This is a genomic window from Embleya sp. NPDC025285 (genome assembly GCF_055558835.1).
In genome coordinates this window covers 1-57,516 of the sequence record NZ_JBVHLU010000056.1, presented here as the reverse complement: position 1 = coordinate 57,516, position 57,516 = coordinate 1, and the positions used below count along the sequence as shown (strand labels likewise).

At 72.2% G+C, this 57,516-nt stretch carries 48 protein-coding genes (1 of these 48 only partly in view); 30 read left to right on the top strand and 18 right to left on the bottom strand.

Annotation, left to right across the window (positions count from 1 at the left end):
• The 7 genes in view from ACZ4FV_RS31465 to ACZ4FV_RS31435 are tightly spaced (each overlapping or abutting the next) and all read left to right on the top strand, a layout consistent with a single transcriptional unit that may run on beyond the window.
• Positions 1–1,467: the 3' end of an amino acid adenylation domain-containing protein gene (locus tag ACZ4FV_RS31465; protein WP_465323832.1), read on the top strand. Its footprint begins 4,119 nt before the window's first position; only the last 1,467 of its 5,586 coding nucleotides appear in the window; its start codon lies off the left edge, out of view; its stop codon occupies positions 1,465–1,467.
• Positions 1,464–2,978: a class I adenylate-forming enzyme family protein gene (locus ACZ4FV_RS31460; protein WP_395859157.1), complete on the top strand. Its 1,515-nt coding sequence runs from the start codon at positions 1,464–1,466 to the stop codon at positions 2,976–2,978. The genes ACZ4FV_RS31465 and ACZ4FV_RS31460 overlap by 4 nt, the downstream gene beginning before the upstream one ends.
• Positions 2,975–6,178 carry a non-ribosomal peptide synthetase gene (locus tag ACZ4FV_RS31455; protein ID WP_465323831.1) on the top strand — a complete coding sequence of 1,068 codons (3,204 nt, stop codon included), beginning with the start codon at positions 2,975–2,977 and terminating at the stop codon, positions 6,176–6,178. The genes ACZ4FV_RS31460 and ACZ4FV_RS31455 overlap by 4 nt, the downstream gene beginning before the upstream one ends.
• On the top strand, positions 6,175–6,393 hold the full coding sequence (locus tag ACZ4FV_RS31450) for an MbtH family protein (RefSeq protein WP_402232446.1): 219 nt from the start codon (positions 6,175–6,177) through the stop codon (positions 6,391–6,393). Before ACZ4FV_RS31455 ends, ACZ4FV_RS31450 begins: the two co-directional genes overlap by 4 nt.
• A complete protein-coding gene (locus tag ACZ4FV_RS31445) occupies positions 6,390–6,656 on the top strand; it encodes a phosphopantetheine-binding protein (protein WP_395859154.1) in 267 nt (88 codons plus the stop codon). The genes ACZ4FV_RS31450 and ACZ4FV_RS31445 overlap by 4 nt, the downstream gene beginning before the upstream one ends.
• Positions 6,649–8,112, top strand: a complete 1,464-nt coding sequence (locus tag ACZ4FV_RS31440) for a condensation domain-containing protein (RefSeq protein WP_402232443.1) — start codon at positions 6,649–6,651, stop codon at positions 8,110–8,112. Before ACZ4FV_RS31445 ends, ACZ4FV_RS31440 begins: the two co-directional genes overlap by 8 nt.
• Positions 8,109–10,031 (top strand): N,N-dimethylformamidase beta subunit family domain-containing protein, encoded by a 1,923-nt coding sequence (locus ACZ4FV_RS31435; protein WP_465323830.1) that lies wholly within the window; start codon positions 8,109–8,111, stop codon positions 10,029–10,031. Before ACZ4FV_RS31440 ends, ACZ4FV_RS31435 begins: the two co-directional genes overlap by 4 nt.
• A gap of 30 nt (positions 10,032–10,061) precedes the next feature.
• On the opposite strand, the gene ACZ4FV_RS31430 is transcribed toward ACZ4FV_RS31435, so the two are convergent.
• The 3 genes from ACZ4FV_RS31430 to ACZ4FV_RS31420 all read right to left on the bottom strand — a co-directional run bounded on the left by ACZ4FV_RS31430 (position 10,062) and on the right by ACZ4FV_RS31420 (position 13,592).
• Positions 10,062–10,559, bottom strand: a complete 498-nt coding sequence (locus ACZ4FV_RS31430; protein ID WP_331771250.1) for a cupin domain-containing protein — start codon at positions 10,557–10,559, stop codon at positions 10,062–10,064.
• Between the two features lie 408 nt (positions 10,560–10,967).
• Positions 10,968–12,341: a glutaminase A gene (gene glsA, locus ACZ4FV_RS31425; protein ID WP_402232439.1), complete on the bottom strand. Its 1,374-nt coding sequence runs from the start codon at positions 12,339–12,341 to the stop codon at positions 10,968–10,970.
• A gap of 228 nt (positions 12,342–12,569) precedes the next feature.
• Positions 12,570–13,592 carry a LysR family transcriptional regulator gene (locus ACZ4FV_RS31420; protein ID WP_402232437.1) on the bottom strand — a complete coding sequence of 341 codons (1,023 nt, stop codon included), beginning with the start codon at positions 13,590–13,592 and terminating at the stop codon, positions 12,570–12,572.
• 274 nt (positions 13,593–13,866) lie between these two features.
• On the opposite strand from ACZ4FV_RS31420, the gene ACZ4FV_RS31415 reads away from it, so the two are divergent.
• Positions 13,867–15,237, top strand: a complete 1,371-nt coding sequence (locus ACZ4FV_RS31415) for an MFS transporter (protein WP_402232435.1) — start codon at positions 13,867–13,869, stop codon at positions 15,235–15,237.
• Positions 15,238–15,338: 101 nt separating this feature from the next.
• On the opposite strand, the gene helR is transcribed toward ACZ4FV_RS31415, so the two are convergent.
• Positions 15,339–17,498 (bottom strand): RNA polymerase recycling motor ATPase HelR, encoded by a 2,160-nt coding sequence (helR, locus tag ACZ4FV_RS31410; RefSeq protein ID WP_395859328.1) that lies wholly within the window; start codon positions 17,496–17,498, stop codon positions 15,339–15,341.
• A gap of 599 nt (positions 17,499–18,097) precedes the next feature.
• Here helR and ACZ4FV_RS31405 point away from each other — a divergent pair.
• Positions 18,098–18,493, top strand: a complete 396-nt coding sequence (locus ACZ4FV_RS31405; protein WP_395859148.1) for a DUF3224 domain-containing protein — start codon at positions 18,098–18,100, stop codon at positions 18,491–18,493.
• 288 nt (positions 18,494–18,781) lie between these two features.
• Positions 18,782–19,585, top strand: coding sequence for a sugar phosphate isomerase/epimerase family protein (locus tag ACZ4FV_RS31400; RefSeq protein WP_395859147.1), 804 nt, complete (start codon positions 18,782–18,784; stop codon positions 19,583–19,585).
• Positions 19,586–19,604: 19 nt separating this feature from the next.
• Here the strand turns inward: ACZ4FV_RS31400 and ACZ4FV_RS31395 are convergent, their stop codons facing one another.
• Complete coding sequence (locus ACZ4FV_RS31395) at positions 19,605–20,054, bottom strand: cupin domain-containing protein (protein WP_395859146.1); 450 nt, start codon at positions 20,052–20,054, stop codon at positions 19,605–19,607.
• A gap of 70 nt (positions 20,055–20,124) precedes the next feature.
• Here ACZ4FV_RS31395 and ACZ4FV_RS31390 point away from each other — a divergent pair, with 70 nt between their 5' ends.
• A complete protein-coding gene (locus tag ACZ4FV_RS31390) occupies positions 20,125–21,087 on the top strand; it encodes a GlxA family transcriptional regulator (RefSeq protein ID WP_395859145.1) in 963 nt (320 codons plus the stop codon).
• A 53-nt stretch (positions 21,088–21,140) separates the two neighbouring features.
• On the opposite strand, the gene ACZ4FV_RS31385 is transcribed toward ACZ4FV_RS31390, so the two are convergent.
• Positions 21,141–22,004 (bottom strand): helix-turn-helix domain-containing protein, encoded by an 864-nt coding sequence (locus tag ACZ4FV_RS31385; RefSeq protein ID WP_395859144.1) that lies wholly within the window; start codon positions 22,002–22,004, stop codon positions 21,141–21,143.
• 84 nt (positions 22,005–22,088) lie between these two features.
• Positions 22,089–22,682, bottom strand: a complete 594-nt coding sequence (locus ACZ4FV_RS31380) for a CGNR zinc finger domain-containing protein (protein ID WP_402232430.1) — start codon at positions 22,680–22,682, stop codon at positions 22,089–22,091.
• 38 nt (positions 22,683–22,720) lie between these two features.
• Here ACZ4FV_RS31380 and ACZ4FV_RS31375 point away from each other — a divergent pair, with 38 nt between their 5' ends.
• Positions 22,721–23,998 carry an MFS transporter gene (locus ACZ4FV_RS31375; RefSeq protein WP_402232428.1) on the top strand — a complete coding sequence of 426 codons (1,278 nt, stop codon included), beginning with the start codon at positions 22,721–22,723 and terminating at the stop codon, positions 23,996–23,998.
• A 320-nt stretch (positions 23,999–24,318) separates the two neighbouring features.
• A complete protein-coding gene (locus tag ACZ4FV_RS31370; RefSeq protein ID WP_402232426.1) occupies positions 24,319–24,825 on the top strand; it encodes a DinB family protein in 507 nt (168 codons plus the stop codon).
• Positions 24,826–25,011: 186 nt separating this feature from the next.
• On the opposite strand, the gene ACZ4FV_RS31365 is transcribed toward ACZ4FV_RS31370, so the two are convergent.
• Positions 25,012–26,082, bottom strand: a complete 1,071-nt coding sequence (locus ACZ4FV_RS31365) for a LacI family DNA-binding transcriptional regulator (protein ID WP_395859140.1) — start codon at positions 26,080–26,082, stop codon at positions 25,012–25,014.
• 327 nt (positions 26,083–26,409) lie between these two features.
• Here ACZ4FV_RS31365 and ACZ4FV_RS31360 point away from each other — a divergent pair, with 327 nt between their 5' ends.
• The 5 genes from ACZ4FV_RS31360 (at position 26,410) to ACZ4FV_RS31340 (ending at position 32,426) form a co-directional block, all read left to right on the top strand.
• On the top strand, positions 26,410–27,582 hold the full coding sequence (locus ACZ4FV_RS31360) for a Gfo/Idh/MocA family protein (protein WP_395859139.1): 1,173 nt from the start codon (positions 26,410–26,412) through the stop codon (positions 27,580–27,582).
• On the top strand, positions 27,579–28,751 hold the full coding sequence (locus tag ACZ4FV_RS31355; RefSeq protein ID WP_395859138.1) for a dihydrodipicolinate synthase family protein: 1,173 nt from the start codon (positions 27,579–27,581) through the stop codon (positions 28,749–28,751). The genes ACZ4FV_RS31360 and ACZ4FV_RS31355 overlap by 4 nt, the downstream gene beginning before the upstream one ends.
• A gap of 50 nt (positions 28,752–28,801) precedes the next feature.
• On the top strand, positions 28,802–29,680 hold the full coding sequence (locus tag ACZ4FV_RS31350) for a sugar phosphate isomerase/epimerase family protein (RefSeq protein ID WP_395859326.1): 879 nt from the start codon (positions 28,802–28,804) through the stop codon (positions 29,678–29,680).
• Positions 29,681–29,938: 258 nt separating this feature from the next.
• Complete coding sequence (locus ACZ4FV_RS31345) at positions 29,939–31,078, top strand: glycerate kinase (protein ID WP_465323829.1); 1,140 nt, start codon at positions 29,939–29,941, stop codon at positions 31,076–31,078.
• Between the two features lie 190 nt (positions 31,079–31,268).
• The gene (locus ACZ4FV_RS31340) at positions 31,269–32,426 is read left to right on the top strand and encodes a methyltransferase (RefSeq protein WP_465323828.1); all 1,158 of its coding nucleotides are present in this window, start codon (positions 31,269–31,271) and stop codon (positions 32,424–32,426) included.
• A gap of 186 nt (positions 32,427–32,612) precedes the next feature.
• Here the strand turns inward: ACZ4FV_RS31340 and ACZ4FV_RS31335 are convergent, their stop codons facing one another.
• The gene (locus ACZ4FV_RS31335; RefSeq protein WP_465323827.1) at positions 32,613–33,317 is read right to left on the bottom strand and encodes a MarR family winged helix-turn-helix transcriptional regulator; all 705 of its coding nucleotides are present in this window, start codon (positions 33,315–33,317) and stop codon (positions 32,613–32,615) included.
• A 70-nt stretch (positions 33,318–33,387) separates the two neighbouring features.
• Here ACZ4FV_RS31335 and ACZ4FV_RS31330 point away from each other — a divergent pair, with 70 nt between their 5' ends.
• Positions 33,388–34,647, top strand: coding sequence for an MFS transporter (locus ACZ4FV_RS31330; protein WP_465323826.1), 1,260 nt, complete (start codon positions 33,388–33,390; stop codon positions 34,645–34,647).
• Between the two features lie 133 nt (positions 34,648–34,780).
• Here the strand turns inward: ACZ4FV_RS31330 and ACZ4FV_RS31325 are convergent, their stop codons facing one another.
• Positions 34,781–35,938: an amidohydrolase family protein gene (locus tag ACZ4FV_RS31325; RefSeq protein ID WP_402232419.1), complete on the bottom strand. Its 1,158-nt coding sequence runs from the start codon at positions 35,936–35,938 to the stop codon at positions 34,781–34,783.
• A gap of 54 nt (positions 35,939–35,992) precedes the next feature.
• Complete coding sequence (locus ACZ4FV_RS31320) at positions 35,993–36,691, bottom strand: tetratricopeptide repeat protein (RefSeq protein WP_465323825.1); 699 nt, start codon at positions 36,689–36,691, stop codon at positions 35,993–35,995.
• Between the two features lie 247 nt (positions 36,692–36,938).
• Here ACZ4FV_RS31320 and ACZ4FV_RS31315 point away from each other — a divergent pair, with 247 nt between their 5' ends.
• Genes ACZ4FV_RS31315 through ACZ4FV_RS31305 form a run of 3 tightly spaced genes read left to right on the top strand, consistent with a single transcriptional unit; the run spans position 36,939 to position 38,571 of the window.
• Entirely contained in the window at positions 36,939–37,367 is a 429-nt protein-coding gene (locus ACZ4FV_RS31315) for a hypothetical protein (RefSeq protein ID WP_395859131.1), read from the top strand.
• On the top strand, positions 37,361–37,600 hold the full coding sequence (locus tag ACZ4FV_RS31310) for a helix-turn-helix transcriptional regulator (protein WP_402232415.1): 240 nt from the start codon (positions 37,361–37,363) through the stop codon (positions 37,598–37,600). The genes ACZ4FV_RS31315 and ACZ4FV_RS31310 overlap by 7 nt, the downstream gene beginning before the upstream one ends.
• On the top strand, positions 37,597–38,571 hold the full coding sequence (locus ACZ4FV_RS31305; RefSeq protein WP_395859129.1) for an NAD(P)-dependent alcohol dehydrogenase: 975 nt from the start codon (positions 37,597–37,599) through the stop codon (positions 38,569–38,571). Before ACZ4FV_RS31310 ends, ACZ4FV_RS31305 begins: the two co-directional genes overlap by 4 nt.
• A 497-nt stretch (positions 38,572–39,068) precedes the next feature.
• Here the strand turns inward: ACZ4FV_RS31305 and ACZ4FV_RS31300 are convergent, their stop codons facing one another.
• Entirely contained in the window at positions 39,069–39,875 is an 807-nt protein-coding gene (locus ACZ4FV_RS31300) for a hypothetical protein (RefSeq protein ID WP_465323824.1), read from the bottom strand.
• 247 nt (positions 39,876–40,122) lie between these two features.
• Positions 40,123–41,028: an NAD(P)-dependent oxidoreductase gene (locus ACZ4FV_RS31295; protein ID WP_465323823.1), complete on the bottom strand. Its 906-nt coding sequence runs from the start codon at positions 41,026–41,028 to the stop codon at positions 40,123–40,125.
• 739 nt (positions 41,029–41,767) lie between these two features.
• Between ACZ4FV_RS31295 and ACZ4FV_RS31290 the strand changes: the two genes are divergently transcribed.
• The 3 genes from ACZ4FV_RS31290 to ACZ4FV_RS31280 all read left to right on the top strand — a co-directional run bounded on the left by ACZ4FV_RS31290 (position 41,768) and on the right by ACZ4FV_RS31280 (position 45,129).
• Positions 41,768–43,246 (top strand): ice-binding family protein, encoded by a 1,479-nt coding sequence (locus ACZ4FV_RS31290; RefSeq protein WP_465323822.1) that lies wholly within the window; start codon positions 41,768–41,770, stop codon positions 43,244–43,246.
• A 700-nt stretch (positions 43,247–43,946) separates the two neighbouring features.
• Positions 43,947–44,561 carry a hypothetical protein gene (locus ACZ4FV_RS31285; RefSeq protein ID WP_465323821.1) on the top strand — a complete coding sequence of 205 codons (615 nt, stop codon included), beginning with the start codon at positions 43,947–43,949 and terminating at the stop codon, positions 44,559–44,561.
• 67 nt (positions 44,562–44,628) lie between these two features.
• Positions 44,629–45,129, top strand: a complete 501-nt coding sequence (locus tag ACZ4FV_RS31280; protein WP_402232408.1) for a GNAT family N-acetyltransferase — start codon at positions 44,629–44,631, stop codon at positions 45,127–45,129.
• A 117-nt stretch (positions 45,130–45,246) separates the two neighbouring features.
• Here ACZ4FV_RS31280 and lpdA read toward each other — a convergent pair whose 3' ends face one another.
• The 3 genes from lpdA to ACZ4FV_RS31265 form a co-directional block, all read right to left on the bottom strand.
• Entirely contained in the window at positions 45,247–46,653 is a 1,407-nt protein-coding gene (gene lpdA, locus ACZ4FV_RS31275) for a dihydrolipoyl dehydrogenase (protein WP_395859122.1), read from the bottom strand.
• A gap of 151 nt (positions 46,654–46,804) precedes the next feature.
• Entirely contained in the window at positions 46,805–47,494 is a 690-nt protein-coding gene (locus tag ACZ4FV_RS31270; protein ID WP_402232406.1) for a helix-turn-helix domain-containing protein, read from the bottom strand.
• Positions 47,495–47,622: 128 nt separating this feature from the next.
• Positions 47,623–48,087, bottom strand: coding sequence for a PPOX class F420-dependent oxidoreductase (locus ACZ4FV_RS31265; protein WP_465323820.1), 465 nt, complete (start codon positions 48,085–48,087; stop codon positions 47,623–47,625).
• A 277-nt stretch (positions 48,088–48,364) separates the two neighbouring features.
• Between ACZ4FV_RS31265 and ACZ4FV_RS31260 the strand changes: the two genes are divergently transcribed.
• Positions 48,365–49,792, top strand: coding sequence for a pyridoxal phosphate-dependent decarboxylase family protein (locus ACZ4FV_RS31260; RefSeq protein ID WP_465323834.1), 1,428 nt, complete (start codon positions 48,365–48,367; stop codon positions 49,790–49,792).
• A gap of 318 nt (positions 49,793–50,110) precedes the next feature.
• Positions 50,111–50,374, top strand: coding sequence for an acyl carrier protein (locus ACZ4FV_RS31255; protein WP_395859119.1), 264 nt, complete (start codon positions 50,111–50,113; stop codon positions 50,372–50,374).
• Between the two features lie 173 nt (positions 50,375–50,547).
• On the opposite strand, the gene ACZ4FV_RS31250 is transcribed toward ACZ4FV_RS31255, so the two are convergent.
• On the bottom strand, positions 50,548–51,435 hold the full coding sequence (locus ACZ4FV_RS31250) for an alpha/beta fold hydrolase (protein WP_395859118.1): 888 nt from the start codon (positions 51,433–51,435) through the stop codon (positions 50,548–50,550).
• A 240-nt stretch (positions 51,436–51,675) separates the two neighbouring features.
• On the bottom strand, positions 51,676–52,053 hold the full coding sequence (locus ACZ4FV_RS31245; RefSeq protein WP_465323819.1) for a transposase: 378 nt from the start codon (positions 52,051–52,053) through the stop codon (positions 51,676–51,678).
• 673 nt (positions 52,054–52,726) lie between these two features.
• Here ACZ4FV_RS31245 and ACZ4FV_RS31240 point away from each other — a divergent pair.
• The 3 genes from ACZ4FV_RS31240 (at position 52,727) to ACZ4FV_RS31230 (ending at position 57,342) form a co-directional block, all read left to right on the top strand.
• Complete coding sequence (locus ACZ4FV_RS31240; protein ID WP_465323818.1) at positions 52,727–54,661, top strand: ABC transporter ATP-binding protein; 1,935 nt, start codon at positions 52,727–52,729, stop codon at positions 54,659–54,661.
• A 450-nt stretch (positions 54,662–55,111) separates the two neighbouring features.
• On the top strand, positions 55,112–55,795 hold the full coding sequence (locus ACZ4FV_RS31235) for an MBL fold metallo-hydrolase (RefSeq protein ID WP_465323817.1): 684 nt from the start codon (positions 55,112–55,114) through the stop codon (positions 55,793–55,795).
• A gap of 407 nt (positions 55,796–56,202) precedes the next feature.
• Positions 56,203–57,342, top strand: a complete 1,140-nt coding sequence (locus tag ACZ4FV_RS31230; protein WP_402232397.1) for a porin PorA family protein — start codon at positions 56,203–56,205, stop codon at positions 57,340–57,342.
• The last annotated feature ends 174 nt before the right edge of the window (positions 57,343–57,516 follow it).

The window sequence follows — 57,516 nt, the reverse complement described above, 5'->3', positions numbered from 1 at the left end:
CCCACCCGCGAGGCGGACGGGCCCTGGTGGTTCCACGGCGCCGCCGGACCACCCCGCGGGCCCGACCGGCCCAAGGACTCCGCCACGCGTGAACCCCAGCCCGGGATGGGCCGGTTCCTGCTGGTGGCGTTCAGCCAACTGGTGTCCATCACCGGCTCGGCGCTGACCGAGTTCGCGCTGCCGATCTGGATCTACCTGGAGACCGGCTCGATGGGCCGGTTCGCGCTGTACGCGGTCATCGGCATGCTGCCCGGAATCCTGATCGGACCCCTGGCCGGCGCCATCGTGGACCGGCTGGACCGACGCAAGGTGATGCTCGCCGGCGATGTGGCCGCCGGCGGCACCCAGGGCGCCCTGTTGCTGTTGCTGACCACGGGAAACCTGCACCCGTGGCACATCTACGTGTTGCTCGGCTCGTTGTCGATGGCACTCACCTTCCAGCGCCTGGCCTACGCCTCGGCGGTGCCGCAACTGGTGCCCAAGCAATACCTCGGCCACGCCAACGGCATCGTGCAAATGGCGGGCGGGGTCGCCCAGTTCGTGGTGCCGCTGGTCGCCGTGGGGCTGATGGCCGGGATCGGCCTGCGCGGCATCCTGATCCTGGACGTGGTCAGCTACGCGGTCGCGATCACCATCATCACGTGCGTTCGGTTCCCGCGCACGCTGCCCTGGCGTCGACGCGAGTCGCTCACCGCCGAGATCAAACACGGCTTCACCTACTCCTGGCGACACCGGGGCTTTCGGGCCATGTTGTTGTGGTTCGCCGTACTGAACCTGTTCCTGTCCCCGCTGTTCCTACTGACCACGCCGCTGGTGTTGTCCTTCGACTCGCTCGGCGGCGCCGCACGCGTGTCGATGGCGGCCGGCGCCGGGGTGATCGTCGGCGGCATCGCGATGGGCTTCTGGGGCGGCCCGCGCCGGCAACGACTGCGCGGCATGTTGTGGCTGGCGGCCGGGTTGGCCTGCGCGTCCGCGTTCACCGGGCTGCACGCGAGCCTGTGGGTGGTGGGGATCGGCGCGTTCGGGATGTCCTGCGCGCTGTCCCTGGTCAACGGCGTCTACACGACGATCGTCCAGGTCAAGGTGCCGCAACGCTTCCACGGCCGGGTGTTCGCGCTCAACACGCTCGTCGCGTGGTCCACCCTGCCGATCGGACACGGCATCATCGCCCCGCTGGGCGCCAGGCTGTTCGAGCCGTTGATGGCCGACGACGGACCGCTCGCCGGCTCCGTCGGCACCGTGATCGGGCATGGCGAGGGCCGCGGCATCGGTCTGGTGTACCTGGTGTTCGGCGCCGCGATGGTCGCGATGGTGGTGATCGGTCTGCGGCTGCCGGTGCTGGCCCGATTCGACCGGGACGTGCCGGACGCGCCGCCCGACGACGAGGTCGGCATCCAGGAACGCGAACGCCGGCTCCGGGCCAAGGCCGCCGAATCCGCGCCCGCTCTCGCGGAGGTGTCGAGATGAGCACCAGCACCCGCCCGCGCCCGGTCCCGGCCGCGCGCCGGGCCCCGGAGAGCCTGTCCGCGCTGCTCGCCCACCGCGCCGAGCTGGAAGCGGAGCGCCCGGCGATCCTCAGCGGCCGGGAGAAGTTGACCTTCGGCTCCTGGCACGAACGCGCCGACGCGGTCGCCGCCGGGCTGAGCACCCGCGGCGTCGCCGCAGGCGACCGGGTCGCGCTGCTGTACGGCAACGGCGACTGGATCGACTACGCCACCGCCTACCTGGGCGTACAGCGGGCCGGCGCGATCGCGGTACCGATGTCGGATCGCCTCGCGCCCGCCGAGGTGCGACACCTGCTGCGACACAGCGGGGCCTCCGCCGTGCTGCACCGCGCGCAACTGACCCCGCCCGACGCCGGCACCGGAGCCTGGACCGCGCCGGTCGAGGACATCGAGACCTACCCCGGCAGCGAACTCCCGGCGCCCGCGCCCGGCGACCTCGCGCAGATCCTGTACACCTCCGGCACCACCGGCACCCCCAAGGGCGTGGCCGCCACCCACGCCAACCTCGCGCACGGCTGCACGCTGGACGCGCGGCGCCGCCCGCTGGGCCACTCGGCGCACTTCCTGCACGCCTTCCCGGTCGGCACCAACGCCGGGCAGACCATGCTGATCAACGCGCTGGACGCCAAGGCGACCGCGATCGCCGCACCGCGCTTCACCCCCGGCCACTTCGCCCGACTGATCGAACGGCACGCGGTGGGCAGCGTGTTCGTGGTCCCGGCGATGGCGATCGAGTTGCTCGGTACGGACGCCGTGCGGCGCTACGACCTCTCCGGGGTCCGCCTGCTCGGCTCCACCGCCGCCGCACTGCCGCAGAGCGTCGCGCTGGGTCTGTCGCGACTGTTCCCGCAGGCCCAGATCGTGAACTACTACACCTCCACCGAGGCAGCGCCCGCGCAGACCACGATGCTCTTCGACCCCGAACACCCCGACTCGCCCGGGCGACCCGCGTCGCTGCGCGACCTGCGGGTGACCGACGACGCGGGCCGGGTATTGCCGGTCGGCGAGACCGGCGAGGTGTGGCTGCGCTCGCCGACCACACCGCGCTCCTACTACGGCGAGGACAACGATCCCGCGGTCTTCTCCGGGCGTTGGGTGCGCATGGGCGACCTCGGCTACCTGGACGCGGACGGTTTCCTGTACCTGGTCGATCGCGAGCGGGACGTGATCAAGTCCGGCGCGTACAAAGTGTCCACGTTGCAGGTCGAGGACGCCCTGCACGAACACCCGGGGGTGATCGACGCCGCCGCCTTCGGCGTCCCGCATCCCGTGCTCGGGACGACCGTCGCGGCCGCGGTGGTGCCCCGGGGCGATCTGACCGCCACCGAGCTGCGGGTGTTCCTGATGGAGCGCCTCGCCGCACACGAACTTCCCGGACTCGTGCTGTTCCGGGAATCCCTGCCGCGCAACGAGGGCGGCAAGATCCTCAAGCGTGAGCTGCGCCGGCTCCTGGACGACGAGGTCCGACCATGACTGTGACGAACGATCAGATACCTCCGACCACCGAGGGCGAAGGCGCGCGAACCACCGCACCGCTCGCCGCATCCCTGCCCTTCGTGCCGCTTTCCGCCGCTCAGTTGGGCGTGTGGGTCACCGAGCGCACGCTGCCCGCCGAGTCCGCCTACCACCTCTCGGTACTGCTGCGCTTCGACGGCCCGCTGGACGTGGCCGCACTGGAAACGGCGTGCGCGGCCACCGTCGCCCGGTACCCGGTCCTGGCGTCGGCGGTCGGCGAGGCCGACGGCACGCCCGGTCTGGTGCCTGCCACGCCCGCGCCGATGCGGCGCGCGCCCGCCGACGACGCCACGATCGACGCGCTGATCCGCGCCGAACTCGCCGCGCCCTTCGACCTGTACGTCGGACCGCTCGCGCGCTTCACGCTGTTCTCCCTCGCCCCCGACCGGCACACGCTGGTGGTGATCGCGCATCACGTGGTCTTCGACGGGACGTCCAAGGAAATCGTGGTGGCGGGCCTGGCCCGGGCCTATCGCGCGGCCCGGGACGGCACGGCCGCGGCCGGCACGGCGGTCGACGCACGCGCGCTCGCGGAAACGATCGAGGCCGCCGGCGCGGCGCCGACCGGACCCGAGACGGACTCCACCGCCGTGTGGGCCCGGCACCGCGAGGAGCCGGGCCGGGCCGTGCTGCCCGGCCTGCTGCCCACCACCCGCACGGGCTGCGAACCCGCGCCCGGCGTCACGGTGCCGTTCACCCTGGGGCCCCGATCGGTCGCCGCGCTGGAGGAGGCCGCGCTACGGCTCGGCGTCACCCACTTCGAACTGCTGCTCGCGGCCTGGCACGCGCTGCTGTTCCGCTACGGCAACCCACGCGTGCGCACCGCGGTGGAACTGTCCACCCGTGCCCCGGCCGACATCCGCCGGGTGGGTCTGTTCGTGAACGAACTCCCGGTCTCCTCACGACCGGGCGCCGAGCAGGAATTCGGCGCGTTCGCCCGCGAACTGCGCGCGGAACTGCGCGCCCTGTACGCCTTCCGGGACGTGCCCTACAGCCACACCGTGCGCGGGCTCGGCCCCAGGACCGCGTTGACCGAGCTGACCGTCAGCTACCGGCGGCGCACCCGCGCGATCGAACCGGTCTTCCCCGGCGTCGAGGTGCGGGTCGAGTGGATCGTGCTGCCGCCGACCGCGCGCAACACCGCGCATCTGCAACTGGTCGAGGGCCGCGATCGCATCGACGGCGCGCTGCACGTCCCCACCGACGCGTTCGCGCCGGGCGTGGCCGCGCGCATCCCCGGTCACTTCACCACCCTGCTCACCACCGCGCTGGCCGACCCCGAGTTGCCGATCGGCGACCTGCCGCTGCTGCCCGAGGGCGAACTGGTCCGCGTCCTGCACGCGGACAACGCCACCGACACGCCCTACCCGGCCCGGGACACCGTCGTCGACCTGTTCGCCGCACGGGCCTCGGCCGCCCCGGACACGGTCGCCGTGGTGTGCGCGGGACGGTTCCTGACCTACCGTCAGGTGGCCTCGGCCGCCTACGTGTTCGCCGACCGGCTGCGCGCTGCCGGGATCGGCGCGGGCGACCTTGTCGGCATCGAACTGCCGCGCACCGGCGAACAGGTCGCCGCCGTGCTCGGCGTGCTCGCCGCCGGCGCCGCCTACCTGCCGCTGGACCCCGGCTACCCCGCCGAACGGCTCGCCTTCATCCGCACCGACGCGCGCGTGGCGGCGCTCGTCACCGAGGACGGCGCGCGACCGGCCGGTACCCCCTCCGACGTCCCGACGCTGACCGGGCCCGACCTGTACGGCCCCGACCGGTTCGGCCCCGAACCCGGCAGCCCGGTCGAACCGCCGACCCGCCCCGAACCGGGCGACCCCGCCTACGTCATCTACACCTCCGGCTCCACCGGCCGGCCCAAGGGCGTCGAGGTCCCGCACCACGCCCTGGCCAACCTGCTGGCGACCATGCGCGACCGGCTCGGCGCCACCTCCGCGGACCGCTGGCTCGGACTGACCTCGCTGTCCTTCGACATCTCCACCGTCGAACTGCTGCTGCCGCTGATCACCGGCGCGCGCGTGGTGCTGGTGGCCGACGACCGACACCGCGACGGCCCCGCGCAACTGGCCCTGCTGGAGCGCTACGCGATCACCCACGTGCAGGCCACGCCCAGCGGCTGGCGGGTGCTGCTCGCGGCCGGGCTGCACCGCCCCGGGCTGACCGCGATCACCGGCGGCGAGGCGCTGCCCGCCCCGCTGGCCACCGAACTGCGGGGTGTGGTGGGCCGGTTGATCAACGTCTACGGCCCCACCGAGACCACGGTGTGGTCCACCTACGCCGAGTCGGCCGGTGACGCGCCGCCCGGAATCGGCCTCCCGTTGGCCAACACCCGCGCGTACGTGCTCGACGCCCGGCTGCATCCGGTCCCCGAGGGTCTGGCGGGCGAGCTGTTCCTGGGTGGCTACGGCGTCGCGCACGGCTACTTGGGCCGCCCCGGGCTGACCGCCGAGCGGTTCGTGGCCGACCCCTTCGGGCCGCCCGGCAGCCGGCTCTACCGCACCGGCGACCTGGTCCGCCACGCGCCCGGCGGCGGACTGGACTACGTCGGGCGCACGGACGCCCAGGTCAAATTGCGCGGGCACCGGATCGAACTGGGCGAGATCGAGACCCTGCTCGCCGCGCACCCGGACATCGCCCAAGCCGCGGTCCGGCTGCTGGACGCGGACGGCGAACACGCCCGCCTGGTCGGCTACGTGGTGCCCGAGCCCGGCCGTCCCCCGGTGGCGTCGGACCGGTTGCGCGCCCACCTCGCCCATACCCTGCCGCCCGCGATGGTGCCCAACACCTTCCTCGTGCTGGACGCCTTCCCGCTCACCCCGAACGGCAAGCTCGACCGCGCCCGGCTGCCCGAGCCGGTCCTGGCCCGGCCCGAGCCGATCGACCCCGCCGATCCCGCGGGCACCCCGGGCGCGCCCGCCGACGAGGTCACCGAAACCGTCCGGGCGATCTGGGCCGAGGTGCTGCGCCTGGACGACATCGGCGTGGACGAGGACCTGTTCGACCTCGGCGGCCACTCGCTGACCATCACCCGGATCGCCGCGCGCATCCGCAAGCGGCTCGGCGTCGAGGTCCCGCTCGACGTCTTCTTCGACACCCCGACCGTCACCGGCGTCACGGACGCCATCCGCGAACTCCAGGAGCAGCAGCGATGAGCACCGACACCGCAAGCACCGAGGGCCAGTACCGCGTGGTCGTCAACGACGAGGAGCAGCACTCGCTGTGGCCGCTGCGCACCGATCCGCCGGCCGGGTGGGTGCCCACCGGATTCGTCGGCACCCGTGAGGAGTGCTCGGCGCACATCGACCGGGTCTGGCCGGACATCCGCCCGCTGAGCCTGCGCCGGCGCCTGGCCGGGGACGCGGCGTGAGCGCGGGGGCGCTGCGCGAGCGGGTGGCCGCGCTGATCGCCGAGGTCAGCGGCGGCGAGGTCAGCGCGCGCGAAGTGCTGGACAACGAGGGCTCGTTGACCGCGGCGGGGGTCAGCTCGCTGACGTTCCTGCGGCTGATCGACGCGCTGGAGGGCGAGTTCGACGTGTTCTTCGACCTGGACGCGGACCTCGACTTCGTCGAGGACTTGGACACTCTGGTGGAGCGATTGGCCCGAAACGGCGCGGCGGTGGGTGATGGTTGACACCGGCGCGCCGAGATCCCGGGTCGCGGGCGGGGATCCGGTCGCGAGCGCCGATCGGGTGTCGGCGCCGTTCGCGGTCGCGGCCGACGGCCCGGTCGAGGCGCCGCTGACGTGGGGTCAGCGGGCGATCTGGCAGGCCATCCGGCGGACCGCACCCAGCGACCACTACTTCAACATGACCCGGGTACTCCCGATCGCCGATCGTGGTCGACCGGTGGACGTCGCCCGGGCGAGTGCCGCGCTGGGTCGGTTGATGGAGCGGCATGACGCGTTGCGGACCCGGCTGGTGGCCGCCGACGGCGAACCCCGGCAGGTGCGGCACCCGGTGGGCGCGCTGTCCGTGGAGGTGATCGAGGCGGCGCTGCTGGAGGACGCCGACACCGTCGCGGCGGCCGTGGCCGAGCGGCTGGGGGCGACCCGCTTCGACTACTTCGGCGCCTGGCCGATCCGGGTCGGTCTGATCGTGCACGACGGCCGAGTGCGCTATGTGGCGCTCGCGCTGTGCCATGTGGCGACCGACGGGCACGGCGTCGAGGTGCTGGTGCGCGACCTGCGGCTGCTGATCCGGCGCGGTTCGGCCGGCGGCCCGACCTCGGCCGGACCGCTGGACCTGGCCCACGAACAGTCCTCGACGATCGGCCTGCGCCGCGGCGAATCGGCGCTGGCGCACTGGGAGACGCACTACCGGCGGATCGCGCCGACGGTGTTCGCCGACGTGATCGCCGAACCCGCCGCGCCGCGCTTTCGCACCGTGCGCCTGGTGTCCGCGGCGCTGGCCAGGGCCACCGACGCGGTCGCGGTGCGCCATCGGATCAGCCCATCCGCCGTACTGCTCGCGGGCGCCGCCGTGTTGGCCGCGCGCGCGGGCGGGCGGGACACCGCGGTGATGTTGCCGATCGTGGCCAACCGGTTCCGCGCGGACAGCCGCGACCTGGTCGCCACCCTGTCCCAGGAGGGCCTGTTCGTCCTGGACCTGGACCCGGCCGCGCGCTTCACCGACCTGTTGCCCGCCGCGTGGCAGGCCTCGCTGCGCGCGTACCGCAGCGCCGGCTACGACCCGGACCGGTGGAACGAGCTGATGCATCGGATCGCGGCCGAACGCGGGACCCCGATCCGGCCGTTCTGCTGTTTCAACGACATGCGCCTGGTGGATCGGCCGCCCGCGGCCGGGCCCGCGCCCACCACCGCCGAACTGGACGCGGCGCGCACCCACAGCCGGGTCGAACCGGCCGGCGGCCACGAGTTCATCGCGTGCCGGTACTGCATGCACGTGGTCGCCGAGGGCGACGCGCTGGTGGTCAGCGTCACCGGGGACACGGCGTACCTGCCGGTGCACGCGCTGGAGGCGCATCTGGTGGCGCTGGAGGACCTGTTGGTCCGCGCGGCGGGTGGGCGGGAGCTGCCGATCGGCGCGTTGACCGGCTTCGCGGAGCGTGTGGCGGAGCCGGTCGCATGAGCATCCTGGCGTACGCCGGCGCGACGTCCGTGGTCGCGGGCGGCCGGCTGCGCTTCCACCTCGCCCGCACCGACGGGGGCGAGGTCCGCGGCGAGGTCACCGTCGTGGACGCGACCACCGAGCGGGTGCTCGCGCACGCCCGGGTCGACGGTGGAATGTGGGAGTTGGAGATCCCGGACGACTGGCCCAGCTCGCTCTATCGGGCCGTGTTCGACGACGGCACCCCGCTCGCCGGTGTCGAACCCCTGGACCACGAGGCCTGGTTCGTGGTGCGCGCGGCGCGGCCGGGGGCGGGCGCGCCGATCCTGGTGTCGGTGCCGTTCGCCACCTGGCAGGCGTACAACCGCTCCGGCGTGCCCGGGCAGGGCCTGTACTACGCCGAACAGCCGGACCGCGCCGCACGGGTCGGCTTCGACCGGCCCGGCGGCGGACCACCGCCGGAACGCTGGGAGGAGGGACTGCTGCGCTGGCTGCGCGCGACCGGCCGACCGGTCGAGTTCTGCTCCGGCCTGGACCTGCATGGCGGCGACGAATTGCTATCCCACTACCGGCTGTTGGTGATCAACGGGCACGACGAGTACTGGTCGCGGGAACAGCGGGACACCGTCGAGGACTTCGTCCGCGGCGGCGGCAACCTGGCGATCTTCGCCGGAAACACGGCGTGGTGGCAGATGCGCCTGGAGGACGACGGCCGCACCATGGTGTGCCATCGCGACGCGGTCGCCGACCCGATGTCGGCGATCGATCCCGAGCGGGTCACCGTCGAGTGGTCCAGCGCGCCGGTCAACCGGCCGGAGAACACCATGACCGGCCTCAGCTTCCGACGCGGCGCGGGCGCGTGGGGCGAGGGCATGAAGGTGATCCGGGAGGAGGCCTACATCGCCCGGTTCACCGACCACTGGGTCTTCGCGGGCACCGGGCTGGCCGACGGCGACAAGTTCGCCCAGGGCGCGCTGGGCTACGAGACGGACGCGGCCGAACTGGACTGGAGCCGCGGCGTCCCGCGGGCCACCGGGCGGGACGGCACTCCACCGACCTTCGTCGTGCTGGCCACCGCCGACCTGCGGCACTGGGCCCGCTACGGGCAGGGCGGCGACGCGGTGATGGGCACCTTCCGGCTGGGCGCGGGCACGGTGTTCAACGCCGGCACCATCAACTGGGGCAGTGCGCTGGCCGATCCGGTGGTGGACCGGGTCACCCGCAACGTGCTCGACCGACTGGCCGCCGACCGGCAACCGCAGTGGGAGGTGATCGGGCCCACCGGCGACATCCGCGCCCTCGCGGCCTGCGAGGACGTGCTGTTCGGGGTGGACACCGAAGGCGCGCTGGTCTGCCGCGAGGTCAGCGGGCAGAACCTGCCGTGGCGCGCGATCGGCATCGCCGGATCGGTGGTGGCGCTGGCCGCGGCGCGCGAGGCGTCCGGCCCGTTGCCGTTGGTGCTGTACGCGGTCACGGCCGACGGTCGGCTGTTGCGCCGCGCCCCGGTCACCCGGCCGGCGCCGTGGACCCCGGTCGCCCGCCTGCCCGCCGACACGATCGCGCTCGCGCTGTGCGACGGCGGCCTGTTCGCGGTATCCGCCGACGACACACTGCACCACGTGTCCGCCGCCGAGTTGCCCACCGACCCGGACGTCCGGGCCCCGTGGCGCGCGCTCGGCTCGGCGGGCGGCGCGATCGCGCTCACCGCGATGAACGGACGGCTGTACGCGGCCGATCGGAACGGCCGACTGGCCACCAGGCCGCCGGTGACCGGCGGCGCCGGGTTCGCCCCCTTGGCCGGGGAGCCGGCGGAACCGGGCACGGTCCGGGCGTTGACCGGTCATGCGGGGAGCTTGATCGCCACCGCGCCGGGAGCGCGGGTGCGACGTCGGGCCGCGGTACCGGTGCCGGCGGCTGCGCCCGGGCCCGCGCCCGGGTGAAGGAGGTGGGCGGTTCGTCGCCGGGTCGAACTACCCTCCGAGGTCCACCCAGTGGTTGTCGTGCCGCAGGAAGAACTGCGCGCGCTCCTTGTCGGTGAGGTGTTCCAGTTCCGGAATGCCCTCGAAGTAGGCCTCGCGCGGCGCACCGGGCGCGAACTGGAGCAGCATCGAGGCCGGCTCGCCGGACTCGTTGCGGAACGCGTGCAGGCCGCCGACCGGCACGTACAGGAAGTCTCCGGCCTTGGCGTCGCGCCACGCCTCGCCGTCGAACAGCCGGATCGTGCCGGACAGCACGAAGAACGACTCGGAGATGGTCCGGTGGAAGTGCGTGCCCGGGCCGCTGGGCACCGCGTGCATGTCCACCCGATACAGACCGAACTCGCCGTCCGTGGACTCGGTCGTGGCCAGGTAGTGGTAGCTCGCGCCGGCCGTGGTCAGTTCGGGCGGGTGCTCGGCCGGCCGGAAACGGGCGCTGACGTCGCCGCCCTCGTCGTGGTACCGGACTTCGGGATAGGTCGGGTAGGACATTGCCGGGACTCCTCATGGGATCGACATGTTCGAAACGAGGTTCGAGGTGTGCGGTGTGACGTGTGAGGCAGGACGTGCGGGTCGTGCATCGGATCCTGTGCCCGGGGCTCCGGGCGGGTGACTCGGGATCGCGACGGGAAGCTCGCGGGGATCCCCCACACCGATGAGTTTCCGGCCGATCGGAAATCGAAGCATGCGACGGCTCGGAAACCACGAAGGGCACTGCCATTGCCGACCGCGTTCGCCCTCACCGGCTCGCGCACCACCGGAGCCGGCGTGGTGGTCGACTCGTACGAGCGCACGGGCGGGCCCACCTGCGGCACGTACGAATCGCCCGAGAACGCATAGGCCCCGCGATAGCGCGAGACGGGCCGGGACCGGCATCGTCGACGGCCCGGTGGGCCCGTCTCACTCGGAGGATCCGGCCGGTGCCGCCGACGCCAGCAACCGGTCCTCGGACCAGGCCACCGCCTCCGCACCGCTGCGGAACGGGGTCCACGGCACCGGGTCGCCGTCGTCGCCGATCGGATCCAGCAGCGGCTCGCGGGCGGCGATGGCGATCTCGTGACCGGCGGAGGCGAGGTCGGCCAGGGTGGCGTCGAGCATGGCCGCCGAGCCGACGGCCATCCGGGTGACCCGGTCCAGGTCCAGCACGATCCAGCCCGGGGCGGGCGGCGTGTACTCGCGCAGCGCGTGCAGCAGGTGCTCCGTCTCGGTGAACTCCAGGATCCCCTGCGCCCGAATGACCACGATGCGATGTCCCTCGCGGTCCAACGTGGCGCGCTGCGCCGGGGTGCGGGCCCGATGGGAGGGGTGGTCGAGTGCGGTGGTGACGTCGGTGACGGTCGCGGCGTGCCGACCCGGTTGGTGCATCAGGTGCAAGCCGAAGCGTTCGGAGAGCTCGGTGAGCGCGACCACACCGCGTACCGGGTTGCCCGCGCGATCCAGCGGCGGGCTGTGCACGGCGATCCCGAAGCGGGCGGGACTGCACGCGATCAGACCGCCGGACACCCCGCTCTTGGCGGGCAGCCCCACCCGCAGCAGCCATTCGCCCGCGGTGTCGTACATCCCGCAGGTGGCCATCACCGCGAGCGCGCGAACCGCCACCGACTCGGCGACCACCCGGTCGCCGGTGACCGGATTGACGCCGCCGTCGGCCAGCGTCGCGGCCATCACCGCGAGATCCGCCACCCGGACCCGGATCGAGCACTGGCGGAAATACGTGCGCACGGTCTCGTCCACGTCGCCGGACAACGATCCCGCGCCGCGCATCAGGTAGGCCAAGGCCCGGTTGCGGTCCCCGGTGTCCACCTCGGAGCGGTAGACGTCCTCGTCGACGTCCAAGGGTCGGCCCGCGAACGCGGACAGGCACGCCCGGATCCGCTCGAAGCGGTCCTCCGGGTCGGCCGCCGGCACCAGGGACGTGGTCACGATCGCGCCGGCGTTCACCATCGGGTTGGCCGGTCGGCCGGTGCCGGGTTCGAGGCTGATCGCGTTGAACGCCTCCCCGCTGGGTTCGGCGCCGACCCGACGGGCCACCTCGGCCGGGCCCAGCTCGGACAGCGCGAGCGCGTAGACGAACGGCTTGGACACCGACTGGATGCTGAACGGCTCGTCGGTATCGCCCGCGAGGTAGCGGTTGCCGGACATGCTGACCAGGGCCAGCCCGAACGTCCCGGGATCGGCCGAGGCCAACTGCGGGATGTAGTCGGCGACCTCGCCGTCGGTCAGCGAGCTCAGCCGATCGTGGATCTCGATCATCGACGCGGTCACCGGGTCCATGGCGTCGACCCATCGCTCCCCGACCGAAACCCCGCACTTCCTCGCACCGTCCGCTCCCCTCCGTCAGCCCGAGGCCACCCACGGCGCTCTTCGACCCGATCGCGGGTCGAGATCAGCGTGTAACGGAGAGTCACCTATCGGTGTCGGGCGTAAACGCCTGGTCGGCGGTGGGCGCGCGCGGATGCCGGCGGGCGCGGTCCGAGGGCGCGAGGGGCGCGACGGAACGGGTCAGCGCCTCGCGGGCGGCGCGACGGTGGGTGTGGGTGCCGGTGCCGGTGCCGGTGCGGGTACGGCGGCCGGCGCGGTGGGCGCGGCGACGGGGGCCGGCGCAGGGGTTTCGGCAGTCGGCGCACGGGATCCGGCCGTCTGCGCCGGGGAGGCTGCCGCATACAGGACTTCGCGCAGGCCGGGAACGGATTCGCGGTCGGGGCGCCAAACCAGACGCAGCGTCAGGTCGGGCGCGTCCAGGGCGAGTCGGATCAGTTTGCCGGACGCGAGTTGGTCGGCGACCGCGAAGGTCGGCAACAAGGCCACGCCCAGGCCCTGTTCGGCCCACGCGCGGATGACCGCGACACTGCCGACCCGAACCTGCTCCACCCCGGTGCCCAGGAGTCGATCGCCGGCCAGCCGGAACGAACAGGCCGCCACATTGACCAGAAGTCGATGTCCGCGCAGGTCGTCGCCGGTGATCCGGGCCCGGTCCCCGAGGGGGTGGTCGGGCGCGGCGACCAGGGTCAGACCGATCGGCTCCAGGTCGACGAACGCGAGTGCGGTCGGCGGCGGTTCGAAGCCCAGTTCGCCGAGCCGAGCGCCGGTGTCCAGGAGCAACGCCGCATCCAGTCGCCCGGCGACGACGGCGGCCAGCAGATCGTCGCGATTACCGTCCGCGGCGACCTGGACCCGCAGGTCGGGCCGGCGGGCGGCGAGCCGGGCCAGCACCGAGGGCACATGCGTCGCGGCGATGCTCTCCAGCGCGCCCAGGCGCAACGGCGGGGCCGCTTCGGCCACCTCGCGGCGGGCCTGTTCCGCCTGGTCGAGCAGGCGACGCGCCCAGTCCCGCATGCGTTCGCCGGCCGAGGTGAGCGTCATGCCCCTGGGGCCTCGCTCGAACAGCGTGACGCCCACCGACTTCTCCAGGACCCGGATCTGCTCGGACACCGACGAGGGCGCGATGCCGAGCTCGTTGGCCGCGGCGGTGACGGTACCGGTTCGGGTGATCGTCTCGAACGTGCGGAGCCGGCGAAGTTCCATGCCTTGGCAACCTCGCCGGAGCGTTCGGATATTCCGAACGGGGCGTACGACTCGGCCGGTCGAGCCGAATCGGCTTCGGTCGCAGAGTGGTTCCCGTCGATCCGCCGCCGACGGCGTCGCGTATCGGTGCCGCCGCCTTCACGACCGCCCGGCCGTCGGGGCGCCGGCGCCCCGGCCGCGCTCATCCGTCCCCCGCTCGTCCGTGTCGATCGCCGGCCTCGCCCGCGGGTCGCTCACCGGTCCCGCTCACCGTCCCGTTCCTGGAGAAGTCCCGATGGCTGTTGTCGATTCACCCCCGTCCACCCCGCCCGCGCCGACGTCGCGCGCGCGTACCGTCGCCCTGCTCGGCATCTCGCTCGGCTACTTCATGGTGCTGCTCGACCTGACCGTGTTGTCCGTGGCCGAGCCGGATCTGGCTCGGTCGTTGGGCGGTTCGGTGGCCGGACTGCAGTGGGTGGTGTCCGGATACACCGTCGTGTTCGGCGCGCTGTTGTTGACGGCGGGCGCGGTGGCCGACCGGTTCGGGGCGCATCGGGCGTTCCGGGTCGGCATCGTCGGGTTCGGTCTCGGCTCGCTGCTCAGCGCGTGCGCACCGGACCTGTGGACCCTGGTGGCGCTGCGCGGACTGCTCGGCGTGGCCGCCGCCGCGTGCGTTCCGGCGTCGATGGCGATGGTCACCGTGCTGTACCCGGTGCCCTCCGAACGGGCCAAGGCGGTCGCGCTCTGGGCCGCGCTCAGCGGAGCGGCGCTCGCCGTCGGGCCGATCGCCGGCGGTCTGCTCGTCGACGGCTTCGGTTGGCGCGCCATCTTCCTGATCAACGCGCCCCTGGCCGCGCTCACCCTGGCGCTGACCGCCGGGGCGGGGGTGCGGTGCCCGCGTGGCGTACGAGCAATCGACTGGACCTCCCAGTTCGCGGCGTGCGCGGCCCTGGGTCTGGCCACCGACGCGCTGATCGCGGTCGGCTCCGGCACCGCGACGCACGCGGCTTGGTCGGGCGCGGGTGCGGTCCTGGCCGGGCTGTGGTTCGTCCGGTCCGAGCGGCGCAGCGCCCATCCGGTCCTGGCCCGGGCGATCCTGCGTTCGCGCGGCACGGTGTCGGCGCTGCTCGCGGGCGCGGCGGTCAACTTCGCGATGACCGGGCTGCTGTTCGTACTGCCGTTGCTGTTCCGACAGAACCTGCACATGTCACCGCTGCGGACCGGCGTGGCGTTCCTGCCGATGACCCTGCCGTTCGCGGTCAACCCACTGCTCACCGGCCGGATCGTGGCCCGGTCGGGGCCGCGGGTACCGATGCTCGCCGGTCTGGGCCTGCTGACCGCCGGCAGCGTCGTGTTCACCGTGGCGGTGCACACCGGCTCGGCCTATCCGGTCCTGGCGATCGGACTGGTGTGCACCGGCTTCGGCGTCTCCTTCGCGCTTCCCGCCCTGGTCACCACCGTGATCGGCACGGCGCCCGAGGGTACGGCGGGCGCGGCGGGCGGCCTGCTCAACGCGGTCCGCCAGATCGGCGCGACCATCGGCGTCGCCTCGATGGGCGCCTTCGTCAGCGTCGACACCACGGCAGCCGAGGCCGACCTGGCCTACGCGCTGCTCCTGCCGGGCGTCCTGTGCGCGGCGATGGCCGTCGTGGTGGGCCGCCGCTGACCGTGGTCGGCGGGCCGAGGCCACGCCGATGGAACCTCCACGGCCGACCGGGCCGGCGGGACGCCGCGCGCACGGCGTCCCCCCGGTCGACGGTCGTGGCGTCACGAGCCGGTCAGGATGACGAGTTGCCGGGTCGCCCTGGTCATCGCGACATAGCGGTCGACCGCTCCTTCGACGCCCTCGCCGAACGTCTCCGGGTCGATCAGGACGACCAGGTCGAACTCGAGTCCCTTCGACAACTCCGGGGTCGACGACCGCACGCGGGACGTCGGCCGGAAGGTGGGATCGCCGATGACGCAGGCGATGCCCTCGGCGTGCTCGGCGAGCCACGCGTCGAGGATCGAAGACAGCTCCGCGGTGGATCCGTACCGCACGGGGACGCCGGCGCTGCGGATGGAGGTCGGCACGTTGGCGTCCGGCAGCACGGCCCGGATGACCGGCTCCGCCTCCGTCATGATCTCCTCCGGCGTCCGGTAGTTGATGCTCAGCGAGGCCAGGTTGATCCGGTCGAGCCCGACCCGCTCCAGCCGTTCCTGCCACGACTCGGTGAACCCGTGCCTGGCCTGGGCGCGGTCGCCGACGATGGTGAAGCTCCGGGACGGGCAGCGCAGCAGCAACATCTGCCACTCCGCGTCGGTCAGTTCCTGCGCCTCGTCCACGACGATGTGCGCGAACGGCCCGGCGAGCAGATCCGGTTCGACGCCGGACCGTGCGCTCTCGTCGATCAGGGAGTGCTGGAGATCCTCTCCGCGCAGCATCGTCACCACACCCTCACCGTCGTCGTCGGCTTCGAGCAGGGCGTCGACGACGTCGTCCATGCGCTTGCGCTCCGCGGCGACGGCGGCGTCCTGCCGACGCTTGCGCCGGGCCGCCTCCGGGTCGCCGAGCCGCTGCCGTGCCACGTCCAGGAGGGGCAGGTCGGACACCGTCCAGGCCTGGGCGTCCGCACGCTGCAACCTGCGCACCTCCCCGGGACTCAGCCAGGGCGCGCACATCCGCAGGTAGGCGGGTACCGACCACAGGTCCCCGACCAGGTCGGACGCTTCCAGCAGCGGCCACGCGCCGTTGAAGGCCGTGAGCAGTTCCCGATTCTGTCGCAGGGACCTGCGCAGCAGGTCGACCGAGACGTCCTCGTCCTCGTCGTCGTGCTTGTCCACCAGGATCGTGAGCAACTCCTCCCAGATCCGCTCGCGCGCCTCGTTGTGCGGCATACCGGGTTCCGCCGCCTCGAACGCCTCGGCCCAGTCGGCGGCGGTCAGCCGGACGTCGGACCAGTGGGTCGTGATCGTCATGCCCTTGGTCGGGCGTTCCTCGTAGAACCGGACGGCCGCCTCGATCGCCTTCACCAAATCCGCGGACGACTTCAACCGGGCCACCTCCGGGTCGGCTTCGACCGCTGCCCCGGCTCCCTCGGCGACGAGGTCCCGCAGGGTGCAGGTCTGGACGCCCTCCTCGCCGAGGCTGGGCAGGACGTCGGCGACATAGCCCAGGTAGGGCTGGTGCGGACCGACGACCAGCACGCCGCCCCGGCGGTGACCCAGGTGTGGGTCGGAGTACAGGAGGTAGGCGGAGCGGTGCAGGGCGACGACGGTCTTCCCGGTACCCGGACCGCCGTCGACGACGAGGGCGCCGCGCGATCCGGCGCGGATGATGGCGTCCTGATCGGCCTGGATGGTGCCGAGCACGTCCCGCATCCGACTCGACCGGTTGCCGCCCAGACTCGCGATGAAGGCGGACTGGTCGTCGAGCGCGGCGTGCCCGGCGATCTCGTCCGGGTCGAACACCTCGTCCCAGTAGTCGCTGATCCGGCCGCGGGTCCAGCGATACCGGCGGCGGCCGGCCAGACCCATCGGGTTGCCGTGGGTGGCTCCGAAGAACGGCTCGGCCGCGGGGGTGCGCCAGTCGATCAGCAGTCGGCGACCCGCGCTGTCGGTCAGGCCGAGTCGTCCGACGTACACGGGCTCGGAGTCGTCCGTGCCGACCATGTGTCCCAGGCACAGGTCCAGACCGAAGCGACGCAGTGCGCGCAGGCGGGTGGTCAGCCGGTGGATCTCGATGTCCCGGTCCATCGCCTGCCGACCCTTGCCGCCGGGCGACTTGCGCGCGGCGTCCAGGCGGTCGGACAGCTCGGCGATCGACTGGTCGAGACACTCCGCGATGGCCGCGAAGTGCTGCTCGTCGCCGGCGATCAGCGACGGGTCGGCCTTGGCGGAGACGCGCTCGGGGAGGTCGAAGGCGCTGGTGGTGGTCAGGGAGTTCAGGGATTGCACGGCAAAGCTCCGATCTGCGGTCACTTGCGACCACGGCGCGCGGCAGGGCGTTCGGACCGTCGTGGCGGACCCGGTGGTTGGGGGTTCCGGCCCGAGGATCCGAGTGGTTACGCGGATACGGGCGACCCGTCCCGGCTGATCGCGGCGAGCGGTGGCTCCGAGAGGTCCGCAGACGCGCACACCCGCACCTCGGGGCCCGGGTCCCGCAACCGCGTGGCGAGTGCCACCGCCGCTTCGACGTCCCCCCGCGACCCATCCGTCGACAACAACACACGCACTTCGTGAATCTCCCATTTCCGCAGATGACGGCCCAAGTTCCGGCTCAGGTCGATGATTCTGCGGTACGACCGGGGCCTTGCCGCAAGGCCCCCGGTGCGCTATATGTTGTACATGGCGAGGAGAGCGTGTTCCCTCGCCTTTTTTCATGCGTCGCGGACGGACCTCCCGCGCGAAGCAGCGAAGCGGTGGGGCTACGGCGCGGTGCGGACGGCCCCGGGTTCGTGGACACGCCGCGTGGGTGTCGTCCCGTCGTCGGTGCGGTGTGCAAGGCTGCGTCGCGACATGCCGATCGAGATGACGAAGGTGGCGCGATGACTACGGCGGCTCACGGGACATTCGAGCTCACCTCGTTCGAGCCGGAGGCGGTCGACGAGGCACCGGGCGCCGAGCTCGGCCGGGTTCGGATCACCAAGACCTTCACCGGCGACCTGGTCGGCACCGGCACGGTACACATGTTCTCGGTGACCGACCTCGACGGCACCCCCGCCGCGTACGTCGCCGTGGAGCGCTTCACCGGCGAACTGGCCGGGCGCAAGGGCTCCTTCGTCCTCCAACACAGCGCACCGGGCAGCAACGGCGAACAGTTGGCCATCCAGGTGGTCGCGGGTACCGGTACGGACGAGCTCGTCGGGATCGGCGGCACGCTCGACATCGTCCGGACGGACGACGGCGGCCACACCTATGTCCTGCACCACACGCTCGGCTGAGCGAGGGCGCCTCGCGCCGGATCGACCCGAGCCCGGTCGCCCCGCGTCGTCTCCGATGGCGGGACACGCACCGCGACCGATCTTGACCGGCGACCGGCGGCGATCTAACCTCCGAATCGGAAAGCGCTTTCCATACCCGGCGTGCCCGCCCCACCGGACGCTCCCGGCAGGACGGCCGGGACCGGCGGAGTCGACCGAACCGACGGGATTGACGGAACCGACGGGATTGACAGGGCTGACGGGACCAGGCCGGCCGGGAAGCGCGCCGGGCAAGAGAGTCGAGGACACGTGAGCACACCCGAGCGTCGTCGCAAGTGGGCGTTCAGCACACTCGGCGCCCCCGGCCGGCCGGTCCACGAGCACGTCGTCCGAGCCATCCGACACGGCTGCACGGGTCTGGAACTACGGGTACACCAGGACGAGTTCGTCAATCTGGACCTCCCCGCCGGCGAACGTCGGGCGATCCGCGAGCGAATCGCCGACGCCGACCTCGAGGTACCCTGCCTGGCCGGCTACGCCGGCATCTGCGCACCCACGCCCGACCCGATCGTGCTCTCCACGATCCACCGTCTCCTCGACCTGGCCCACGACCTGGCCGCGCCCGCCATCCGGATCTTCCCGGGCGGCACCGGCGAGGGCGACGCCGCACGCGCCGAACGCCGCCTGGCGGTCCTGCTCCCGGAGGCCACCGCCCGCGGCGTGACCCTGCTCGTGGAAACCCACGACTCGCACCCCACCGGCGCGGCGGTGGCGGACCTGGTGCGACCGTTCGGCGGCACGGTCGGGGTGATCTGGGACGCGTTGCACCCGTGGCGACACGGCGAGGACCCCGCCGACACGGCCGACGCCCTGGCCGGCCTGCTGCGCTACGTGCAGATCAAGGACGCCGCATCCGCCACCGACACCGCACCGGTCCCCCTGGGCACCGGCACGGTGCCCCTCACCACCATCGGAACCACGCTGCGCGGACACGATTGGCACGGCTGGGTCTCCCTGGAGTGGGAGAAGGCCTGGTACCCGGAGGCCGTCTCCCTGGAAGAGGCGCTCCCGGGCGCCGCCGACTGGGTGGCCCGATTCGGCTCTCCCCGGTAGGCCGGTCGACCGGGCCCGGTCATCGGGCCGTCGATCCGGGGGTCATCGAGATGCCCAGCATGCGGGCGCCGGTTTCGCTGCGGGGACGGTGGCGGCTGCCCGGCGCGAAGACCACATAGGTGCCGGCGGGATGGCGCTCGGAGCCCTCGATCACCTCGCCGCTGAGGACGTAGTAGCGCTCCTCGGTGGTGTGCACGTCCACCTCGGGCCATTCCGTCCCCGGGGCGAAGTCGATCAGCCAGCCGCGGGCGTACTCGGTGCCCGCCAGGCGGCGTCGGACGATCCCTGGGGCCACGTCGATCGGGATGACGTCGTCCACGTGCACGGCGGATTTCGGGACGGTCGGGTGCTCGATCCCGGTCCGGGTCGCGGTCTCCGCGCCAGTCTCGGCACGGTACCCGGTCCCGGACGGGTTCTCGGTGTGGTTCGGGGTCTCGGTCTCGTGGTTCGAGGTCTCGATCTCGCTCATGCGTCCACTCTGGTCCGGGGCCACTCGCCCGGACAGTGTCGGAAAAGACTTCCATGGGTACATTCCTGCCATGCGTCGTCATCGGGTCGTGGCCGTGCTGAACCCGCCGCAGTCGCCGTTCGAGTTGGCCTGCGCCGCCGAGGTCTTCGGCACCGTGCGCCCGGATCTGCCGACGCACTACGACTTCCGGATCTGTACGCAGTCCCCCGGCCCCCTGCCGACGACCATCGGCTACGCGCTGGTCGTGGAGAGTGGGCTGGAGGCCCTGACCGAGGCGGACACCGTGGTCGTGCCGGGCTGGCAGCCACCGGGCGGCGAGGTGTCGGTCGAGGTTCTGGCCGCCCTGCGGGCCGCACACCGCCGAGGCGCGCGGATGGTCGCGATCTGTACCGGCGCCTTCGTCCTGGCCCGGGCCGGACTGCTCGACGGCCGCCGCGCCACCACGCACTGGCGCCGGGCCGCACAATTCGCCGCCGGCTTCCCCGAGGTCGTCGTGGACCCGGACGTGCTCTACGTGGACCATGGCGACGTGGCCACCAGCGCCGGCACGGGTGCGGGCATCGACCTGTGCCTACACCTGGTCCGGACCGACCACGGTGCCTGGTACGCCGCACAGGTCGCCCGCAGCATGGTGCTGCCGCCGCACCGCGAGGGCAGCCAACTCCAGTACGCGACCCACCCGACCTCGACCCGCAACGACGAATCGTTGGCCCCACTGCTCGACTGGGCGGCGGATCGCCTGGAGACCCCGCTGACCCTGGACCGACTCGCCGAGCAGGCCGGTCTGTCCGGCCGGACCCTGGCCCGCCGGTTCGCCGAACAGCTCGGCGTCAGCCCCGGACAATGGCTGCTCGGCCGACGCGTCGACGCGGCCCGGATCCTGCTCGAACAGACCGACCTGCCCGTGGAGACCATCGCCGGCCGCGTCGGCCTCACCACCGCCGTCAACCTGCGCCGCCACTTCCGCGCCCGCGTCGGCACCACACCCGGCGCCTACCGGCGCACCTTCGGCGAGACCCGGACACCACGCTGAACCAACCGGGTTCGGGGAAGCATGCAACCCGGCCGGCACTCGCGCGTCGGCGGCTACCCGGGCGATCCCGGCGGGTCGTTCCTCGCCGCGAGGCGGGACAACTCGCACAGGGTTCGCCGGCCCGCCTCGTCCGGTTCCGCGGGTTGGTACATGGTGATGCGCCGGCCGCCCTCCAACCGCAGCACCTCGAACGCGAGGGTGATCCCGCCGAGTCGCGGATGCCGGAAGGTCTGCCGGTCGCTGCGCCGCCGACGGACGTCGTAGCGTTCCCACCGGGACGCGAACTCCGGGCTTTCGGAACCGAGTTCGTCGACAAGCGCGGCCAGTTCGGGATCCTTCGGGTCGGCGGCCAGGAGCGAGCGCAGTTGGGCGGTGGTGCCGGCCGCGACCCGTTCCCAGTCGGTGAACAGCGCCCGCGACGCCGGGTGCAGGAACAGATAGCGGACGGTGTTGCGGCGCTCGGGCGCCCACTCGGCCAACCCGGGGAAGAGCACGAACGCCTCGGGGTTGGCGGCCAGGATGTCACTGGTGCGGGTGAGCAGGTAGGCGGGCCAGGGCCGGACGCGCTCCAACAGGGCGTGGATGCCCGGTCGTACCTCACGATCCGCCGGTGAGCCCCCGGCGGACATGCGCTCGGCCGCGTGGTTGGCCAGCGCGTACAGATGCGCGTGTTCCTCTTCGTTCAAGCGCAACGCGGCGGCGAGTCCGTCCAGGATCGTGCCGCCGGGATTGTTCTCGCGGCCCTGCTCGAGGCGCGTGTAGTACTGGATGCTCAGTCCCGCCAGTGCGGCCAATTCCTCCCGGCGCAGGCCCTGGGTGCGACGCAGACCGGTGCCCGCGGGCAGCCCGACGTCGCCGGGCTGAAGGCGCGCGCGGCGGGCCTGCAGGAATTCTCCGAGCGGGTGTGTTGGTGTCACCCCTCGATTGTCACAAAGTCGGGGACCTTCGCGCCGGTGCGTACGATACGGCCCTCCCGGGGACCGATGGGTGGGCTCGGCGGGCTATGCCCTGGCACGTCGGTGCGCCGCGACCCGTTCGCGGGTCGCGCAGCGGCGGGAGCAGTAGCGACGGGGCGGGCCACTGCCCTCGTTGGTGAAGACGTTCTCGCAGGTGCTCGACGCGCAGACACCGCCGGGTGGGCGCTGTCGGTCCCAGACCAGGAGGGTCAGCGCCAGACAGGCCGAGGCGAGGAACCATTCGCCCCAGGGCGCGTCGTCGTCGCCGTCCAGGTGCGGGTGCCACGGGCTGCGGCCGGCGTGCGAGGTGAGCCGGAGGGGGCCTCGGCCGCGCCGGAGCAGGCGATTGAGCGCGGCCGCGGCGGCGTCGACGTCCTCGGCGGTGAAGACCTCGCGCAGCAGCATCGCGGCGGCGCGCAGGTCGGTGACATCGGACGCGGTGAGGTCGATGGGGTCGGACTCCCCGTACGCGCGCAGCAGTTCCGCGATATCCGCCGGGGACGGGGAGGGGTCCGTCGCCGCTTCGGCGGCCGTGAGGGCGTTGACCAGGGCGACCGTTCGGCGGGTCACGGCCTGGACCGAGTGGCGGGTGGTGGATCGCTCGTCGTTCGATGGCGGCACGGGACGACTGTAACGCATCTGGTGGATGTTTGAGTTACCTGCGTAACGTGCCGGACATGACAAAGCGTTACGGAATGTGGTCCTACCTCTCCGGAGCGGCCGCCGCGCGCACGGGCGACGAAATGTCGGGGCCGGCCCTGCTCCTGGCCGGGCTCGCGGCCACCGGGTCGGCGGCCACCGGGTCGGCGCTGCTCGCGGCCGTCACCGTGTCGGCTGCGCTCGGCGGCCCGGTCTTCGGCGTCCTGCTCGACCGCTCGGCCCGACCGGGGCGGCTGTTGACCGCCGCGCTCGCCGGCTACGCGGTGGCGCTCGGGGTGATCCTGTCCACGCTGGGCCTGGTCCCGCTCGCGATCACCCTGCTGATCGCGGTGGGCGCGGGCCTCCTGGCACCGGCCCTGGCCGGCGGCTGGACCTCGCAGTTGCCCCGCGTCGTCCCGGCCGCCGACCTGCCCCGGGCGACCGCGTTCGACGCGATGACCTTCAACCTGGCGAGCCTGACCGGACCGGCCCTGGCCGGCCTCGTGGCGAGCGTGGCCGGCGCCGACGCCGGGGTGATCGTGTCCCTCACGCTGATCTGCCTCGCGCTGCCGGCGGCGTGGACCCTGCCCTCGTCCCGGGGCCGCGCCGCACGGGCGGGCCCGACCACGTCGATCGGCACCGACGTCGCGGCCGGCTTCCGCGTCATCGCCCGCACCCCGCCGCTGGCCCGGGCCACCGCCGCCTCGATGTGGTCCTGTGTGGGCCAGGGCATCCTGATCGCGTACAGCCCCGTGCTCGGCGAACGGGTGCTCGACTCGCCGGCGCGCGGCACGATCCTGCTCTCGGTCGTGGCGGCCTCGGCGCTCGCGACCAACACGCTCCTCGCCCGCCACCCCCACACGATGCGTCCGGACACCGTGATGTGGTGCGGGCCGCTGATCCTGGCCGCCGCGCTGCTCGTCGCGACGATCGGCCGGCCGGTGGCGCTGATCGCCGCGATGCTGCTCGCCGGTGTCGGCGAAGGCCCGCAATTGGCCGCGCTGTTCGCCATTCGCCACCGCGAGGCCCCCGCCCACCTGCGCGGCCGGATCTTCACCATCGGCGCCGGCCTGAAGATCACCGCCTTCGCCCTCGGCGCGGCCCTCACCGGGCCCCTCACCACCCCGACGCTCGCGCTCCCCCTCCACGCGGCGGCCGGTTGCCAGGCCCTGGCCGCCCTCACGTTCGCCATCCGTCGCTCGCCGAAAAACCGCGGGCACCCGGCAGCCGAGGCGAGCCCGACTCCCGCCGACCACACGACACGCGCGGACCCGTACGCGCCGGATCCGCGACGCGGCGACGGGATCGGACCTTGACCGAAGCACCGGGAGCGCACCGCAAAACCCTCCCCGACCCACCACGAGCCGCACTCGGCAACGCCGCTCCGGGATGGACGTGCCGGAAAAGGAGGCACCCGGGCAGCACGGGCGCGGGAGAGGCCGACGCGGCAGGGACGAGTCCGCCGGCCGCGGCGACATCGTCGTGACGCCTGGGCCCCGTCCGGCGGATCATGCCGGGCGGCTCACCAGCGCTGAATCGCTGTAGCGATCCGCCGGACATGGAGCCGGCCGGCGCAGGTTGGGCCCGCCGCCAAATACCTCGACATCGGTCGCGGTGATCGGGGACGCTTCGCGCGATGACCCGAATCGACGACACGCCGCCCGCGTGGGACGAGCGCACGCGGCTCACCACGTTTCTCGACTACACCCGTGCCACCGCCCGCGCCAAGTGCGATGGCATCTCTGCGGAGAACGCCCGCAAGGCGCTCCTGCCGGGCTCACCGCTGATGACCATGAGCGGATTGATCAACCACCTCCGCTGGGTGGAGTACCACTGGTTCCAGGTGGTCTTCCTCGGCGAGGAGGACCGGGGTCCCTGGACCGATGAGGACCCCGACCGCGAGATGCGTATCGCCGTCGACTTCCCGCTCACGCGGTTGCTCGACGAATACGCCGAACAGAGCGCCCGCTACCGCGAACCGGTCGCCGGGAACAGCCTGGACACCCGGGCCGAGGGAGCCATCCGCGACGGTCTCCATGTCGACCTGCGCTGGATCCTCCTGCACCTCACCGAGGAGACGGCCCGCCACAACGGCCACCTGGACATCCTGCGCGAGATGCTCGACGGCACGACCGGCGGCTAGCCCCCTGTCCGGCGGCTCCTGGTGGATCGGGCCGCGTCGTGAGCGCAGCGAGGAGCCCGAAGGGCGGATGCCGTGCATCGGCGCGCCGGAGAAGCAGCCGCACAGTGGTTCCATTCGGCTGCCTCTCCGGTGCGCCGAGGCGCGGTGCCAGGCGGCGCGGACCCACCAGGAGCCGCCGGACAGGGGCTAGCGCGGTGACGTTGCCGTGCTGGCGCGGATCACGAGTTCCGCGTCGAGGTCGATGGTGCGGGGGTCGATGGTCGGGCCGGTGAGGATCATGTCCATCGCGCGGGCGCCGATGTCGGCGAGGGGCAGGCGGATCGTGGTCAGTGGCGGGTTGAGGTCGGCGGCGAAGGGGAGGTCGTCGAAGCCGACCACCGAGACCTGGTCGGGTACGCGCAGGCCCAGGTCGTCGCGAAGCGCATTGAGCACGCCGGCGGCCATCACGTCGTTGAGGACGACGATCGCGGTCGGTTCGGGCGCGCGGGCCATCAGCGCGCGGGTGGCGGCTCGGGCCTCCTCCCGGGTGAAGCCGCCGTCGACCACGTGCGTCGGGGGCAACGTCACGCCCAGGGAGCGCAGTTGCCGCCGGGCGCCGTCCAGGCGGTCGCGCACGCTGGTCAGCGCGCGCGGGCCCGAGACGATGCCGAACCGGCGGTGGCCGAGCTCGTACAGGTGTCGCACCGCGAGCGCGGCGCCGGCCCGGTTGGCCGGGCGGACCGTGTCCGAGTCGATCCCGTGCGCCCCGACGGCGACCACGTGGCCCCCGTCGGCACGGTAGGCGTCCACCTCGGTGGCCAGGCGCCGGGTGAAGTCGCGATCGGCGAAGCCGCTCCCGGCCAATACCACCGCACGGGCGCGTTGGGCACGCAGTCGGGCCAGGTAGTCGAGTTCGAGTTCGGGGTCGCGGAACGTGGCTGCCAGCATCACGAGCAGACCGTGCTCGCGGGCGACGCCCATCGCGCCGGCCGCGATGGCGGCGAAATAGGGGTCGGCCACGTCGTGCACGACCACGCCGACCACGGTGGTCGTCGAACGGGCCAGGGCCTGGGCGGGGGCGTTGGAGACGTAGCGCAGTTCGCGAGCCGCGTCGAGGACGCGTCGGCGCAGTTCCTCGCCCACGATCCGGGTGCCGTTGCTGCCGTGCAGGGCACGGGAGGCGGTGGCCGAGGACACCCCGGCGCGCTCGGCCACCTGCTGGAGGGTGACGGGGCCCGCCGGGCGGGCCGCGGGCGCGTCGGAGGTCGGAGTCGGCATGGGCCCAGAGTAGCGAGCGGAACGCGCATACCCAACCTGTTCCGGCGCCAGGGCCACTCATGGACGGCATGACGCCTTTGTTCCCTTGACCCCATCGTCTCCTCGCTCTAACTTACGGGAAAGCGCTTTCCCACACTTGATACCGAGAGCACAGCAGAAATCGGCGCACCCGGGCTCGGCCGAGCCCACAGTCGGGCTCGGGTGACCCGCGTCCGACCCGAACCCGACCGCATCCGGCTCGCCGGAACACGGCCCACCCGGCTCCGGTCGTAGCGCCGCTGCTCGTCCCTGTCCGCCCCGCTTCACCCCCGCTTCCGAGAGGCCCCCATGACCACCCACACCCTCGGCGTCGTGATGAACGGCGTCACCGGCCGAATGGGCTACCGCCAGCATCTGGTCCGCTCGATCCTGGCCATCCGCGACCAGGGCGGGGTCGCGCTCGCCGACGGATCCCGGGTCCGGCTCGAACCGGTGCTGGTGGGCCGGGACGCGGAGAAGCTGCGCGCGATCGCCGACCGGCACGGCCTGAGCGGCGCGTGGACGACGAACTTGGATACGGCGTTGGCGGACCCGGCCAACACGATCTACTTCGACGCGCAGGTGACCACGGCGCGCGAGAAGGCGATCCACGCGGCGATCGCGGCGGGCAAGCACGTGTACACCGAGAAGCCGACCGCCGAGACGCTCACCGGCGCACTCGACCTGGCCCGGGCCGCCGACGCCGCCGGGGTCAAGCACGGCGTCGTGCAGGACAAGCTGTTCCTGCCCGGCCTGCTCAAGCTGCGCCGGCTGATCGAGGGCGGCTTCTTCGGCCGAATCCTCTCGGTACGCGGCGAGTTCGGCTACTGGGTGTTCGAGGGCGACTGGCAGCCCGCACAGCGGCCGAGCTGGAACTACCGTGCCCAGGACGGCGGCGGCATCGTCGTGGACATGTTCTGCCACTGGTCCTATGTGCTGGAGAACCTGTTCGGCCGGGTCGAGGCCGTCACCGCGAAGGCCGTCACACACATACCCACCCGATGGGACGAGCGCGGGCGCGAGTACCCGGCGACCGCCGACGACGCCGCCTACGGCATCTTCGAGCTCGCGGGCGGGATCGTCGCGCAGATCAACTCGTCCTGGGCGGTGCGGGTCAACCGTGACGAACTGGTGGAGTTCCAGGTCGACGGCACCGAGGGCAGCGCGGTCGCGGGGCTGCGTCGTTGCCGGGTCCAGCACCGCTCGGCAACGCCGACTCCGGTGTGGAATCCCGACCTTCCGGTCACCGAGCCGTTCCGCGACCAGTGGCAGGAGGTGCCGGACAACACGGGTGACGGCGGCTTCGACAACGGCTTCAAGGTGCAGTGGGAGGACTTCGTTCGGCACGTGGTCTCGGACGAGCCGTTCGCCTTCGATTTCCTCGCCGGCGCGCGCGGCGTGCAGTTGGCCGAGTGCGGACTGCGCTCCTCGGCCGAGGGCCGCCGGGTGGAACTGCCGGTGCTGGACGGGAAGTCCGCATGACCGCCCGGCTGTTGCTGCCCACCGCCGCCGGCACGCTGGAGCCGTACGAGCCGACCGGGAACTACCTCGGCGCGGCCCCCGGCGGCGCGGCCTTCCGCGACCGCACCGCGTACGCCGCCGCGCACGTCGTGGCCGACCCGCTCGCGGACAACACTCCGGGCCGACCGGCCGTGTTGGACTGGGACGCCACCCTCGCCTTCCGTCACCACCTGTGGTCGCACGGCTTCGCCGTCGCGGACGCGATGGACACCGCACAACGCAACATGGGCCTGGACTGGTCGGCCACCGCTGAACTGATCCGACGCAGCGCGGCCGAGGCCGCCACGGTCGGCGATCCCTACGCCCTGCTCGCGTGCGGCGCGGGTACCGACCACGCCGGGACGCGCCTGAGCATCGATCAGGTCGTCGAGGCCTACACCGAACAGATCGCGACGGTCGAGGAATCGGGCGCCAAGGTCGTGCTGATGGCGAGCCGTCAACTGGCCGCGGCCGCGCGCGGGGCCCAGGACTATCGCCGGGTGTACGACACGCTGCTGCGGCAGGTGCGCCGCCCCGTCGTACTGCACTGGCTCGGTGAGGTGTTCGACCCGGCACTGGCCGGCTACTGGGGATCGGCCGACGTGAACGCGGCGACCGAGGTGTTCCTGGAACTGGTGCGCGAGCACGCGGACCGCGTCGACGGGGTCAAGGTCTCGTTGCTCGACCGCGAGCACGAGATCCGGCTGCGCGCCGAACTGCCGCCGGGCGTACGGCTGTACACCGGCGACGACTTCCACTATCCGGAGCTGATCCGGGGCGACGACCGGCACTTCAGCCATGCCCTGCTCGGCATCTTCGACGCGATCGCCCCGGTCGCGGCCGGCGCGCTGCGCGCACTGGACGCGGGCGACACGGCCGGGTACGACGCGCTCCTCGCGCCGACGGTCCCGCTGTCGCGCCACCTGTTCGCCGCCCCCACGTACCACTACAAGACCGGCATCGTCTTCCTCGCCTGGCTCACCGGGCACCAGAGCGCCTTCACCATGGTCGCCGGTGCCCAATCGGCCCGCTCGCTACCGCACTTGGCCCAGGCCTATCGCCTCGCCGACGCGGCGGGCCTGCTGCCGGACGCCGACGCGGCGGCCGCACGGATGCGGGCGCTGCTCGCGGTGGCGGGGGTGGACGCGTGAGGCCCGGAAGCACCGACGTGAGCACCGACGGAAGCGTCGACGCAAGGGCGCTGGACGTACCGAGCGGAACTCCCGCCGGTACGCCCACTCCCGGCCCCGGCGACCCACGCATCGCGCGGCTGTCGCTGAACCAGTGGACAACGCGCGAGTGGTCGTTGCGCGAGGCCGTGGAGGGTTGTGTACGGGCGGGGTTGCCCGCCATCGGATTGTGGCGGGACAAGGTCGCCGACGCCGGTCTCGCCGAATCGGCGAAGCTCGTCCGAGAGGCCGGATTGCGGGTGTCGTCGCTGTGCCGGGGCGGGTTCCTGACGGCGCGTGAGCCGGTCGCGCGGGCCGAGGCGATCGCCGACAACCGACGGGCGATCGAGGAGGCCGCGGCGCTGGAGGCGGCGTGCCTGGTCCTGGTCGTCGGCGGACTGCCCGCCGGCGACCGGGATCTGCCCGGCGCGCGGGAGCGGGTCGCCGAGGCGCTGGCCGAACTCGCCCCGTACGCGGGTGCGCACGGTGTCCGGCTCGCGCTGGAGCCGCTGCACCCGATGTACTGCGCCGACCGCGCGGTGCTCTCCACGCTCGACCAGGCGATCGACCTCGCCGAGCCGCATCCGGTCGGGCAGGTGGGCGTGGTGGTCGACGCGTTCCACGTGTGGTGGGACCCCTACCTCCCGGCCGCCATCGCCCGGGCCGGCGAGCGGATCGCCTCGTTCCAGGTCTGCGACTGGGTGTTGCCGCTTCCGGCGGACAACCTGCTCGCGCGAGGCATGATGGGCGACGGCGTGATCGACTTCCGGTCGATGGCAGCCGCGGTCGAGGCGGCCGGTTACGTCGGCGACATCGAGGTGGAGATCTTCAACGCGGACGTCTGGGCCGCGCCCGGCGACGCGGTCGTGGACACACTCAAGCGGCGCTACGTCACGGAGATCCTCGGCTGACGCCGCGCGTCCTCGAACCGACATCCGTGACCGCGGCCGGCCATCCCCCGGCCCGGCCGGCCGCACCCGCCACCGGGCTCGCGGCTCGGCCGTGGTCGTGCCGTCTCGGCCACCCGACCGATCCAGCAACGGTCGGGAGCCGTCGGTAGCGGTCCGGAACAGTCGGGAGCGGTCGGGAACGACCCCGTACGACCCGAACGGCCGGGAAGCCGCCGGCAACGACCCGCAACGATCAGCGACCGAGAAGGTGGAACCGCCATGCGGATCGTCATTGCTCCCGATGCGTTCAAGGGCACCATCGGTGCCGAGGCGGCCGCGGCTGCCTTGGGTGAGGGGTGGTCGCGGGGGCGGCCCGGCGACGACATCGTCGCGTTGCCGTTGGCCGACGGCGGTGAGGGCACGCTCGACGCGATGGCGCGGGCCGTGCCGGGCGCCGTCCGGGTACCGGTGCTCGGTGCGCCCGGCCCGGACGGGCGGCCCGTGGACACCGCCTGGTTGCGTCTGCCGGACGGCACGGGTGTCGTCGAGTTGGCCGCCGTGTCGGGGTTGCCGCTGATGGCCGCTCCCGATGCGATGCGCGCGCACACCGCCGGCCTCGGCACGGTGCTCGCCGCCGCGCTGGGGGCCGGCGTGTCCGCCCTGGTCGTCGCGGTGGGCGGCTCGGCCTCGACCGATGGCGGAACCGGCGTACTGGCCGCCCTCGGAGCCCGCTTCCACGACTGCGACGGCAAGGAACTCCCGTACGGGGGAGGATCTTTGGCCCGTCTCGCGGCGATCGACTCGACGCGTCTGGCGACGCCCCCACCCGGCGGCGTCCAGATCCTCACCGACGTCACCAATCCACTGCTGGGCCCCACCGGCGCCGCCGCCGTCTTCGGTCCGCAAAAGGGCGCGTCCGCCCGCGAGATCGCCGAACTGGACGCCGGACTCGCCCGCCTGGCAACGCTCCTCGGCGGCACCCCGGCCGCGCCCGGCGCCGGTGCCGCCGGCGGTACCGCGTACGGTTTGGCCACCGCCTGGAACGCCGCCATCGTCCCCGGCGCCCCACGCGTCGCCGAACTCGCGGGGCTGCCCGCCGCACTCGCCGACGCGGATCTGGTCATCACCGGCGAGGGCCGCTTCGACGCCACCTCCACGCACGGGAAGGTGGTCGGCGCGGTCCTCGACCTCGCCCGCCGCGGCACCGGCGTCCCGGTGGCCCTGGTCGCCGGCTCGATCGCCGCACCCCTCCCCACCGGCGTCAGCACATCCGCCGACCTGACCCGGCTCGCCGGGTCGGCGACGGCGGCCCAGACCGACGCCGCGCGCTGGCTCCGTCTGGCCGGCGCCACCATGGCCGGCCGCTTCGGCGCCGACCGGGCGGCGCGGGCCCGCCGGGATCCCCTCGACCGGCCCTGACACTCCGCCGGATCGGGGCACACGTCACAAACGCCGGGCCGGCACGTACCCGCCCGCGCGGAGCCGGGGCCACGGGCAGGGGCGCGAACCTGGTGGTCACCGGCCGCACCCGCTCCGCCACCCCGTGGGCCACCCGGCGCCCACCGGCGCGGGGCCCGGTGGGTCGGGGTCCGGCTAGGCTGAGTGGACAATGAACCGTTTCTCTGCGCCTTCCGGCGAGTTCGAGCTCACCCGTTATCCCGAGGATTCCCGCGATCTGCTGCGCGCGTGGGACGCGGCCGACGAGTACGTGCTTCGGCACCTCGCCGGGATCGACGACGACAAGCCGACGGATCTGTCCGGCAACGTCGTGGTGGTGGGTGACCGCTGGGGAGCGCTGGCCACCGCGCTGGCCGAGTCCCGGCCCGTGCAGATCAGCGACTCGTTCCTCGCCCAGGAGGCCACCCGGGCGAACCTGGCGCGCAACGAGGCGGATCCGGACTGGGTGCGGCTGCTGTCCACCCGGGACGCGCCGCCGGAGCGCGTCGACGTCCTGATCGTCCGGGTCCCGAAGAACCTGGCGCTGCTGGAGGACCAGTTGCACCGGCTCGCGCCGGGCGTGCACGCGGACACGGTCGTGGTCGGCACCGGCATGACCACCGAGATCCACACCTCCACGCTCAAGCTGTTCGAGCGCATCATCGGCCCGACCCGCACGTCGTTGGCGGTACGCAAGGCCCGGCTGATCTTCGCCACCCCCGACCCCTCGCTCCCGCGTACCGCGAGCCCGTGGCCGCGCAGCTACGCGCTGCCCGGCGACGTCGGCGCGGGGTCCGGGATCGTGGTCACCAACCACGCGGGCATCTTCTGCGGCGACCGGCTCGACATCGGTACCCGCTTCCTGCTGCGCAACCTCCCGCGCCGCACCGGACGCGACCGGGTGGTGGACCTGGGCTGCGGCAACGGTGTGGTGGGAACGGCGGCGATGCTGGCCAATCCGCGCTCGGACGTGCTGTTCGTCGACGAGTCGCATCAGGCCGTGGCCTCGGCGCGGGCCACCTTCCAGGAGAACCTGGGTTCGGACGCGGGTGCCGAGTTCGTGGTGGGCGACGGCTTGACGGACGTACCGGCCGAGAGTGTCGACCTGGTCCTGAACAACCCGCCGTTCCACACCCATCGGGCCACCACCGAGGCGATCTCGTGGCGGATGTTCGCCGGCTCGCGTGCCGCGCTGCGCCCGGGCGGCGAATTGTGGGTGATCGGCAACCGGCACCTCGGCTATCACGTGAAGTTGCGCCGGCTGTTCGGCAACTGCGACATCGTGGCGAGCGACCCGAAGTTCGTGGTGCTGCGGGCGGTCAAGAAGTAGCGGGAGGCGCGTGCGGCGACGGCTGCGGTCACGCGCGCGAGGTTCGTGCGCGTCGACCGGACCGGGTTTCCGCGCGCGGCCGGCCGGTCCGGTGTCGCGCGGGTCCGGTGTCGCGCGGGTTCGGGCTGGTCCGGTGCTCCGCGGGCCCGGGCATGTCGGGTGTCCCAGCGCGCCTGCCGGCGTACCTCAGGCGGGGTTCTCCACCCGGAGCAGCATGCGCTTCAGCAGGGCGATCAGTTCGTCCTGATCGATCTCGTCCAACGGCTCGACCATGGCGCGCTCGGCGCCGTCGAGCAGTTTCATCGCGGCCGTCCAGCGGGCGCGGCCGGACTCGGTGAGCTCGACGTCGACCCGGCGGCGGTCCTCGGTGCCGCGGATGCGGCGGATCGAACCGGCCTCCTCGAGCGTGTCCAGCCGGCCGGTGATCCCCGCCGGCGACACCATCAGCTCCGTGGCCAGTTCGGACGGCGTGGCCCGGTACGGCGCGCCGCGCGAGGCCAGTCGGTGCAGCGTGTCGAACTCGAACGCCTGGAGACCGACCTCGGCCAGGGCGCGTCCCTTGACCTGCCCGAGGTGCTTGGTCAGCATCTGGATCCGGGTGACGATGCCCTCGACGCGCTCGTCGAACGGCGCCTTGTGCCGCCACCGCGCGATGTGCCGGTCGACGGAGTCCTCGACCTCGATAGCAGCCGCGACCTCGGGCCGGCCCCGTCCGCACTCGCAGCCGCCGCGTGCCCGTCCGGGTTCGCGGTCCTCCGCGGATTCGCGGTCCCCGCCGTGTTCGCGGCCCTCGCCGTGTTGCCGCCCCTCGCCAGGTTGCCGGCCCTGGCCGTGCTCCCGACTCTCGCCGTGTTCGCGGCCTTCGCCGTGTTCGCGGCCGTCTCCATGCATGCGGTCAGTATGCTATGCCGACTAGTAATTCGTTGACGAATGATTCGCTGACGAAATACATTCGGCTGCCATGACCCCTGCCACGCGCCGGCTCCTGCTCGGCCGCACCTTCGCCGCCCTGGCGACCGCCCTGATTCCGATCACCCTGACCCTGGCTCTCGTGCACACCGGTTCGAGCACCGACCTGGGCCTGGTCCTGGCCTGCGAACTGCTGCCGATGTTGCTCCTGCTCCCGGTCGCGGGTGTGATCGCCGACCGATTCCCGCCGCAGCGGGTGATTCTCACCGCCGATCTGGTCCGCGCCGGCGCCCAGCTGGCGATCGGCGCCGAGTTGCTCGCCGGCCCGGTACGGATCGCGGATCTGGCGGTGCTGTCCGCGCTCACCGGCGCCGCCGTCGCGTTCGGCACTTCGGCGATCCGCACGCTGGTGGTCGCGGTGGTACCCGAGCCGGAGCGGCTGCGTACGAACGCCCGGCTCGGCGTCGCGCAGGGCCTCGCACAGGTGGCGGCACCCGCTGCCGCCGGCGGCCTGATCCTCGCGGTCGGGGCGGGCTGGTCCTCGCTGCTGACCGGCCTGCTGTTCCTCGGTTCGGCCGCCACGTTCGGCGGCCTGCGCCCGCGGCGCATCGAGCGTTCGGACGAACGGGAGCCGTTCCTGAGCGAGTTGCGCGCGGGTTGGGTGGAGACTCGGCGCCACCCGTGGTTCCTGGCCAACGTCTTCGCGCACGGCGTATGGCACTTGACGGCCGGCTTCCTGCTCACCCTCGGCCCGATGATCGCGGTCGACCGACTCGGCGGCGACCGCTCCTGGGTGATCATCGCCCAGGTCGGCACCGCCGGCCTCCTGCTCGGCGTGCTGATCTCCACCCGGTTGCCGATCCGCCGCCCACTGGTGGCCACGTCGATCGGCGCCGCCGTGTACGCGCTCCCACTCGCCGCCTTCGGGCTGCGCGCACCGATGGTGGTCGTCACCGCCGCGTACTTCGTCGGCATGTTCGGCCTCGGCGTGCTGAGCCCACTGTGGGAGACCACGATCCAGCGCCGGATCCCGCAGGAGGCACTCGGTCGGGTCGGCTCGTTCGACTCGCTGATCTCCTTCGCCGCCCGCCCGCTGGGCCTGGCCGTCGCCGCTCCCGTCGCGGCGGCGATCGGCAGCGCCACCCCACTGCTGATCGGCGCGGTGCTGGTGGCCGCCACGAACGGGGCGTTGCTGCTGTTGCCGGATGTACGCGCGCTGCCGCCCGCGTCGGAAGCCGCGCCCGCGCCGGGAAGCACGCCCGCGCCGGGGGCCGCGAACCCGGCGAGCGTCGCCGAACCCGGCTCCGCGTGAGCCGGCCCGCGCCAAATGCGCTTGTCCCGGTCCCGGGGTCGCGCCTTGTCCGACGGCGCGACAACGGCCACGGGGGCGGTGAATCGCCCGGACCGTGCCGCGCCGATGGCGGTGCGGGTGCGGTCGGGTCGGGTCAGCGGGCCCTGGTTCCGTCGTGCCAGACGCCTCGGATGCGGTGGTCGAGGTCGGTCGGGTCGAGGTCGGTGCCGGCGAGCAGGACCAGGTCGGCGCGTTTGCCGACGGCGATCTCGCCCCGGTCGTCGGCGAGGCCGAGCAGCCGCGCCGCGTCGTGGGTGGCCGCGCGGAAGGCGCCGGCGGGACCGAGACCGCACCGGGACAGGTGCTCGATCTCGCGGAGCACCTCGGCGTACGGGCGGACCGGACTGTCGCTGCCCATGGCGATCGGCACACCCGCGTCGATCGCCAGGCGGACCGCGTGGCGATGGGCCTCGGCCGCGCCGTCGGGAGCGCCCGCGGGGTCGGTCTGCGTACACGACAGGGTCGGCACGAGCCAGGTCCCGTGCTCGGCCATCGCGCCCACGGCCGCCTCGTCCAGATAGGTGCCGTGTTCGATGCTGCCCGCACCCGCGCGCGCCGCCGATTCCGCCGCCCGCGCCCCGTGCGCGTGCACCATGACGCGACGCCCGCCGAGCCGGGCGGCCTCGTCGACCAGGGCGGCCATCTCCTCGGGCGTGAACTGTACGTCGTGCATCCCGCGCCCCAGGGTCATCGATCCGGACGGCGTGGCCTTGATCCAGTCCGCCCCGGCCCGCACCATGCGCCGCACCACGGCCCGTGCCGCATCCGCTCCGTCGAAGACCGGATCGGGCATGGACGGGTCCTCGAAGAAGTCCACCGCACCCACCCGGGGAGCCCAGTGGTCCCCGATCCCGCCGGTGGTACACACCTGCCGCACGCTGATCAGCACGTGCGGTCCCGCGACCCATCCCCGCTCGATCGCCATCCGCAGACCCGCGTCGGCTCCCCACGCGTCGCGTACGGTCGTCACCCCGAGCTGCAACAGGGTCCGCAGCACCGGCACCGCCGACAACGGCCGCACCGACCGGGGCAGTCCGAACGGATCCCGAATGGTCTGCCCCAGACACACGTGCGTATGACAGTCGATGAACCCGGGGACCACCAACTGATCCGCACAGTCGACCACTTCGTCACCGTCCAGGCCGCTCCCGACGGCCACGATCCGCTCGCCCTCGATCACGACGTCGGCCGGGCCGACCTCTCCGGACCGCACATCCAACACTGAACCCGCGCGCAACACCACACGTCCCATCCGCCCATCCTGCCCCTTCGGCAAGGTCGTTGCGGAGGCCGGGGACGAGCGGGTTCAGAGCGGGCGAGGGAGGTCGTCGCCCGCCAGGTCCCTGCGGGCCTCCTCCACCGAGGGCAGGATGCCGTCGGCACCGGTGGCCGCGACGATCGCGGCCGCCTCCTCGACCAGCGCCAGCGCGTCGTCGCGGCGATCCTGGCCGGCCGCGATGTACGCCAGCCCGACCAGGTTCGCCGCGACGCCGGGCAGAAAGCCCAACTCGCGGCGCAGCCGTACCGACTCCTCCAGCCGCACCCGGGCCGTGTCCAGCCGTCCCGCGATGTGCGCGGCGATGCCCAGGTGCCGCAGGGCGTACGACATGGTCAGCCGGTCCTCGACGACCGTGGCGAGTTCGAGAGATCGTTCGAGCGCGGGCAGCGCGCTCGCGTGGTCGCTCCGGACGACCTGGTGGAACGTGCCGACCCAGAACAGCGCCTCGCCCTCGCCGCGCACGTCGCCGAGCAGGCGGTAGAGCTCCACGGCCCGCTCGAACAGGGCCAGTTCCTCGGGGTCCTCGGCGCCGCGATGGCGCAGGTGGCGCGCGTGCGCCACGCGGCCTCGGGCCAGGGCCAAGTCCGCCTCTACGGCGTCGAGTTCGCGATCGGCGGCGGGCAGTGCGTTCGGGTCACCGCCGAAGACCGATCGTTCGTAGAGGAACCTGGCCCGGTCGATCCGGTCGATCCGGTCGATCCGGTCGATGCGTTCGTCTGCGCTCATCGTCGCTCCAACTGCCCACGTCCCGCGCCCCATCGGACGCCGCGCAGCACCGCGAAACGGCGTGCCCCCGCCCGAATCCGAGCCGCGAGTCTAGTGCGGCGACCAGGTTCGGGCCGGCCTCCGGTGGGATTTGCGCCCGAATCGCGCCGCGCGTCGGGGACCGGAGACCGATGTAAAGAAAACTAGACATGATGTCATCGCTGCTTTACATTGACGCATGTTCACTTCGCGCGACCGAGGAGCCGCCGTGGCGTTCGAAGAGAAGCGCGCGTGGATCATGGTGTTCGTCACGGTCGGCGCCTACGCGACCTATCTCGCCGTCGTCCTCGGAAGAGCGGGCAACACCCCGCTAGCGGAGGTCTCGTACGCGTCCACTCTGCTGTGGACGATCGGGGCCGCGATCCTGGCGGCGATCGTGCTGCACATCGTGGTCTCGATCGTCACCCCCGAGGGCGCCAACCGGAAGGACCAACGCGACCGGGAGATCGGCCGGTTCGGTGAACACGCAGGCCAATCCCTCGTCGTCGTCGGCGCGGTGGCGGCGCTGGGGATGGCGCTCGCCGAGTGGGACCACTTCTGGATCGCCAACACCATCTACCTGGCGTTCGTGCTTTCCGCGATTCTCGATTCCGGAGCCAGGATCGCCGCCTACCGCTGGGGCCTTCCATCGTGGTGAAGAAGCCGCCGACCAGGGTCACCAACACGATCCGCGCCCTGCGCTTCGCCCACGGCGAGATGACCCAGGCCGAACTGGCCGAGCGTGTGGGCGTCACCCGGCAGACCGTGATCGCCATCGAGCAGGGCCGCTATTCCCCGTCCCTGGAAATGGCGTTCGTGATCGCCCGCGTCTTCGGGGTTCCGCTCGACGAGGTTTTCCAATACCCGGACGATGCAGGGGAGATGCCGTGAAGGCGTTCGTTCAGGACACGTACGGGCCGCTCGATGTACTGCGACTCGACGACATCGACCGACCCGTCGTCGGCGACGACGACGTGCTGGTCCGGGTGCACGCGGCGGGGGTCGATCCCGGCGTCTGGCACCTCATGACGGGCCTGCCGTACCTGCTCCGCCTCACCGGTTTCGGTTTGCGCGCGCCCAAGGTGCGCGTTCGGGGCATGGACGTCGCCGGTCTGGTCGAGGAGGTCGGGCGGAACGTGACCGGATTCCGGCCGGGCGAAGAGGTGTTCGGCACGTGTCAGGGTTCCTTCGCCGAGTACGCGTGCACCCCGCAGACCAAGCTCGCGCCGAAGCCGGTGAACCTCGACCTCACCGCAGCGGCGACCGTACCGACCTCCGCCCTCACCGCGCTCCAGGGGCTCCGCGACAGCGGGCGGGTCCGCTCCGGGCAACGCGTCCTGATCGTCGGCGCGGCCGGCGGCATCGGCACGTACGCGGTGCAACTGGCCAAGGAGTTCGGCGCGCACGTCACCGGCCTGTGCAGCACCGGAAAGCTGGAACTGGTGCGCGCGCTCGGCGCGGACGAGGTGATCGACTACACGCGCGAGGACTTCACGGATGGGACGCACCGGTACGACCTGATCCTCGACATCGCGGGCCATCGCTCACTGAACCGCCTCCGCCGGGCGCTCTCCCGCACGGGCACACTCGTCATCGTCGGCAGCGAAACCAAGGGCCGCTGGTTCGGCGGCGTCGACCGCGTCCTGCGCGCACTCGTGCTGACCCCGTTCATCCGGCATCGGCTGCGCGGCCTGGTCCAGGTCGAAAGTGCCGAGGATCTGCGTACATTGCGGACACTGATCGAGGCGGGCAAGCTCACGCCGGTGATCGACCGAACGTATACCTTCGACGAGATCCCGCAAGCGATCGAGTACATCCACAAGGGCCACGCACGCGGCAAGGTCGCCATCACGATGGTGTGAGCATCGGGCGCGCCATGGCGTGGCGCGCCCCGGGGCTTGTCCGGCGACAGGAACAGGCGCTGTGGAGACGATCCGGCAGCCGACACCGGCGGCGGGCAAGCAGCGAGGTTGTCGACGCTCCGGATTCAACCGGTCGAAGCATGGCCCACGAGCCTGACTACTTCGCCGGACCATCGCGTCACGGATGTGTTGGGCGCGCTCGCAGTCCTGTCCTCCGAGGCGCAGTGGCAGAACGCCCGCACGGCCGCCAAAATCCTCACCGGCCCCGCGTCCGACGTCACGCGGTCCGGGCGACACCCTCGCGGGAGGTTTCAAGGAGGGCACGGTCACCCTGTGGGACACCCGCTCCGGCCGGAGCACCAACGTCCCGACCACCGCCACCGACGCCCCCGTCACCTGCATCGCCACCAGCCCCGACGGCAAAATCCGCGCCGCCACCACGCAGACCCTCGGCATCCGGCGGCTCGAAACGTGGTGATGCGGCGTGCGGACGCTTCCTAGTCGCCGTCCGGCCAGGTGCGTGGAGGGGCCGCCTTGGCCAGGTACGCCTCGGACTCGGTGCGGTCCAGGGTCGCTTCGAGGGTGACGTCGCCGGTGATGCCCGGATAGAACCGGCCGGCTCGCCACGAACGTTCGTACGCCGGTGGGTCCAGTACGAGCACGCGCTCGCCGTCCACGACCGGGATGTCGGCGGGACAACCCTCGTTCCAGATCCACCCGCCGTCGACACCACTGAGGTTGAACGCGCCGGTCGTGTGCGGCGCCGGCTCGAACGCGGCGTCCCGGCACACCGCGACCGCCTCGGCGGACGGCGGGTCGCCCGGGATGTGGCCGCCTGCGATGAGGACGTGCGCGATCAGCGTGTGCAGTTGGAAGTTGTCGCCGACGCGGGTGACGCGCAGGCGATATCCCGTCCCGGTGGGCCGATGCAGCACGACCAACGGCTCGTCGTCGAACATCTTGAGCAGGTAGCGCAGGCACTTGAGGTCGGCGTCGCCGAGCGCGATCTCCTCGGCGAGCGCGACCAGCGTCCCATCGGCCTGCACGGCCCGACGTATCGCCTCGCGCGAGAGCATCGCAACGGCCGCCATCTCCCACAGCGGCAACTGCATCCACGCGGACACCGCCGCGAACTTCGCCTCGTCCAGCCCGCCCGTCGCCTCCGCGACCCGGCCGAGCACCCCACCCAGGGCCAGATGGTCCCGCTCGGGCAGGTCGCCGCCGACCGCCTCCTCCCACAGCGCCGGAAACCCGCGACGTTGCGCAGCGCGTCCCGCACCCCGGCGAGAACCGGCCCCGAACACGCCGCCGGATCCGCGCCGTTCTCCACGCAGGCACCGATCATGACGGCAAGAATCGCCTCCGCTCCCATGGGGGTCCGCGACAGCGCGCCCGCAAGTCGCGGACCCACCTCGGCCGAGTCCTTCGGCTGCGCGTTCTCGAAGGCGTCGCGCAACTGCCCGAAGGCATCGTTCAACAGGGCTTCGTCCTGCTCCCCCAAGGCATGCTCGAGTCGGTCGACCGCCTGATACAAAGCACGTTCACGAGAGATCATCCGCGCAATGTAGCCACCCGCACTGCCACTTCCGCGCGCAAGCCGGAAGCGAACCCGCACCGGCCGGGGTGGAGCACTCGGTCCGGAGCAAGCCGCCGGGTGCTCTCCGGGCCCGGCCGGGCCCGACGGGGAGACCGCGAACAGGGCCGTCCCGTCCGAAGGTGGGCCGGCTTCGGCCGTTGTGGTGCCAGGCGATGGCGTGGAGCAGCACTGATGTCCCCGGTGGTCGAGCCGGTCCCGCACAGAGGCCGTTGTCCGCTCAGTGGCCGAGGTTGACCTGTGTCCTGTGGTGGTCGCCTTTCTCGATCAGGTCGACACACCCGAATGCGTAGTCCGCGGCGGAGATCGCGCCGCCGTCCTCGGGCTGGACCGCGACGTCGTCGCCGAGCCGATAACGGCGAGTCGTTCAGCATGCGTGCGCCGAATCCGAGCGCCGGGCTCACGAAGACCCGGTCGAGGGTGGCGGGCGTGGCCGGGAGGTCGTCGATGACGAGCGCCGCCCCGGCGCGGATCTCGTCGTGAAGCTCTGCGGGATGTGGCCGAGGTCGGGTGACGAAGCGATCCGCGCCGGGCGCGGGGCGCAGCGACGAGTAGCCGACTACGACGAACAGGGGTATGCCCGCGGCGTCGGCCGGACGCGCGATGGTGCGGTGGACGTCGCGGAAGCCAGCGGCCGGCGGGCCGCGTGGGGCGAGTGCGGCCACGACGACGTCCGCTCCCTCGATGGCCGCCGAGAGCGTTGCTTCGTCGGTGGCGTCGTCCTGGACATGGGTCACGTTCGGGATCGGCGTGTCGGGGAGTGAGCGGCTCGGTGCGGCGACCCGGTGACCGCTGGCGGCGGCCTCCGCGACGATGGCCGAACCGGCATGGCCGGTGCCGCCGATGACGGTGATGCGAGACATGGGATGCCTTAACCCGGGACGGGTGGCGTCGGACGACGCCCCGCGATTACCGGAGGAGAGCAGCTCTCCAACGCGGCGCGGACCGCTCAGCCGCCCGTAGCCCAGGGAACGGTCGCACCGGCGAGACGTGTTCGAACCGGACGTTCGACCGGCGCCCGACAACCTGCGACACAGCGTTTCGTGGCATCCCCCACGACGAGGCCCCCGAACCGGCGTGGACACCCGCACTCGACACCGTGCCGTTCGGGCGCGGCCTCGGACCGGCGCTCCGCGGCTCCGGAATCCGGTCGAAGCCGGCCCGCACGGCGGCCGAGCACACACGCGCCCGTCGATCCGCGTTGCGACACGTCGAGAGCCGCCCGTCGACATGCGCACGGGGCCGTTGTGGGCCGCCGGGACGCGGCGTTCGGGGAATCGCACAAAACCACCCGTTTGACTCCCGGTAAATGTGATCGGCGGATGATCTCATTGCGGACATTGGGCGGTGAATTGTGACGATTTACGCCCTTTGTCCCCGGGTGAGCGCGTCCGTACGTCCTGCGAGACGACGCGTTCGCCCACCCTCGTCGCCCCGACGCCTTCGGCAGTCCCCCAACCGGAACACGTCTGCCGCCCGGCTGTTCGACGGCGACCGAGTACGCGAAAGGCCCAGTTCATGGCAATCGATGGTGCCCGTTCCACGGGCTTCCGAGAACCGAGGCATTCCCGATCCGCGGCGGTGGCGGCGATCATTCTCGGGATGGTGCTACTGGCTTCGGCTGCTCTCGTGTCGATAGCGCCCGGCGCACGCGCGGCGACCGCCACGGTCAACCTGGGGACCGCGGACAGTTACGCCGTGCTGGGCGGGCAGACCGTCACCAACACCGGCCCCAGTGTCATCAGCGGGAACCTGGGCGTCAGCCCGGGCAGCGCGGTCGTCGGCTTTCCGCCGGGGCTCGTCACCAACGGCACCATCACCACGGCCGCCGCAGCGGCCGGACCACAGGCGGACCTGACCATCGCCTACAACGACGCCGCCGGGCGAGCCCCCACGGCGAGCGTCGCGGGAGACCTTGTCGGCCTGACCCTGGTCTCCGGCGTCTACAACTCCACCGGACCCCTCGGCCTCACCGGAACCGTCACCCTCGACGCGCAGGGGGACCCCAACGCGGTCTTCATCTTCCAGATCGCGTCCACCCTGATCACCGGGTCCGCCAGTACCGTCGCGCTCATCAACGGCGCCCAGGCGTGCAACGTCTTCTGGCAGGTCGGCAGTTCGGCCACGCTCGGGACGAACACCACCTTCAAGGGCACGATCATGGCGTTGACCTCCATCTCGGTCACCACCGGATCGACCATCGAAGGCCGAGCCCTCGCCCGCAATGGCTCGACCACCCTGGACACCAACGTCATCACCAAGCCGTCCTGCATCATCGGCCCGAGCGGGCCGCCCGGACCGAGCGGACCTCCCGGACCCAGCGGCCCGCCCGGACCGTCCGGCTCTCCCGGAGCGCCCGGCTCTCCGGGGGCACCCGGTTCCCCGGGTGCACCCGGCTCTCCCGGCGCGCCCGGCTCCCCCGGCGCACCTGGTTCTCCCGGCGCGCCCGGCTCCCCGGGTGCACCCGGCTCCCCCGGCGCGCCCGGCTCCCCGGGTGCGCCTGGCTCCCCCGGTGCGCCTGGCTCCCCCGGTGCGCCTGGCTCCCCCGGTGCGCCTGGCTCCCCCGGTGCACCCGGTTCCCCGGGTCCGGCAGGACCTGCGGGCCCGTCAGGTCCGGCAGGACCGGCAGGCCCCGCCGGCCCGGCAGGACCGGCAGGCCCGTCGGGTCCGGCTGGTCCCGGCACTTCCAGCCCGTCCGCGTCGGGTGGTCCGACCGGCTCCCACCGACCCACCCATGGAGCCGGATCCCATGGACCCGGTCACGGCCCCCAGCGACCCACCCACGCACCCGGATCCGATGCACCCGGTCACGGCGCCCAGCGACCGACCAACGCGGCGGAATCCCAGGCACCCGGTAACGGTGGCCCCGGACACCACCGCGGTGACGCCGCGAACGCGCAGGCCCCGCAGGGCTCGCCCGCACCCGGAAGCCACGCACAGTTGGCGGCCACCGGTTCGAACAACTTCGTCGGCCTGATGGCCGGCATCGGTGCCGCGATGCTGGCCCTGGGCGCCCTCGTCCTGATCCACCAGCGCAAGCGGCGCGCCCAACACACCGAATCGGGAGGCCTTGACGCATAAAGGAGTGATCCGGCGGTGAGGCCCACACCGCCACGGACATCCGCCCCCGCCCGCGTCGTGCAACGACCGCGGACGGGGGCGGATCGCGTCTCGAACCATCCATGCACGACTCACCCGACCCCAGCGGCCACGGACGGCTCACCGAGCGCGCCGAAGCCGACCGCGCTCCCCTGACGTTGGCGAGGCAGAGTGCAACAAGGCCCCGGAACCCTTGATCGATTCACGACTCATTGGGAACTTTTTCGGTCATCGATCCAGTACGCTGCGTAGCGGGTCGTCCCGGCTCCGGAAGATGCAGCCGGGGCGTCCCCAAGCCGGAGCAAGAACCCGCAGACGCACGACAACATCCACTCCCGATCGGCACGATCGCGACGCGCTCCCCCGGCGATGCGCGCCGTCTCGACCCTGGAGAGTCGATCGGCGCGACCTCGATCACGGCCGTCCGGCCGACGATGTCGGCCGCTCGACCTCGGAGTTCGGACGAGCCACGCGCACGGTGCGCTTCAGGCTCCTCCTCGCCGCAGCCTTCACCTGGTCGTCCATGGCTCCCCCGCCCGAAAAGCTCCCGGGGCGCGGTCGGTTCACCGGACCAGGCCGACGCCGAGCACGGCCACGGGCCGTTGCGCATGACGCCGCGCGGTACGCCGATGCGAGAGCCTGCTACAGCGAAGCCCAATCGATCGCCCGCGCTCTCGACGACTTGGACCTCGAAGTCCATGCGCTGTGCAACCTATCGGCGTTGGCCGTGATCAGCGGTCGGCCGCGCGAAGGTCTGCGCTTGGCCGAAGCTGCTCAGCACATTGCCCGGCCGATCGCGACACCATGGCTCATGTCGCTCCTGGCGCTCCGTGAAGCCGGAGCGTGGGCTGCCCTGGGGAACACACCCGAGACGAACGCCGCGCTCACGACCGCGCACCGCCACTTCGAAAGTGGGCGTAGTGAGCGAGATCCTGTGTGGATTGCGTTCTTCGGATCGGGTGAGATCGCAGCTCGCGAGGCACAGTGCCGGCTCTACCTCGGCCGCCACGGAGCCGCGGGCGTACTGTCGACGCGCGCCGCACACCTCACGGCGGACGGATTCGTGCGCGACCGCGCCATTCGCCTGACTCGCGCCGCACGCGCGTGGCACGCGGCGGGAGATCGAGACGCCGCCGCCGAGCAGGTCGACTCGGTCGTACCCTTGCTCGACAGCATCGCGTCGGCCCGCCTGGCTTCTCGTCTCCAGGATCTCGTCACCACGACCTCGTGCGCCGATCGAGACGAGATCCGAAAGTACCTTGCCAGGCACACACTCGAACCGACCACTTCGCTGTGATCCGGAGGCAGGCCGCATGACGAGCCGATTCACACTTCGCCCCGGGGGCACCGCCGAGGTGACGGCTATGCACAGCCTGCTGGTCGAGGTGTATGCCGACGCCTACGCCCACCGCGTCGCCACGGGCAACCCCTTCGCCTCACCAGGTGCCTTCGCCGAGCGGCTGGAACGCCACCGGGCCCGGCCAGGATTCTCATGGGTGGGCGCGTGGTCCGACGGCGAACTCGTCGGCTACGCGTACGGCCAGCGACCGGACCCGCGCTATTGGTTGGGCGATGAACTCGCGGACGAGCGCGAACCGCTCTCCGCCATGCGGCTCTTCGTCACCAACGAACTGATGGTCCGGCAAGCCTGGCGTGATCAGGGGGTCGGCAGGCTCCTCCACGATGCACTGGCCAACGCCCAACAAGAAGTGACGCACCTGGGCCTCTACGTTCGGCCCGACAACGAACCGGCCATCCATCTCTACACCAGGCTCGGCTACCAACGCATCGGACCACGGCAGCTCGCCTACGAGGGTTCACCATTGTTCGACGTCATGGTGCGTGTGGTCGCGAAGGACGCCTGAACGAGCGGAGGAAGCCGCCCCACCCGAGGGCGAGACGGCTTCCCGTGTCGTTCCCCTACCGCTCCGTACCCCTTAGTGGCTCCGAAGCCCTGCGATGCAGGTCGGCGGGCCGCCGTGTCACATGTTGATCATGTGGCCGGCGAGGCCGTGGATGGCTTCCTTGACGGCTTCGCCGAGGGTGGGGTGGGCGTGGACGTTGCGGGCGACCTCGTGGACCGTGAGGTCCCACTGTTGGGCCAGGGTGAGTTCGGGGAGGAGCTCGGTGACCTCGGGGCCGATCAGGTGGGCACCGAGGAGTTCGCCGTGGGTGCCGTCGCTGATCACCTTGACGAAGCCGACCGGGTCGCCGAGGCCGTGTGCCTTGCCGTTGGCGGTGAACGGGAACTTGGCGACCCGGACGTCGAAGCCCTGCTCCCGCGCCTGCGCCTCGGTCCAGCCGAAGCTGGCGATCTGCGGCTGGCAGTAGGTGGCGCGCGGGATCATCACGAAGTCGAGTTCCATGGTCTCGGCGCCCGCGATCGTCTCGGCGGCGATCACCGCCATCGACTCGGCCGCGTGCGCGAGCATCAGCTTCGCGGTGACGTCGCCGATCGCGTAGATGTGCGGGATGTTGGTGCGGCCCCGGCCGTCCACGTCGATCGCGCCGCGCTCGGTGAGGCGCACGCCGATGGTCTCCAGGCCGTAGCCGGTCACGCGCGGGGCGAAGCCGATCGCCTGGAGGACCTTGTCGGCTTCCAGGACCTGCTGCTGCCCGTCGCGGGTGACGGTGACCCGGACCTTGGCGTTCGGGTCGCCGTCGTCGATCGACTCGACCCGGGTCGAGGTCAGGATCTCGATGCCCAACCGGCGGTAGCGCTTGGCGAGTTCGGTGGAGACCTCGACGTCCTCCAGCGGGACGACCCGGTCGAGGAACTCGACGATGGTCACCTTCACGCCGTAGTTGTGCAGGACGTACGCGAACTCGACGCCGATCGCGCCGGCGCCGGCGATGATGATGCTCTCCGGCAGTCGGTCGGTGAGGATCTGCTCCTCGTAGGTGACCACACGCTCACTGAGCGAGGTGCCCGGCAGCAGCCGGGTGCTCGCGCCCGCCGCGATGATGCAGTGGTCGAAGGTGACGGTCTGGACACCGCCCGCGGTCAGCGAGACGTCCAGCGTGTGCGCGTCGACGAACGAGCCGCGCCCGTCGTACTCGGTGATGCCGTTCTTCTTCATCAGGTAGTGCACGCCGTTGACCCGGCCGTCCGCGACCTTGCGACTGCGCTTGAACGCGGCGTCGTAGTCGAACGTCACCGAACCCTCGACGCGGATCCCGAAGGTCTTGGCCTCCTGCGTGAAGATGTGCGCGAGTTCCGCGTTGCGCAGCAGCGCCTTCGACGGGATGCAGCCGACGTTCAGGCAGACGCCGCCCCAGTACTTCTGCTCGATGACCGCGACCCGCAGTCCGAGCTGCGCGCTGCGAACCGCCGCGGTGTACCCGCCGGGACCGGCACCCAGGACAACGACGTCAAAGTGTGTACTCATGATTCACACGATATGCGGCCGGCCCGGATGGCGGCGCGGCGGCCGTGACGGGCACCGACAGCGGCGCCGCCACGGCCGCCGGGACGGGAAGGCACGCAGCCGGGGCACGCACCGACGCGCGCCCCGACCGGGCGCCTCCCGTCTCGCGCCCCTACGCGTCGGCGCCCACCACCGGCCGCACCCGTCGGCCGGTCACCCGTTCCGCGCGGATGCGGATGCACACGTCCCGGCGACCCGCCGGCCACGGGTCCTCCGCGTCCGACGGCGCGTCCGACGGGTCCTCGTCCCGCTCCGCCGTGCCCCGGATCAGGACGCTCCAGCCGATTCGGGCGGCGTCGACGATGTCGTCCACCTCGAACAGGACCGGGCCGGCGACCCGGGCCAGGGACGAGTCGGCGGCCGTACAGAACATCACGTCGCGGCCGAGCATCACGTAGTTGACCGGCAGTACGAACGGGTCGGGCCCGTCGAGCACCGCGATCCGGCCGACCAACTGGAGAAGCAGGTGGGCCTGGCACTCCTCGTCGCTCATCTCCACCAACTCCCGGCCCGGACCCGGATCCTGGCCCGGCGGCCGAGGCGGCGTCCGGTGCGTGAAGGCGGCCGGCTGCGCGGAGAGCAGGTCGTCGACGGTGGTCTCCAGAGCATCGGCGAGTCGGGACAATCCGGGCGCGGACGGGGGCGTGGATCCGCTCTCGACGGAGTTCACCCACGCCCCGGGCAACCCGGTACGGCGGGCGATGTCCGCCACGGAGAGCCCGAGTTCACGGCGCCGGGCGCTCACTCGCCCGGGCAGCGCATCGGTGGATGGACGGACGGTACCCGCAGTCTCCTCGGTCATCACACCAGCCCACTCCCCGCGCACCGGTTTCGGCGGGCATTGCGCCGATCGGCGGCGAGCCCCGACCACGTCGCGCCCCAACCAGTCGAGCCCCGACCACGTCGAGCCCGACACCGTCGACGTCGCGGCTACTCGGCCTCGGCCAGGCGGGCCGGGAAGCCGCCGGTGGCGATCGGCCCCCAGCGCTCGATGTGGATGCGGATCAGCGACTTGTCCTGCTTGCGCATCGCCTCGCGGTACTCGTCCCAATCCGGGTGCTCGCCCGCGATACAGCGGAAGTACTCGACCAACGGCTCCAGCGCGTCCGGCATGTCCAACACCTCGGCCCGGCCGTCCACCTGCACGTACGGACCGTTCCAGTCGTCCGAGACGATACACATGGACACCCGTTCGTCCCGGCGGGCGTTGCGCGCCTTGGCCCGATCGGGGTACGTGGAGACCACGATCCGGCCCGCCTCGTCGACGCCGCAGGACACCGGGGACATCTGTGGACGCCCGTCCGCGCGGGTCGTGGCGAGCAGACCGCGGTGGCGCGGGCGCAGGAATTCGAGCAGTTCGGGCAACTCGGGGTGACGGGCGGTCGCGATGGCCATGGTTCTGCCCTTCGAGGCGAGTTCTTCGGGAGCACTCCCAACCCCGGGGAGCGTTCCCCACCCTAAAGAGCACGCCCCGCGTCGGCCTGGCCGCGACACACCCGCCCACCCCCGGCGGCGCCGCTCCCCGCACGGACGTCGACAGACCCCGCGGACGCCTACAGACATCGCGGACCCCGCCGCGCTACCGTGCCCCAACCCGAGACCGGGGTCGCACAACCACCCGCTCCCGGGCCCGAACTCACAAGCAATCGCACTCGGGGAGGCACGCGTGGGCATGTTCGCGGACGGCCGGCCGGTGGCCGAGGTACTCGCGGAGCTGACGGCGATGCACGCCGCCGACGAACCCGGGCGCGGACGGCCCGGCGTGGCCAACACGTTCGACTCCGGCGCCGCCTCCGTCGAGGAGGTCGCCGTCCGCGCGTTCGAGCTGTACCTGCACGTGAACGGCCTGTACCCGACCTCCTTCCCGAGCGTCGCGACGCTGGAGCACCAAGTGGTCGCGGCTGTCGGCGAGATGCTGCACGCGCCGGCGGGCGCGGCCGGCAGTTGGACCAGCGGCGGTACGGAAAGCTGCCTCCTGGCCGCCAAGGCGGCTCGGGACGCGCGGCCAGACCCGGCCCGCCCGCAGATCGTGTTCGCCCGCTCGGCACACGCCGCATGGGCAAAGGCCGCGAAGTACTTCGGCCTCGACCCGGTGATCGTGGACATCGACCCGGTCCACATGACCGCCGACGTCGCCGCGATCGACCGCGCGATCACCGACGACACCGTCCTGGTGGTCGCCTCGGCACCCTCCTACGGCCACGGCGTCGTGGACGCCATCCCCGAGATCGCCGCCCTGTGCGCGCGGCGCGGCGTGCGCTGTCACGTGGACGCGTGCATCGGCGGCTGGGTGCTGCCGTTCGCCGAGCAGCTCGGACACGACGTGCCCGCCTGGGACTTCCGGGTGCCGGGCGTGGATTCGATCTCGGTGGACCTGCACAAGTACGGCTACGCGCCCAAGGGTTGCTCGATCCTGCTGTACCGCACGGCGGCGCTGCGCCGGACCCAGTACTTCGTCGCCGCCGACTGGACCGGCTATCCGGTGGTGAATCCGACCATGCAGAGCTCCAAATCCGGCGGTCTGATCGCCGCCGCGTGGGCGGTGATGCGCCATCTGGGCGCCGACGGGTACCGCGACCTGGTCACCCGCACCCTGGCCGCCACGGAGAGCCTGGTCGAGGGGATCGGCGCCATCGAGGGCCTGCGCGTGCTGGGCTCGCCCGCCACCAGTCTGGTCGCGGTGACCACGGACGGCGTCGACTTCTTCGCGTTCCTGGACGAGTTGGAACGCCTGGGTTGGGCCGTGCAACCGCAGTTGTCCCAACCCGGTATCCCGCCGACCATCCACCTCACCATGACCGCGACCCACGGCCCGTACGTCCCGGACCTGCTCACCGCGCTGCGGGCGGCGGTCCGCGCGGCCGGCGAGCGCGACCCGCTGCCCACGCCCGAACAACTGCGCTCCGTCGACGAACTCACCGCCCTCGCCGAGTCCGAGGCGGGTGTGTCCGCCGACGCGCTGACCGAACTCATGGTCAAGACCGGCCTGTTGACCGACGGGCGGATGGCCCCGGTACACGCGCTCCTCGACCGCCTCCCCTCGCGGCTACGCGAAGCCGTACTCCTGGCCTTCTTCGAGGGCCTCAACCCGCCGCTGTGACGCCGGCCGACGACGCGGCCCGGTCCGGGCCCGGCCGGCGGAACGCTCCGCCCACCACCGGGACCACGCGCCGGGTCGATTCGCCATGCTTCGCCACCTGCGACGGGCCGGTCCCGTCCTACCGCCGGAACGTGCGCGCCGACTAGCGTTTCCGGGGCGACAGGAGCCGGTGTCGGGTCGGTGGGCGACCTCGGGCCAGGCCGGTGGATCGACGCGGGAGAACTTCCCGCGCCGCCCCGGATCGCTCCTGTCGACGTGCCGCCCGCTTCGGACATCCCGCGCCTGGGACGCATCCATGACCCGTCAAGGAGCTTCGCCATGCCCGTGAACGCCGCCCTGCTCGACGAGATCGTCGATCAGACCGCCCGACTCATCTCCCTCGACATCTCCCGGATCGACCCGGACGACACGTTCGCGGAACTGGGCGTGGACGCGACTCTGGCGGTCGAGTTCGCGGACGTCCTCGGCAAGCGGTACGGCATCGCCGTGGAGCCGAAGGTGATCCTGGAACACGTCACCCCGAGCGGACTGGCCGAGTTCGTCGACCAGGCGCGGGCGGGGCGCACGGGCCGAACCGAATGACCCGGAGCCTTGGACGCGTGGCGCGACCACGATGCGGTGGCGATCACGCCCGGGGCACTGCCGCGGCGTCCACCTCCATGCCACCGCTCGCCGCCCGCCTCCGCCGCGCCACCGAACCCCGAGGGGGCGTAGGCCCGGCGGGCGCGGAACCGGCGGTGTTCGTGCCGGGCCGGTCAGCCGCCTTCGGCCTTCGCGGACATGCCCCGCCGACCCGCCAGGAACCTCCGGAGCACCGCCAGGGAACGCTCCGGGTCCTCCCGGAAGGCGCCGTGGCCCGCGTCCGGCAGGACGTGCAGCCGGGTCTCGGCGTTGACCAACCCGGCGGCCAGTCGTCGGGCCGCGCTCGCGGTGGCCACCGGGTCGTGCTCGCCGGCCAGGATCAGCGTCGGACAGGTGATCTCGGCGAGCCGGGCCCAGCCGCCGAAGTCGTCCGCCGAATCCCGCCGAAAGCGCTCCAGGACGTCGTGGTTCCAGCGAATCCGGCGCTGCCGGTTCGCGGCATCCGGATCGCCGTCCGTGCGTTGCGAGTACAGCGGCACGCAGACCTCCTCCCAGTCCCGCCGGATGGTCTCGGGGCTCTCGCCACTCCAGTACCGGCGCGCGATCTCGCGCGCCGGTACTCCGCCGAGCCGTTCGAACACGTCGAGCCGTTCGGCGATGCGCCCGGGCATCACGCTGTCCAGTACGAGTCGGCCGACCCGCCCGGGGTGGCGAATCGCGGCGGTCAGCGCGACCCAGCCGCCACTGGAGGTGCCCACCAGGATCGGTGCGGCGATGTCGAGCGCGTCGCAGAACGCGATCACGTCGTCGGCCCACCGATCCCAGGTCCACTGCTCCGGGTCGCCGCGGTCGGACCGGCCGCTGCCGCGCTGGTCGAGGTAGACGACCTGGGCGAAGCGCGCGGCCGCGTACATCGCGGGCTTGAACGACGAATGATCGGCGCCGGGTCCGCCGTGCAACAGCACCAGGGTCGGCCGCTCGACCATGATCGGACCGTACGGCACGACCCTCGGTCCATCCACGTCGAAATACAGTCGGATGTCACCTATCGACACACGCATGTGAACATCGTGACAGACCATCCGGCGCACGGCGGTGGGACGGCACCGCGCGGACGAACGGGGCGGTGGGACGGCAGGCGCAGGCGCGGCGGGCCGAAGGGTCGTGGCATCGGGTGCGGACGCGAACACGGTCCGTGCGCACAATCCGCTTGCCCGGGGCGGCCCGGAACGACTTTCATGGACACGCCGCGTCGTACGCCGGCCGGCACGATCGCACCGCCGGCCGGGTTTCGTGCGGCGTCAGCGGTCGGCGGTTCCGTTCGCGGCGCACTGCGCCGTTCCGGTCGCCGCACCGCTCGGCGGGGTCGGCGTCGTATCGACCTCGATCAACCAGTCCAGGCTGCCGTCCGGGTCCGGACAGACCTGCAGGCGGGTCCGGATGCGACGCCAGGTGCCGTCCTTCGCCCACACCGTATACCGGTGGTAGACGGTCTGCCACGGCCCGAACCGGTCCGGCAACTCGCGCCACGGAAAACCGTTTTCGTACTTCCAGGCCACCGCGTCGATCATCGCGCGGTGATCGATCCCCCGACCGCCGCGCCGTGGCCGGGCGCGATCCGGCAACAGTGGCTCGACCATCGTCCACTGACTGTTCGTCAATCCACCCCAACGACCCACACCCCACCAACGACCGACCCGGCGATCCGACACGGCTCCCGGTCACCGACCGCACGACGCGCTGCGCGCGGCCGGATCCGCCGGAGTGCGGCGGGGCGCGCGACCCGACCTGCGCCACCCGCCTCGCTACCCGAACTCGCCCTCGTGTGGGGACGGTTCACCACAGTCGGTCGGGCGCGCGGGCAAGCGTGCCACGGGTCGGACACGCCCGGCTCGTACGCCCGTACGCCCCTGCCGGGCGGCCCCGAACCGGGGGCAGCATGTGCGTCCGCAGGCAGTGCCCCGGACCGGGAAAGGACGTGGTCATGTCGGACTCCGCGCCACCGCGAGTCGAACCCCACTCGCCCGTGAACACGCACGCGCCGCTCCACCGAGTCGTATCGCTCCACGAGGGCGTACCACCTCGGCAAGTCGTAGCGCTCGACCACCGAACCGGAGGCACTCCACTGCCGCACACGACCGCATCACCCGAACCCACCCGACCCACCGGTCCTGGGCAACCCGACCGATCCTCTCGACCCCACCGATCCGCTCCAGTCGCCCCACCCACCCGATCCGTCCCGCCCGACCCCGGCGCCCCCTGCCGGGCGCCCCGGTGCCCGCATCCGCGCCGCCTACGCTGGGAGATCCGATGAGGTTTCGTCGCCGGGCGCCCGCGGGGCGGGCAATTCCGGTGTCCGGGTCCGAAAAGCTGCTGTTCGGCGGCGCGTTGCGCTACGACATGTCCTTCACCCAGCATGAACAGCCGCTGCTGCGCGTGTCGTTCTGGGCGATGGCGCGGCAACTGCCGAGCATGGTCGCGCTGGTCACGCGCGCCGCCTGGAGCGTGGATCGACGCGCCGTACTCGCGCTGCTCGGGGCCGAGATCGGCCAGGGTCTCGCGGCCGGGCTCGGGCTGCTGGCGACCAACCGCGCGCTGGTGGCGCTGTTCGCCGACGTACCGACCACCGATCGACTGCGCGACGCAGCGCCGGCGCTGTTGTTCATCATGGTCGTCACCGCCCTGTCCGCACTGCTCGCCGCGGTCTCGGTGGGCGCGACCAGTCGGCTCGAACCACAGGTGGAACGGGTCTGCACGGCCCGCTACTACCGGCTCGCCGCCCGGGTGGAACTCCAGGCGTTCGAGGAGGCGCGCTTCCATCGCACGCTGGACGCGGGCCGGTTCGGCACCGACTCGGTACGACGCATGATCGGCGCCTCGGTCGCGGTGATCAACGCACTGGTCGGCCTGATCGCCACCGGCAGCGTACTGACCCTGCTCAACCCGATCCTGTTGCCGCTGTTGTTCCTGGTCGCCGCGCCGAAGGGCTGGGGCGCGGTACGGTCCGCCCGGCGGCAGCACGAATCCGTACACGCGTGGCTCGAACACCGGCGCGCGATCGAGATCCTCGGCCGCAGCCTGATCGAACCGGCGCCCGCCGCCGAGGTACGCGCGCACCGCGCCGGGCGACTGGTGCTGGACGCGTTCGAGGACATGTCCACCACGATCGAGACCGAGCACCGCCGACTCGCGCACGCCAAGGGCGCGACCCAGGCGACCGCGTCCGCGCTGTCCGGGCTCGGCGCGCTGCTGGTGTACGCGGCTCTGTGGTTGCTCCTCACCGAAGGCGGCATGCCGCTGGCCGCCGGCGGCACGGCGGTGATCGCGATCCGCACCTGCACCAGCGGCCTCACCGCGCTGGTCATGCAGGTCAATCGCCTGTACGAGGAATCGCTGTACCTGCGGGACCTGGAGGACGCCTGCACCGAGTCGGAGCGGCGCGCGATCCCCGTCGGCGGACTGCCGCTCCCGCGCGACGTGGACGAGGTACGGCTGGAGCAGGTCTCGTATCGCTATCCCGGCAACGACGCGCCCGCACTCGATCGGGTGAGCCTGCGCATCCCGGCGGGAAAGGTGGTCGCGCTGGTCGGCGAGAACGGCTCGGGCAAGACCACCCTGTCCAAGCTGGTGGCCGGTCTGCTGCTGCCCAGCGAGGGCACGTTGACCTGGGGCGGCGTCGACGTCCGCGACGCCGACCGGGATCAGATTTTCGACCGCGTGGCGGTGCTGGGCCAGGACTTCCCACGATGGGCGATGACCGCGCGCGCGAACGTCTTCATCGGCCGTCCCGACCGGCCGCTCGATCAGGCCCGGGTGGAGCACGCGGTCGCCCGGGCGGACGCGGCCGACCTGGTCGACTCGCTGCCGCACGGCTGGGACACCCTGATCGTCAAGGGCTACCAGCGCGGTTCGCAGATCTCCGGCGGGCAGTGGCAGAAGATCGGCAACGCCCGGACCCGCTATCGCGGCGCGCCGCTCGTGATCGTCGACGAGCCGACGTCCGCACTGGACCCCGAGGCGGAGATCGCCGCGTTCGCCGCGTTGCGGTCGATGACCGACGACGGGACGACGGTACTGCTCATCACCCACCGGCTGGCCGCGACCGCGACCGCCGACCTGATCTACGTCCTGGAGGACGGCCGGTTGATCGAACAGGGCGACCACGATGGCCTGATGGCGCTCGACGCGGGGCGGTATCGGGCGATGTACACGGCGCAGGCCGCGCAGTACGGCATCCACGCGAGCCCCGCCATCCCGCACGCGAGGGCGGCGACCGCGGAGAGTTGAGGGGCGGGACGGGTTCCGTCGGCGGGGGTGACGCGGGCGGGTCGGCCGGGCCCACGGGGGTGGTCGGCCGGATGTGCGGCCGGGCCTACAGGGTGGCCGGGCGGCCGGGCGGCCGCGCGGCCGGGCCGTCGGGCCGTCGGGCCGTCGGGCGGTCGGGCGGTCGGGCGGTCGGGCGGTCGGGCGGTCGGGCGGTCGGGCGGGGGCCTTGTGGGGTCGTACCGGCGTGTTCGGTGTACGCCCGACGCGCGCTCCGGCCAGGGTCGCCGGCGAGACTTGTTCCGATCAGGGGCTTTCAGGGAAAGTGGCGGTTCGTCGACGCGTCGGGTCCGGGTGCGTTCAGGGGACGGTGCACGATGACCCTCCCCCCGAACGCGCCCGGCCACGGCACCGGGGCCTGTGCTAAGGCCGGGTCACCTCGATGGCGCGAAGATTGCGCAACTCGCCGACGAGTTGCCGGCCACCGTCCCGCTGGCCGGCGACAACCTGCGACTGTCGGTCAATGCCTTCTTCGTCACCGACGGCACGCGGTCGGTTCTCATCGACACCGGCGCGTCCAACGTCTGGCACGACCCCACCATGGGGTTGATCCACGACGCGCTCGACGAAGCGGGCATCGACCGCGCGCATGTCACCGATGTGGCCATCACCCACAAGCACGAAGACCACGTGAGCGGCCTGATCGCGCCGGACGGTTCGGAGGCGTTCCCCAATCTCGAGCGCGTGTGGATCGGCGCGGGCGACACCTCGGTGTTCACTGGTCGGCTCGAGCCGATCCGCGACCGGGTCGTACCCGTGTCGGAGAAGGTCGCGATCAACGACTGGACCACCGCGATCCCGACACCGGGCCACACACCCGGTCACACCATCTACCACCTCAGGAGCGGCACCGGCCACCTTCTCGCCTGGGGCGACACCGTTCACGTCCCCACGCTCCAATTCGATCGGCCGAACGTGTCCTGGGAACTCGACGGCAACCAGTCCCAGGCCCGCGCCGCACGAGTGGCACTCCTCGAACAACTGACCCAACCGCACCACTTCGTAGCCGGCGCCCACCTCGACTCACCCGGCATCGCCCGCGTAACCCCCTCCGACGACGGCTACGCACTGGAATACCTCGCACCACCGATCGGCTGATCGAGCCCGTCGGCTCCGGCCCGCGCTCGCGTACTCCGGTGCGGACTCCCGATGGGCTCACCCTTTGCTGCCGAGTCCAAAACCTGCCTCTGACCTGGTACTTGCATGGCGAGGTGCATGGGGAGATGTGCCTCTATGTGCAGCGCGATATGCAACGGCGGTAGTGACGCGCGGAGTTCGAGGGTGCTCGGGGGAACGGGTGCATGGTGAAGCGGGGTTCGGAGGGCATCGGATGGGTGCGCGCCCGATATACCACCAACAGGTCGGACCGAGGCGGGAATCGGGGTATCCGGCGCAATCCGGTGCGGATCCTGGTGGGGTACGGGCCATCAGGTCGCGTGCGCCGACGCGACGGGGGGACATCCGGCCCTCCCGGGGCCATCTGGCGACCTGCGGAGGCTGGTCTGATGAGAAAGACGTCCTGGTACCTCGGCGCCGCCGCCACGCTGTTGGTCGCGACGAGCGCGGTGACCCGGTTCGCCGTGCTGCCCGCCGTGCACCAGGTGCCCGACGACACCGACTTCACGATGCACTTCGCCGGCGGCATGACCATGCTCGACCCGCAGGCGTTGCAGGCGGGCAACCTGTCCGGGGCCATCGTGCGGGACCTGCCGGTCACCGTCGATCGGCGCGTACACGCCGTGCACACGTCCGGGTCCACCGTCGTGCTCAGCGACCGCACCGTGGTGTCCGGCCCACAGAAACAAGCCCTCACCAGCGTCGAGAAACGATGGGCGGTGGACCGCAAGAGCCTGCTGGAGCGACCGACGCCCAAGGGTGTCGCCGCCAACCCGCATCGGGGCCTGACCGCGGGCTTCCCGCTGGAACCCAAGAAGAAGAACTATCCGTTCTGGGACTCGCCGACGCAGACCACGATCCCGGCCACGTACGTACGGACCGAGCGGCGCGCCGGCCGCGAGACCTACGTCTTCACGATCCGCACCAGCGGCCCGCTGACCGACCCGGAGTCCCTGCGCACGCTGCCGCCGGCCATGCCGAAGGCGGCGGTCCAGGGCCTGGCCGGCGTCGCGTTCCCGGGCCGGGTCCCGGACCTGGGCGGCCAGGCCGACCCGACCCCGCTGGCCTACACCTCGACCACCGACCTCACCGGCTGGGTCGACACCGAGACCGGCGTCACGGTGGACCTCGAATCCACCCAGGCCCTCACCGCGACCGCGACGTCGGCGACCGGCGCTCAGGCCGAGGTCTTCCCGGTGATGTCGTTGAAGATGACCACGACGCCGGCCTCCCGCGCGGAGCTGGCCGACACCGCCGCCGACGGCGCCCGAGGGCTGTGGCTGCTCGGCGTGCTGGCCCCGCTGGTGGCCCTCCTGCTCGGCTTGGCCCTGCTCGGCCTGGCCGTGTACCTCGAACTCCGGGCCCGGCGCCGCCACTCCGGCGCCACACTGCCGGGGCCACGCACCGAGGCCACCCCGGCGCCCACCGCGGATCCGGGAGTGGCCTCGAACACGCCGGTCGGCTCCACCGCCTCCGCGTCCGCCTCGACCTCCGATGCGGACTCGGAGACGAACGCACCGAGCAGCTAGCCCGGCGGCCCGCGAGCGAGCGAGAAGACCGTCGGCAGAGGGGTGAGCCTGCCGCGAAGCGTCATGGCCCGGGGGGGGGGGGGGGGGTGGGGCGGCGGGGGGGGGGGGTTTTGTGTTCTCCCCCCCCCCCACCCCCTAAGGCGGGCATTGTTTTTTCCCCGTATACACACCCCT

Excerpts from the sequence above, each read along its gene's own strand:
- ACZ4FV_RS31355 (WP_395859138.1), top strand. The coding sequence starts at position 27,579 with ATGACCGCCCGGCTGTTGCTGCCCACCGCCGCCGGCACGCTGGAGCCG.
- ACZ4FV_RS31420 (WP_402232437.1), bottom strand. The coding sequence starts at position 13,592 with ATGGAACTTCGCCGGCTCCGCACGTTCGAGACGATCACCCGAACCGGT.
- ACZ4FV_RS31340 (WP_465323828.1), top strand. The coding sequence starts at position 31,269 with ATGAACCGTTTCTCTGCGCCTTCCGGCGAGTTCGAGCTCACCCGTTAT.
- ACZ4FV_RS31255 (WP_395859119.1), top strand. The coding sequence starts at position 50,111 with ATGCCCGTGAACGCCGCCCTGCTCGACGAGATCGTCGATCAGACCGCC.
- ACZ4FV_RS31250 (WP_395859118.1), bottom strand. The coding sequence starts at position 51,435 with ATGCGTGTGTCGATAGGTGACATCCGACTGTATTTCGACGTGGATGGA.
- ACZ4FV_RS31325 (WP_402232419.1), bottom strand. The coding sequence starts at position 35,938 with ATGGGACGTGTGGTGTTGCGCGCGGGTTCAGTGTTGGATGTGCGGTCC.
- ACZ4FV_RS31390 (WP_395859145.1), top strand. The coding sequence starts at position 20,125 with ATGCGTCGTCATCGGGTCGTGGCCGTGCTGAACCCGCCGCAGTCGCCG.
- ACZ4FV_RS31295 (WP_465323823.1), bottom strand. The coding sequence starts at position 41,028 with ATGTCTCGCATCACCGTCATCGGCGGCACCGGCCATGCCGGTTCGGCC.
- ACZ4FV_RS31290 (WP_465323822.1), top strand. The coding sequence starts at position 41,768 with ATGGTGCTACTGGCTTCGGCTGCTCTCGTGTCGATAGCGCCCGGCGCA.
- ACZ4FV_RS31335 (WP_465323827.1), bottom strand. The coding sequence starts at position 33,317 with ATGCATGGAGACGGCCGCGAACACGGCGAAGGCCGCGAACACGGCGAG.
- ACZ4FV_RS31450 (WP_402232446.1), top strand. The coding sequence starts at position 6,175 with ATGAGCACCGACACCGCAAGCACCGAGGGCCAGTACCGCGTGGTCGTC.
- ACZ4FV_RS31380 (WP_402232430.1), bottom strand. The coding sequence starts at position 22,682 with ATGCGTTACAGTCGTCCCGTGCCGCCATCGAACGACGAGCGATCCACC.
- ACZ4FV_RS31270 (WP_402232406.1), bottom strand. The coding sequence starts at position 47,494 with ATGACCGAGGAGACTGCGGGTACCGTCCGTCCATCCACCGATGCGCTG.
- ACZ4FV_RS31415 (WP_402232435.1), top strand. The coding sequence starts at position 13,867 with ATGGCTGTTGTCGATTCACCCCCGTCCACCCCGCCCGCGCCGACGTCG.
- ACZ4FV_RS31360 (WP_395859139.1), top strand. The coding sequence starts at position 26,410 with ATGACCACCCACACCCTCGGCGTCGTGATGAACGGCGTCACCGGCCGA.
- ACZ4FV_RS31460 (WP_395859157.1), top strand. The coding sequence starts at position 1,464 with ATGAGCACCAGCACCCGCCCGCGCCCGGTCCCGGCCGCGCGCCGGGCC.
- ACZ4FV_RS31345 (WP_465323829.1), top strand. The coding sequence starts at position 29,939 with ATGCGGATCGTCATTGCTCCCGATGCGTTCAAGGGCACCATCGGTGCC.
- glsA (WP_402232439.1), bottom strand. The coding sequence starts at position 12,341 with ATGGACCCGGTGACCGCGTCGATGATCGAGATCCACGATCGGCTGAGC.
- ACZ4FV_RS31365 (WP_395859140.1), bottom strand. The coding sequence starts at position 26,082 with ATGCCGACTCCGACCTCCGACGCGCCCGCGGCCCGCCCGGCGGGCCCC.
- ACZ4FV_RS31230 (WP_402232397.1), top strand. The coding sequence starts at position 56,203 with ATGAGAAAGACGTCCTGGTACCTCGGCGCCGCCGCCACGCTGTTGGTC.
- ACZ4FV_RS31405 (WP_395859148.1), top strand. The coding sequence starts at position 18,098 with ATGACTACGGCGGCTCACGGGACATTCGAGCTCACCTCGTTCGAGCCG.
- ACZ4FV_RS31430 (WP_331771250.1), bottom strand. The coding sequence starts at position 10,559 with ATGTCCTACCCGACCTATCCCGAAGTCCGGTACCACGACGAGGGCGGC.
- lpdA (WP_395859122.1), bottom strand. The coding sequence starts at position 46,653 with ATGAGTACACACTTTGACGTCGTTGTCCTGGGTGCCGGTCCCGGCGGG.
- ACZ4FV_RS31375 (WP_402232428.1), top strand. The coding sequence starts at position 22,721 with ATGACAAAGCGTTACGGAATGTGGTCCTACCTCTCCGGAGCGGCCGCC.
- ACZ4FV_RS31370 (WP_402232426.1), top strand. The coding sequence starts at position 24,319 with ATGACCCGAATCGACGACACGCCGCCCGCGTGGGACGAGCGCACGCGG.
- ACZ4FV_RS31455 (WP_465323831.1), top strand. The coding sequence starts at position 2,975 with ATGACTGTGACGAACGATCAGATACCTCCGACCACCGAGGGCGAAGGC.
- ACZ4FV_RS31440 (WP_402232443.1), top strand. The coding sequence starts at position 6,649 with ATGGTTGACACCGGCGCGCCGAGATCCCGGGTCGCGGGCGGGGATCCG.
- ACZ4FV_RS31395 (WP_395859146.1), bottom strand. The coding sequence starts at position 20,054 with ATGAGCGAGATCGAGACCTCGAACCACGAGACCGAGACCCCGAACCAC.
- ACZ4FV_RS31280 (WP_402232408.1), top strand. The coding sequence starts at position 44,629 with ATGCACAGCCTGCTGGTCGAGGTGTATGCCGACGCCTACGCCCACCGC.
- ACZ4FV_RS31320 (WP_465323825.1), bottom strand. The coding sequence starts at position 36,691 with ATGAGCGCAGACGAACGCATCGACCGGATCGACCGGATCGACCGGATC.
- ACZ4FV_RS31265 (WP_465323820.1), bottom strand. The coding sequence starts at position 48,087 with ATGGCCATCGCGACCGCCCGTCACCCCGAGTTGCCCGAACTGCTCGAA.
- ACZ4FV_RS31330 (WP_465323826.1), top strand. The coding sequence starts at position 33,388 with ATGACCCCTGCCACGCGCCGGCTCCTGCTCGGCCGCACCTTCGCCGCC.
- ACZ4FV_RS31435 (WP_465323830.1), top strand. The coding sequence starts at position 8,109 with ATGAGCATCCTGGCGTACGCCGGCGCGACGTCCGTGGTCGCGGGCGGC.
- ACZ4FV_RS31260 (WP_465323834.1), top strand. The coding sequence starts at position 48,365 with ATGTTCGCGGACGGCCGGCCGGTGGCCGAGGTACTCGCGGAGCTGACG.